Origin of the sequence: Campylobacter concisus, from assembly GCF_003048985.1 — a bacterium.
In the GTDB taxonomy this organism is placed as follows: domain Bacteria; phylum Campylobacterota; class Campylobacteria; order Campylobacterales; family Campylobacteraceae; genus Campylobacter_A; species Campylobacter_A concisus_AY.
Genome location: NZ_PIRS01000016.1, coordinates 1 through 44,712 on the forward strand (window position 1 = coordinate 1; position 44,712 = coordinate 44,712).

At 36.9% G+C, this 44,712-nt stretch carries 43 protein-coding genes, 1 tRNA gene and 1 pseudogene; 29 read left to right on the forward strand and 16 right to left on the reverse strand.

Features of this window, described 5'->3' with window-relative positions; translation table 11 throughout:
- The 3 genes and pseudogenes from CVS91_RS10740 to CVS91_RS09655 all read left to right on the forward strand — a co-directional run.
- Positions 1-155: pseudogene (locus CVS91_RS10740) on the forward strand (chemotaxis protein); the annotation flags it as partial.
- Between the two features lie 175 nt (positions 156-330).
- A tRNA-Asn gene (locus CVS91_RS09650) sits at positions 331-405 on the forward strand.
- Between the two features lie 290 nt (positions 406-695).
- A complete protein-coding gene (locus tag CVS91_RS09655) occupies positions 696-974 on the forward strand; it encodes a hypothetical protein (RefSeq protein ID WP_107831808.1) in 279 nt (92 codons plus the stop codon).
- Here CVS91_RS09655 and CVS91_RS09660 read toward each other — a convergent pair.
- On the reverse strand, positions 971-1,972 hold the full coding sequence (locus CVS91_RS09660) for a hypothetical protein (RefSeq protein WP_107831809.1): 1,002 nt from the start codon (positions 1,970-1,972) through the stop codon (positions 971-973). The two genes, CVS91_RS09655 and CVS91_RS09660, sit on opposite strands and share 4 nt — an antisense overlap.
- A 145-nt stretch (positions 1,973-2,117) precedes the next feature.
- On the opposite strand from CVS91_RS09660, the gene CVS91_RS09665 reads away from it, so the two are divergent.
- From CVS91_RS09665 to CVS91_RS09690, 6 genes are all read left to right on the forward strand, one after another.
- On the forward strand, positions 2,118-3,596 hold the full coding sequence (locus tag CVS91_RS09665; RefSeq protein WP_107831810.1) for a DUF2779 domain-containing protein: 1,479 nt from the start codon (positions 2,118-2,120) through the stop codon (positions 3,594-3,596).
- A gap of 61 nt (positions 3,597-3,657) precedes the next feature.
- Entirely contained in the window at positions 3,658-4,500 is an 843-nt protein-coding gene (locus CVS91_RS09670; protein ID WP_234409693.1) for an SIR2 family NAD-dependent protein deacylase, read from the forward strand.
- 11 nt (positions 4,501-4,511) lie between these two features.
- On the forward strand, positions 4,512-4,838 hold the full coding sequence (locus CVS91_RS09675; RefSeq protein WP_107831811.1) for a hypothetical protein: 327 nt from the start codon (positions 4,512-4,514) through the stop codon (positions 4,836-4,838).
- A gap of 44 nt (positions 4,839-4,882) precedes the next feature.
- Positions 4,883-6,127 (forward strand): PD-(D/E)XK nuclease family protein, encoded by a 1,245-nt coding sequence (locus CVS91_RS09680; protein ID WP_107831812.1) that lies wholly within the window; start codon positions 4,883-4,885, stop codon positions 6,125-6,127.
- 112 nt (positions 6,128-6,239) lie between these two features.
- A complete protein-coding gene (locus CVS91_RS09685) occupies positions 6,240-8,234 on the forward strand; it encodes an AAA family ATPase (protein WP_107831813.1) in 1,995 nt (664 codons plus the stop codon).
- A gap of 104 nt (positions 8,235-8,338) precedes the next feature.
- Complete coding sequence (locus CVS91_RS09690; protein WP_107831814.1) at positions 8,339-10,042, forward strand: DUF262 domain-containing protein; 1,704 nt, start codon at positions 8,339-8,341, stop codon at positions 10,040-10,042.
- A 63-nt stretch (positions 10,043-10,105) separates the two neighbouring features.
- Here CVS91_RS09690 and CVS91_RS09695 read toward each other — a convergent pair whose 3' ends face one another.
- The 3 genes from CVS91_RS09695 to CVS91_RS09705 form a co-directional block, all read right to left on the reverse strand.
- Positions 10,106-10,363, reverse strand: coding sequence for a hypothetical protein (locus tag CVS91_RS09695; RefSeq protein WP_107831815.1), 258 nt, complete (start codon positions 10,361-10,363; stop codon positions 10,106-10,108).
- A 193-nt stretch (positions 10,364-10,556) separates the two neighbouring features.
- Complete coding sequence (locus CVS91_RS09700) at positions 10,557-11,549, reverse strand: hypothetical protein (RefSeq protein WP_159071417.1); 993 nt, start codon at positions 11,547-11,549, stop codon at positions 10,557-10,559.
- Between the two features lie 29 nt (positions 11,550-11,578).
- Positions 11,579-11,986, reverse strand: coding sequence for a hypothetical protein (locus tag CVS91_RS09705; protein WP_107831817.1), 408 nt, complete (start codon positions 11,984-11,986; stop codon positions 11,579-11,581).
- Positions 11,987-12,113: 127 nt separating this feature from the next.
- On the opposite strand from CVS91_RS09705, the gene CVS91_RS09710 reads away from it, so the two are divergent.
- Positions 12,114-12,446 (forward strand): hypothetical protein, encoded by a 333-nt coding sequence (locus CVS91_RS09710; protein ID WP_107831818.1) that lies wholly within the window; start codon positions 12,114-12,116, stop codon positions 12,444-12,446.
- Here CVS91_RS09710 and CVS91_RS09715 read toward each other — a convergent pair.
- Genes CVS91_RS09715 through CVS91_RS09730 form a run of 4 tightly spaced genes read right to left on the reverse strand, consistent with a single transcriptional unit; the run spans position 12,428 to position 15,359 of the window.
- On the reverse strand, positions 12,428-13,003 hold the full coding sequence (locus CVS91_RS09715; protein ID WP_107831819.1) for a metallophosphoesterase family protein: 576 nt from the start codon (positions 13,001-13,003) through the stop codon (positions 12,428-12,430). The two genes, CVS91_RS09710 and CVS91_RS09715, sit on opposite strands and share 19 nt — an antisense overlap.
- A gap of 16 nt (positions 13,004-13,019) precedes the next feature.
- Positions 13,020-13,556: a type II toxin-antitoxin system death-on-curing family toxin gene (locus CVS91_RS09720; protein ID WP_107831820.1), complete on the reverse strand. Its 537-nt coding sequence runs from the start codon at positions 13,554-13,556 to the stop codon at positions 13,020-13,022.
- Positions 13,557-13,569: 13 nt separating this feature from the next.
- Entirely contained in the window at positions 13,570-14,487 is a 918-nt protein-coding gene (locus tag CVS91_RS09725) for a helix-turn-helix transcriptional regulator (RefSeq protein ID WP_107831821.1), read from the reverse strand.
- 53 nt (positions 14,488-14,540) lie between these two features.
- Positions 14,541-15,359, reverse strand: a complete 819-nt coding sequence (locus tag CVS91_RS09730; RefSeq protein ID WP_107831822.1) for an SIR2 family NAD-dependent protein deacylase — start codon at positions 15,357-15,359, stop codon at positions 14,541-14,543.
- Positions 15,360-15,464: 105 nt separating this feature from the next.
- On the opposite strand from CVS91_RS09730, the gene CVS91_RS09735 reads away from it, so the two are divergent.
- Positions 15,465-16,274, forward strand: a complete 810-nt coding sequence (locus CVS91_RS09735) for a hypothetical protein (RefSeq protein ID WP_107831823.1) — start codon at positions 15,465-15,467, stop codon at positions 16,272-16,274.
- Between the two features lie 17 nt (positions 16,275-16,291).
- On the opposite strand, the gene CVS91_RS09740 is transcribed toward CVS91_RS09735, so the two are convergent.
- Positions 16,292-17,089 (reverse strand): agmatine deiminase family protein, encoded by a 798-nt coding sequence (locus tag CVS91_RS09740; RefSeq protein WP_107831824.1) that lies wholly within the window; start codon positions 17,087-17,089, stop codon positions 16,292-16,294.
- A 134-nt stretch (positions 17,090-17,223) separates the two neighbouring features.
- Here CVS91_RS09740 and CVS91_RS09745 point away from each other — a divergent pair, with 134 nt between their 5' ends.
- The 12 genes from CVS91_RS09745 (at position 17,224) to CVS91_RS09800 (ending at position 32,717) form a co-directional block, all read left to right on the forward strand.
- Entirely contained in the window at positions 17,224-17,811 is a 588-nt protein-coding gene (locus tag CVS91_RS09745; RefSeq protein WP_107831825.1) for a hypothetical protein, read from the forward strand.
- Positions 17,812-17,820: 9 nt separating this feature from the next.
- Positions 17,821-18,717 carry a hypothetical protein gene (locus tag CVS91_RS09750; RefSeq protein WP_107831826.1) on the forward strand — a complete coding sequence of 299 codons (897 nt, stop codon included), beginning with the start codon at positions 17,821-17,823 and terminating at the stop codon, positions 18,715-18,717.
- Between the two features lie 129 nt (positions 18,718-18,846).
- Positions 18,847-19,200, forward strand: coding sequence for a hypothetical protein (locus CVS91_RS09755; protein ID WP_107831827.1), 354 nt, complete (start codon positions 18,847-18,849; stop codon positions 19,198-19,200).
- A 589-nt stretch (positions 19,201-19,789) separates the two neighbouring features.
- Positions 19,790-22,207 carry a type I restriction-modification system subunit M gene (locus CVS91_RS09760; RefSeq protein WP_107831828.1) on the forward strand — a complete coding sequence of 806 codons (2,418 nt, stop codon included), beginning with the start codon at positions 19,790-19,792 and terminating at the stop codon, positions 22,205-22,207.
- Complete coding sequence (locus tag CVS91_RS10240) at positions 22,204-23,313, forward strand: restriction endonuclease subunit S (protein WP_103609702.1); 1,110 nt, start codon at positions 22,204-22,206, stop codon at positions 23,311-23,313. Before CVS91_RS09760 ends, CVS91_RS10240 begins: the two co-directional genes overlap by 4 nt.
- Before the next feature lie 3 nt (positions 23,314-23,316).
- Positions 23,317-26,394: a type I restriction endonuclease subunit R gene (locus CVS91_RS09770; protein ID WP_107831829.1), complete on the forward strand. Its 3,078-nt coding sequence runs from the start codon at positions 23,317-23,319 to the stop codon at positions 26,392-26,394.
- A complete protein-coding gene (locus CVS91_RS09775) occupies positions 26,391-27,077 on the forward strand; it encodes a M48 family metallopeptidase (RefSeq protein WP_087579746.1) in 687 nt (228 codons plus the stop codon). The genes CVS91_RS09770 and CVS91_RS09775 overlap by 4 nt, the downstream gene beginning before the upstream one ends.
- Before the next feature lie 142 nt (positions 27,078-27,219).
- Positions 27,220-29,238, forward strand: coding sequence for an AAA family ATPase (locus CVS91_RS09780; RefSeq protein ID WP_107831839.1), 2,019 nt, complete (start codon positions 27,220-27,222; stop codon positions 29,236-29,238).
- Positions 29,239-29,533: 295 nt separating this feature from the next.
- Positions 29,534-30,019 carry a PepSY domain-containing protein gene (locus tag CVS91_RS09785; RefSeq protein ID WP_107831830.1) on the forward strand — a complete coding sequence of 162 codons (486 nt, stop codon included), beginning with the start codon at positions 29,534-29,536 and terminating at the stop codon, positions 30,017-30,019.
- 43 nt (positions 30,020-30,062) lie between these two features.
- Positions 30,063-30,683 (forward strand): hypothetical protein, encoded by a 621-nt coding sequence (locus CVS91_RS09790; RefSeq protein ID WP_107831831.1) that lies wholly within the window; start codon positions 30,063-30,065, stop codon positions 30,681-30,683.
- Between the two features lie 41 nt (positions 30,684-30,724).
- Positions 30,725-31,384 carry a response regulator transcription factor gene (locus tag CVS91_RS09795; protein WP_107831832.1) on the forward strand — a complete coding sequence of 220 codons (660 nt, stop codon included), beginning with the start codon at positions 30,725-30,727 and terminating at the stop codon, positions 31,382-31,384.
- Entirely contained in the window at positions 31,368-32,717 is a 1,350-nt protein-coding gene (locus CVS91_RS09800; RefSeq protein ID WP_107831833.1) for a sensor histidine kinase, read from the forward strand. Before CVS91_RS09795 ends, CVS91_RS09800 begins: the two co-directional genes overlap by 17 nt.
- 389 nt (positions 32,718-33,106) lie before the next feature.
- Here the strand turns inward: CVS91_RS09800 and nifB are convergent, their stop codons facing one another.
- The 3 genes from nifB to CVS91_RS09815 are packed head-to-tail and all read right to left on the reverse strand — an operon-like array spanning position 33,107 to position 35,599.
- The gene (nifB, locus tag CVS91_RS09805) at positions 33,107-33,934 is read right to left on the reverse strand and encodes a nitrogenase cofactor biosynthesis protein NifB (protein ID WP_107831834.1); all 828 of its coding nucleotides are present in this window, start codon (positions 33,932-33,934) and stop codon (positions 33,107-33,109) included.
- Positions 33,934-34,746 (reverse strand): 4Fe-4S binding protein, encoded by an 813-nt coding sequence (locus CVS91_RS09810; protein ID WP_021087834.1) that lies wholly within the window; start codon positions 34,744-34,746, stop codon positions 33,934-33,936. Before CVS91_RS09810 ends, nifB begins: the two co-directional genes overlap by 1 nt.
- Entirely contained in the window at positions 34,739-35,599 is an 861-nt protein-coding gene (locus tag CVS91_RS09815) for a substrate-binding domain-containing protein (protein ID WP_107831835.1), read from the reverse strand. The genes CVS91_RS09810 and CVS91_RS09815 overlap by 8 nt, the downstream gene beginning before the upstream one ends.
- A gap of 326 nt (positions 35,600-35,925) precedes the next feature.
- On the opposite strand from CVS91_RS09815, the gene CVS91_RS10365 reads away from it, so the two are divergent.
- On the forward strand, positions 35,926-36,273 hold the full coding sequence (locus CVS91_RS10365; RefSeq protein WP_199906255.1) for a hypothetical protein: 348 nt from the start codon (positions 35,926-35,928) through the stop codon (positions 36,271-36,273).
- A 350-nt stretch (positions 36,274-36,623) separates the two neighbouring features.
- Positions 36,624-39,599, forward strand: a complete 2,976-nt coding sequence (locus CVS91_RS09820; protein WP_199906256.1) for a S6 family peptidase — start codon at positions 36,624-36,626, stop codon at positions 39,597-39,599.
- A 467-nt stretch (positions 39,600-40,066) separates the two neighbouring features.
- Here the strand turns inward: CVS91_RS09820 and CVS91_RS09825 are convergent, their stop codons facing one another.
- On the reverse strand, positions 40,067-40,765 hold the full coding sequence (locus tag CVS91_RS09825) for a helix-turn-helix domain-containing protein (protein ID WP_107831836.1): 699 nt from the start codon (positions 40,763-40,765) through the stop codon (positions 40,067-40,069).
- A 116-nt stretch (positions 40,766-40,881) separates the two neighbouring features.
- Between CVS91_RS09825 and CVS91_RS09830 the strand changes: the two genes are divergently transcribed.
- From CVS91_RS09830 to CVS91_RS09840, 3 genes are all read left to right on the forward strand, one after another.
- Positions 40,882-41,118, forward strand: a complete 237-nt coding sequence (locus tag CVS91_RS09830) for a DNA-binding protein (protein ID WP_103567046.1) — start codon at positions 40,882-40,884, stop codon at positions 41,116-41,118.
- Between the two features lie 31 nt (positions 41,119-41,149).
- A complete protein-coding gene (locus CVS91_RS09835) occupies positions 41,150-42,580 on the forward strand; it encodes an AAA family ATPase (RefSeq protein ID WP_103596818.1) in 1,431 nt (476 codons plus the stop codon).
- A 122-nt stretch (positions 42,581-42,702) separates the two neighbouring features.
- Positions 42,703-42,963 (forward strand): hypothetical protein, encoded by a 261-nt coding sequence (locus CVS91_RS09840; RefSeq protein WP_103596817.1) that lies wholly within the window; start codon positions 42,703-42,705, stop codon positions 42,961-42,963.
- 16 nt (positions 42,964-42,979) lie between these two features.
- On the opposite strand, the gene CVS91_RS09845 is transcribed toward CVS91_RS09840, so the two are convergent.
- The 3 genes from CVS91_RS09845 to CVS91_RS09855 form a co-directional block, all read right to left on the reverse strand.
- On the reverse strand, positions 42,980-43,183 hold the full coding sequence (locus CVS91_RS09845) for a hypothetical protein (protein ID WP_103596816.1): 204 nt from the start codon (positions 43,181-43,183) through the stop codon (positions 42,980-42,982).
- Entirely contained in the window at positions 43,180-43,626 is a 447-nt protein-coding gene (locus CVS91_RS09850) for a hypothetical protein (RefSeq protein ID WP_107831837.1), read from the reverse strand. The genes CVS91_RS09845 and CVS91_RS09850 overlap by 4 nt, the downstream gene beginning before the upstream one ends.
- Positions 43,627-43,697: 71 nt before the next feature.
- Positions 43,698-43,919, reverse strand: a complete 222-nt coding sequence (locus CVS91_RS09855) for a hypothetical protein (protein WP_103596814.1) — start codon at positions 43,917-43,919, stop codon at positions 43,698-43,700.
- Between the two features lie 347 nt (positions 43,920-44,266).
- On the opposite strand from CVS91_RS09855, the gene CVS91_RS09860 reads away from it, so the two are divergent.
- Positions 44,267-44,712, forward strand: a 446-nt coding sequence (locus CVS91_RS09860) for a hypothetical protein (protein ID WP_159071418.1), incomplete at its 3' end; no start/stop codon positions are given.

A 44,712-nucleotide genomic window follows, 5' to 3' on the forward strand; every position in this document is an offset into this window, starting at 1 on the left:
GTGAAGGAATAAATATGATAAATCAATCAGTTGCTCAAATAGATAATCTAACAAAAGAGAATGTTGTAATAGCCAACCAAGCAAATGAAGTAACATCAGAAGTAGATGAGATGGCTAAAGCTATAGTTGAAGATGTTAGGAAAAATAAATTTTAAAACATTTCTGGCTTAGGGTTTTAAATAAACTAAAATTTGTTTAATGAAAAACTACTCAGGCAAACTCGCTTGAGTAGTTTTAAATATATATTTTATAAGAAAAACGGCTAAAATTTTTAGTTATTTAAGCTGTTTTTAAATGATTACTAACTATAATACGACTTCTTTTAAATGTTCCGGATTAGCTCAGCGGTAGAGTAGGTGACTGTTAATCACTTGGTCGCTGGTTCGAACCCAGCATCCGGAGCCATTTATCTTCAAAAATACTTTTAAAACCCCGATTTTAACGACTTTTCAAAAACTTTAAATTTTCTTATTTTTACATTTTCCCCTTTATTTCCCCTCAGTTTTATTTAATTTTTTTAAAATTTTCTATTTTGCTCTAATGTGTTTTTATGTATATTATTTTTTGTTTTTAAAGAGTTGTAGGCAAAAACATAAAATATTTTTACTCTAATTCGTTCTAAGTTGTCCTATAATTGACGTTAATAAAAAATTAGATGGCTTAATGTTGCAAAAGCAAAATCCAAGAAGTTAAGCATGTTAGTAAAATTCTTTAAAACTAAAAACGGCGGTGGTGTTGCGGGTATCAACTATCTTTTAAATCATCTGGTAAAAGACAATACAGCGTTTGTTTTAAAAGGTAGCGAAGTGATTACTAGGCAGATAGTATCCAATATGACCAAAAAACAAAAACTTTGTATGGGTTGTTTGAGCCTTGAAGAAGCTGATATTGATTTGAATGCCAAACAAAAGATCAGAATAATTAGGTCATCTACCTATTTACAAATTCCACTTTTTATAAGCCCTCCACCCTAACAATAATCAATCGGATCAAAATCACTATACTCTTTTTCATAGCCTATAGTAGTCAAAACACCCAAGCTTAATCTTAGCTCCTTTCGCTCAAGATGCTCATATCTAAAGCTTATCGCACGTATTAAGATCTCTCTTATAAATTTTTTATCACTGCTAAATTTTTGTGTCGCGCTTTTTAAAGTTGCTATGACATTTTTTATAAATACACCTTTATAATAAGCCACACTTAAAGCCTGAAGTAGCATTATCTTTGCCTTGTCGATAACTCCATTTTCATAAAAAATTTCTGCTATTTTTATGCATATTAGCGTATCTTTTTCGAAGTAGATCTCGCTATCCCAAAGGCCAAATTCGTCTGATATCTTATCTAAACATATATTTTCTTCTACACTGCAGTTATTATAGGTGTCAAATTCGGCATCAGGTCTTAAAAACCACTCAAATTTTATCTTTGCATTTTTGCAGATGACGTAAGTTTGCCAGCTTTTTTTAGAAATTCTTATGGCGTAGTTAAATAGCTTGTGCTCGAGTTTTATGAAGTAGCACTTGCTTTTTAGTGGGATTATCTTCACTGCTTCGCTTTTTGAAATTTGGTCTGCGATCTCTTTGTAGTATGAGAGCGGTTTTATCTCATTTTTGATATATTTTTCTGCCTCATTAGCAACAACAAAAAATTCTTCTTTTGTTGTGGCAGCTTTTATGAGCTTTTTGAAAGCTTCGCGAGCCCATTTGTGAAAGCCTATATGTGAAAAAAGATCGTCCTCTAGTTCATACACTCGCCCAAATATCTCGGCGCTTTTGTTCTTTTGCATAAGCTTAAATATAGCAGCTGCGCCAGCTATGCCGTTTTCAGGCCTACCACACATCGTGCGGTATATCCATCTTGTGCAGACAAAGCATTGATTTGTCGAGTCATTTAGCAAGTGACCTAGCATATCCTTTGCTTGCTTATCTTTACCTGCCTCAAATAGCTCTTTTATCTGTTTGATCTTTTTCATCACCACTCCTTTTTTGGATGAATTTTAAAGTAAAAAATGGACAAAATTTATTCCTATTATGCTGATATGATTTCACAAAATGACGTTAAAACAAAGATGTTTTTGACGATATATAAAAATAAAACAAATTTTAAAGGCATAACCAATGACACTATCTAAATCCCTATACATCCGCGGTCTTCAATGCGAAAAGAGCTTGTGGCTTAAAAAGAAAAAGCCTGAGGTTTTGCAAGCTCCAGATGATGGCGCGCAGGCTGTGTTTGACACTGGCACATCAGTAGGCGAGCTAGCCTGTGAGCTGTTTAGTGGTGGCGAGAGGATAGAATACACTGGCGACTTTGGCTCGCAAATGGCAAAGACCAAGGAGCTTATGGGGCGAGGCACAAAGGTCATCTATGAGGCTACTTTTTGCTTTGATGGCATCCTTGTGATGGTTGATATTCTTCGCATCGGCAAGGACGGGCTTATCATCAATGAGGTAAAAAGCAGCACCTCAGTAAAAGAGGTCTATATCGATGATGCAAGCATTCAGTACTACGTCATTAGCTCACTTGGCTATAAAGTGAGTGCCGTAAATATCATCCACATAGATAGCAGTTACGTAAGAGGCGAGAAGCTCGAGCTTGAGAAGTTTTTTCATACCGAAGACGTAACAGAGCAAGTAAAGCAAAAGCAAGCAGACATCCCTCAAATTTTAAGTAAATTTGATGAAATTCTTAGCAAAGACATTGAGCCAGAGATTGATATCGGAGTTCAGTGCGCTAACCCATATCCTTGCGACGCTTGGGAATACTGCTGGCGCGAGCAACGAGGCATACCAGAGTATAGTATTTTTGATATTAGTGGCTTAAGAAATAAGAAGAAATTTGAGCTTTATAAAAGCGGCGTAGTTAAATTTGAAGATATCAAAGAGCTAGATAAATTTAACGCCTCTCAGCAGATACAGATCCGCTCTGAGCTCTCAAAGGAGCAGATCATAGACAAAGAGGCTATCAAAGAATTTCTAAAGACGCTTAGCTATCCACTCTACCACCTTGACTTTGAGACATTTCAGCAAGCCGTGCCCGAGTTTATAGGGCTTAGTCCGTATGAGCAGATACCTTTTCAGTTTTCTATCCACAAGGATGATGGCAAGGGAAATTTAGAGCATTTTGAGTTTTTGGCTGAAGTTGGGGCCGATCCTAGATACGAGCTGGCGATAAATTTGATCAAATTTATCCCACAAGATGCTTGCGTGCTAGCCTATAATATGAGCTTTGAAAAAAGGGTGATAAGACGTCTTGCCACAAACTATCCGCAAATCTCAAACGAGCTTATGGCTATCCACGACAACATAAAAGACCTGATGACGCCATTTGCTAGCAAAAGCTACTACCACCCAAAAATGCAAGGCAGCTACTCTATAAAATATGTCTTGCCAGCACTCGTGCCAGAATTTGAGTCGGCATATAAGGATCTAAATTTGATCCACCATGGCGGCGAAGCGATGCAGGCCTATGAGGCTATGGCGTATATGTCAGCCAAGGAGCGCGATGCCTATAAAAAGGCACTTTTAGCATACTGCAAGCTAGATACTCTAGCTATGGTTAAGGTTTTAGAAAAACTGCGCGAAGTGGCAAAATAGACAAAAAAGTGTCTGATTTGCCAGCTATAATGCCAAAAACATTTAAGCCATAGGAGGCAACATGGACACAGATAAACTTATGTCATTGCAAGAAACAATACTTCAAGCAAAAGAGATCATCAAAAACGCAGACGCCATAGTCATAACAGCAGGTGCTGGCATGGGTGTGGATAGTGGATTGCCTGATTTTCGTGGGGATCAAGGCTTTTGGAAGGCATATCCGCCGCTAAAAGATAAGGATCTAGGTTTTACAGATATAGCAAATCCTCAGTGGTTTTTTGATGATCCAAAGCTAGCTTGGGCATTTTACGGCCACAGACTAAAGCTTTACAACAAAACTGAGCCTCACGCTGGTTTTGCCATGCTTAGAGAGCTTTGCTTGCAGAAAAACGAAAACTACTTCATCTGCACTTCAAATGTCGATGGACACTTTGCCAAGGCTGGCTTTAGCAAGGATAAAATTTACGAAGTTCATGGCTCGATCCATCACGCCCAGTGTATCCACAACGACGATGGGATGATATGGCCTATGCGCGAGAGTAGCGTAGAGGTCGATGAGGCTAAATTTATCGCTACAAAGATGCCAGTTTGCCCTGAGTGTGGCTGTGCGAGCCGTCCAAATATCATGATGTTTTACGATCACGAGTTTAATCCAAAAAGGACGTGGGCACAACGCAAAAGATATGAAGCGTGGCTAAGTGAAAATGAAAACTCAAAAATAGCCATAATAGAGATCGGCGCAGGCCTAGCGGTGCCAACCATCAGAAAGCATGGCGAGGCGCTGGTAAAACGCTTTAAAAAGGCAACTCTTATCCGTATCAATCCAAAAGATAGCGACCTAAACCCACAGCTTGGCATCAGCCTAAAGCTAGGCGGCCTAGAAGCGCTAAATCAAATTTTATAGCAGGAGAGAAAATGGAGCACACCAGCATTTTTGAAACTTGGTATAAAAATGACAGCGGTGAGCCAAAGCACATGGCTATATTTAGGGCAAAGCAGGACATATATGCGCTTAGTCAAAGCATATCTGATAAGCTCTTGACGCTTCTTGAAAACGCAAAGGGCACCGAGATAAATTTTAAAATTTCTAAAGATATGCCACTTGATGCTGTGATCAAGCTTTGCTTGGAGCAGATAAGAGATACGCTTTGCGAAGAGTGTAAATTTAATGTGATCATCACTGATGATCTAGCTTATGTCGATGAGCGGATCATTGATATGAAAGTGACTATAAAATATTAAAAAAATATAGACGATTTAGATATCAAATTCTAAAAGGAGAGAGGATGGAGATAAAGTCAGAAAAAGAGTACTTTGAAAAGCTTTTTGCAGATATAAGCAAAGGCTACATGGCGGCAAAAGCTGAGGCAGATAGGCAAAGAGCCATGGGCAAGCATGACTATAACATCTTTACTTTGTTTCATGATTTTAGCGATGAAGTAAATTTGCACTCAAATTTCATAGCTTCGCTGCTTGATCCAAATGGCGATCACTACAAGGGCGATCTATTTTTAAAGCTATTTTTAGAGACGTGTGGCATAGATGACTTTAGCATAGATACGAGCAGGGCCACCGTTTTTAAAGAGTTTAAGCATATAGATATCTACATAAGCGATGGCAAAAAGCATATTATCCTAGAAAATAAAGTATATGCAAAAGACCAACCTACGCAGATAGCAAGGTATATTGAAACTATTAAAGGAGAAGGTGCTAAAGAGAGCGACCGTGTTAAAGATGAGGATATATGTGTTTTGTATCTGCATCCAGACGGCAAACTACCAGATAATCAAAGCTTTGGCGACTATCATACTAGACTACTAGGAGAAAATCCGTCTATTAAATTTAAAGTCATTAGCTATGGCAAAGAAATTTTAGAGTGGATAGATAAGTGCAAAAATGAGGTGTCAAATTTAACTGACCTAAATGTATTTTTATCACAATACAAGGACGCGATAGAGATGATTTATGATAGATACAAAAGGATAGATAAGATGGAAACAGCAAATTTGGTAGAAATTTTTAAAGAAAACTATACTGCGGTATCGGAGATAGCAAATAACTATCAAGAGATGAGAAAGAAGATAATATATAGTTTTTTTAGCAATGCAGCAAAAATTCTGAGAGGTGATAGCGAAATCAAAAGCGTATATGATATTAAAACTGAAGAGAACCAAGACTATAGACCTATAATTATCACTAAAAAGAACCCTAAGGATGGTGAAATATGGGAAAAATTTTACTTTACAGTCGAATTTCAAAAATCTCCCTATTCTATGCCATATGTTGGTTTTCGTAGAAAAGAAGATAAAAATACAAATGCTAAAAATTACAAAAAACCTTGTGAAGATCAGTTGAAAAAACAAACAGAATATTTCTTGGCCGTTGATGAGTTATATAAGGATGTTAATATTGATATTTGCAAAAAAATAATAGAAGAAGAATTTAAGCCAGAAACTTTTGCAAAAATGACAAATGCAATCTTAATTAAGCTTAAAGAGCAAAAATTAGAAATGCAAACAAACCAAAACTAATTTTAGTGGCTTTTGCCACTAAAATTTTAAATTTAAGACCAAAATTTTATAAAATAAGACATACAAAAGTCCAAAAAGTCGAGTATCATCTCAAAATAAAAAAGGAGATGAGATGAGAAATTTTGACAGACTTGTTACATTTTATCTATTGCGTGCAGTGCTTTATGACGGGCTATTTGACAAAGTAGATGGGCACGTAGCTGATAGAGCCATAGAAGATCTTGGCTATGGCGAGAAGCAGATAAAAGCGATAGGCGGCATGTCAAATTTCTTTAAAGAGCTAAAGAAAAGGCATGATGATATCTTAAAAAATATGCCAAAATTTCCTGCTTTGTTAGATAAAAACCTACAAATGCTTAGCAAAAAGTTAAATTTAGATGAGACGCAAAAGCAAATTTTAGGCTTTTTGATCGTCGTATCAAACTCAAGCACGCTTGAAAACACTATCGGCAAGATAGCAGATATAAACAATAGAGATTTTAATAAAATGATCGCCACTATCTTAAATTTACCGCAAAGCGCTGTAAATAATGCACTAAAATATGATGCGAAATTGCTAAGTTCAGGGCTACTTGTAATAGAGAGATATAAAATCAATTTTCTTGCTAAATATAGCTTTTTAAATGATGACTTTGCTTTTGAGATGTTTGATACCAAAAACTATATAAGCAAAATTTTCTTAAAAAGCGTAGTGCCTTGTGGCAAGGGCGATCTAAAGATATGTGACTTTGAGCACATAAAAGATGAGCTAGCTCTTACGCTTGAGTATCTTAAAAATGCCATTAGCACAAAAAGGCATGGGATAAATATCTTGCTTTATGGACCTGCTGGCACTGGCAAAACGGAATTTGCAAAGCTAGTGGCAAAAGAGATCGGCCTTGAACTTTTTGAAGTGGCTTATAATAAATTTGAAAACGACAAAAGAGCTACAAAGAGATATCTCGCCTACACGGCGGTGCAAAATATCTTTTCTAATAATATTTTATTGATGTATGACGAGGCTGAGGATATATTTAGCCTAGATAATGGCATCATGATAAACAAGGCTGCGATAAATCGAGCCCTTGAAAACAATAAAATAGCGACTATATGGATAACAAACAAGGTGCAAGATATGGACGAGGCTGTCTTAAGACGCTTTGATATAGCCATAAATTTACCTATCCCAGATGAAAAAACACGCAAAAGGATAATAGAAAAATACTCAAACGGCCTTAGCACAAATGAGAGCGTAAAAAGGCTTTTGGGCTACACTTCTCTATCGCCAGCTGTAATACAAAAGGCAGCCAAAGTGGCGTTAAGTTTAGATAAATTTGACAAGCAAAAGGCGTTTGAAATGGTGATAGACAACACGCTAAAGTCACAAGGGCATGACAAAGAGAAAAGCGCTGATCAAGGTCTATCTTTGCCGCAAAGCTACAATGTGGAATTTATAAACGCAAGCACCGATCTTAACAAACTTGCTTGTGGCATAAAAGAGAGCTCTAACGCTAGGATATGTATATACGGCGCAGCTGGCACTGGCAAAAGTGCTTACGCCAAATACATAGCAAAGTCGCTAAACAAGCCACTTGTTCTAAAAAAATCAAGCGATCTAATAAACCAATATATCGGCGAAACAGAAAAAAATATAGCTCAGGCTTTTAAAGAGGCTATAGAAAAAGGCGCTGTGCTTGTTTTTGATGAGGTTGATACCTTTTTGCAAGATAGAAGTAATGCAGTTAGAAATTGGGAGATAAGCCAGGTAAATGAGATGCTAGTGCAGATGGAGAACTTTGAGGGCATATTTATTGCTACGACAAATTTGCTTGACAGGCTTGATAGTGCGAGCATTAGGCGCTTTGATATGAAGATAGAATTTGGCTATCTAAAAAGTGAGCAAGCGCTTAGCCTTTTTAAAAAAGAGTGTGAAATTTTAGGGCTAAAGGCTAGCAGTAGCGATCTAGAGCTTGTTGGCTCGTTCGCCTTTTTAACGCCTGGAGACTTTGCGGCTGTGCTAAGAGCAAACAAATTTAGCCCACTAGCAGACGCAAACGAATTTGCAAATCGCCTAAATGACGAGATCAGATATAAAAAGATAGAAAACGAAAGAAGGGTTGGGTTTTAAAAATGTGATCTTTAGTTAAAAAATTATAAGGCAAAAATAACCTAGAATTATATAAACTTCTAAAAGTAAAATTGTTTTAAACATTTTAAAAGGAGAAAATTGCAATGGAAGCAAAAACAACTATTAGAAGAATGTTAAGTGGTAACTTTATTCGTGTGCCAAACTACCAGCGAGCTTATTCATGGGATAAAGATAAGCAAGTTAAGCAATTTTTGATTGATTTAGATGATTATATAGATAGTGGCTCTACTACTCCGTATTATTTCGGACATTTTCTTTTTGAGCAAAAAAGTGAAGATTTATACAACATAATTGACGGACAGCAACGTTTGACTACAATTGAAATTTTTCTCTCGTCAGTTTTTAAAAGACTGGCAAATATCAGATCTTTAACAGAGGATGATAAAAAAACAATAGAAGACGATAAAGAAATAAAAGAAGATGTGATAAAAAGAAACAGCAAATATAGATTTTCTACCGTCGAATATGATAATCCGTTTTTTAAGGACTATGTAATTGATCAAAAAGATATTTCAAGAGAAAGTCTAGAAACGTTATCGGCTGTTAGAATTATGGAAGCTTTTGATTTTTTCGAAAATAAATTAAAATCAAAAGATGAAGTAAGTTGCAGACAATATATAAATTGTGTAATAAATTCAGCTTGCACAACACACATTGTAAACGAAGAGGCTGAAGCTATACAAATGTTTATATTTCAAAACAATAGAGGAAAAGACCCTACAAAACTAGAGATCGTAAAAGCACAATTCATGTATGAAATTTGGATTTCAAATATCAACCAAGAAGAAAAATCAGAAAAAATTAAAGAGCTTCAAGAGAGATTCGAACATATTTATAAGTCTATATCGGTTATTGAAAATAATCTTAGCGAAGATGATGTTTTGCTATATGCTCTACGTGTTTCTTTTAATACACTTGATATTGATGTTTCTATGGAAAAAATTGAAAAAGAGCTTAAAGACAAGAACAATGCTATAAATTTTATAATGAGCTTTACACTTGAATTAAAAAATAGTTTTGATAGTCTAAAATTGTTTTTTAAAAATAAGAAAATTTATGAAATCTATTCTTTAGCGCTTTTAGCAGAAACGCAAGTAATGCCATTTGTAATAAAATCATATAAATATAGGATATCAGATGAAGATAAAGCAAGGTTATTTGCTGAGTTAGAATCACTTGTTATAAGACATAGAATAATTGGAACAAGAGCTCACCTTGAAGATAGAGTTAAAAAGGTTTATGAAAAATTTACGGAAGAAAATAAAGATGTATGTCAAATTATTGATCGTATTAGATGGCTAAAGAAAGATACAAATAATGATAGCTTGTGGTGGTATTATTATTGGTCTGATGCAAAATTTAAAGAGGCACTGCAAGGAGCCCTAGATCATAAAATAGCAAAGCATATTCTTTGGAAATATGAAAACTATCTAATTTCTCAAGAAAAACAAGGCTATGGATTTATGCAAATGGAGCAGATTGAAAGCCCTGAATTAGAGCATATTGCGCCACAAACCCCTTCAGACGGAATTCCTATCGCTAAAGGATATTGTGAATACGATGAAGAATTTAAAAATATGTATTTAGACTGCATTGGTAACTACCTTTTGATTTCAAAATCCCATAATTGCTCAATCGGAAATGTTTCATTTGCGGACAAACTAAGCTCTTATAACGTTTTGGCCCAACAAAGAGAGATAAAAGAGATAGCCAAAGATAAGTGGGATAAGGATGCCATCAAAAAACGTCACGATAAAATAGTGAAATTTGTGGTAGAAGAAATATAGATATACAATGACTTTTTTAAATGAAATAAAATATCTTAAAATATTTTATTTCATTATTTTGATTTAGTAGTCTATTATCTCATCAAAAAACGCATCCTTTACCTTTTTAAAGCTCACATTTAGCCCGTAAAATCTTGTTTTATCTACCTCATCTTTTGATAAATTTATCTTTGCAAAATCAAAGTCGCTTATCACTAGCACGTCAGTATTTTTGAAATTTTCATCACTTTTTATGAGCTCTATGGTGTGCCTTAAGGCTGGCTGTGGTATTTGCCATGTATAGTGCCACGCTTTTTCAAGCGTTTCTAGTTTGGCTATCATGCTACTGCTTGTATCTATACAAAGCACTAAAATTTCTGATGGACTTTGTATATCTACCTTTTCAAAGCAAAATAGTCTGTTTTCGCTAAAATTTAGATCAAATAAAATGCCAAAATTTCATCATTCACAAGCGCAAGCTTGCTAGGTAGGACATTTTCAAAGTCTCTGCCAAGCCTTACGCCATCAAATTCGGCTATTTATCGTTTCTCTTTTGCGCGATAACGCAGAGCATATCTTCTATAAGCCTTTTGTAAAAAGGCACCATCTCCTTATGACGTGTATCTTGAAAAGGATCTGAGCTAATGCAGACGCAAAGAGGCGTTTTGCTATCTCTTGCCAAAGTAGTCACGACTGCATCACGCTCGATTAGTAAATTTGCATCTACTTTAAAAAAACCAGACGTCATAGTCACATCTGAACTATAGATGATTAGATCTGGCTTTATCTTGCTTATAGCTTTGCTAAGCCCATCTTTTATATTTTGTAGATATTGTTCTTTTGTGGTATTTGGCAAGACAGAGTCACAATAGACGTTATCTAGGTTAGGGCATATATCCTTAGCAACTTCATAGCCTCTTGTGTAGATCTCATAGATCCAAAGGCTCTTATCATCTTGCGCTAGCTCAAAGACGCCTTCGCTTTTTTTGCTACCAAAATTTACATATAAAATTTTAAGATCTGGCCTGTCTTCGTGAAGCTTTATAACGCTTAGCGCTATATCGTTATATGGGGCTCTTACTGCACCAGAGTTTTTAGTGGAGTATCCAAAGCCACCACGAGCGTTTATGGCAAAGCCTAGCTCAAGTGCTAGCTTGCATGCGTGTAAAGTCCCTTCGCACATCGCTTTATATGCGTCTAAAACACTCCTTGCGATCATATCTAGTGGCACATATTTTGATATGATAAGCCCAGTTATTTGCTCAACAAATTCGTAGTCTTTATATAGCTTTAATAAATAATCCTTGCTATGGAAACTATCTATATCTATAAAGCTTTGAGTGGGCGTTTGTCTAAAACGGGTGATAAAATTTTTATAACTTTTTGGCAAAATTTTATATTCAAAATCAAACCAAGAGGTCAAAAAACTATTACGAATATACATATTATCAAAGTCTTTAAAGGTGCTCGCCTCTCTAACGCCCTTTGGCAGATATATGCTGTAGTCATCAGAGCTTACAATAGGCATCCAAATGAGTTTCTCGTTGAGCGAGGCACCTATTTTTTCTTTTTTGTAGTATAGCCTTGGCTCAAAATGCCAACATATATCATCAATAGACAAAATTTCTTCTCTTCTATAGTTATTGAGGCGCTAGACATCTTAGTGAGTATGATGGAGCAGTCAAAGCCATGTGGTCGCCCGTCATAGCATAGCTCTATACCACTAAGATCATCATCATCTTCAAAGTAAAAGTCCTGTAGCTCAACAGAGAGAATTTCCTCCTCGTAGTCTTTCATATAAAAACTAACCTCGAAGACAATGTCTATCATATCTTTATCATGGTCAAGATATGTCTTAAAAAGCTCCTTAATGCGCAGATACTCTGCCGTCATCTCGCGCTGTATCTCAAGAAGTTTTTGATTAAAAGCTACCAAAAGCTCTTTTTCTTCTTTGGTGCAAACCATTTTTACCTCCTAAAAAATTTAAGAGGATATTAGCAAGAGTTAAAGACAGAAAAATGTCTGCTTTTTGGATATTTTATAGACAAATTTTGTCCATATTTTTATTTATAATAAAAATATAGGAGTAAAAATGAGCGAGCAAGAACTTTGGCAAGAGTATGATGAGTTTTCTTTTTTGGCACAGGCTAAGTCAAGCTATGACTACGTAAATAACGCAAATTTTATGAAATATAGCAACACTGATATGTCAAAAGATTTTTATAGGCAAGCCGTCAAGGCACTAAATAATGCGTATGATGTTGTTACTGAGGCTAAATTTATACTGCAAAATCTAAAAAACGACTTTGGATGTGAGAGCGAATTTATAAAAGAGATATGCTTGCAAATTTTAGATACAAAAATGACGCCCTATGAGCATCAAGAGGTGGCTAAAATGATAGAGAGCTATAGCTCTATCACTTGATAAAATGGCTCTTTTGCACCGCTACTTGCAGAGTTATAAATTTTAACTTCGTTTAAAATGTCCGTGTGAGATTTTGGCTCGTGGATATGCCCACAAAGGATGATCTTTACCTTTAAAAGATTATTTTTAATAAGCCTTGCAAGCTCTATATCTCCGTGATCCTTGTCATTTTTACTAATGCTCGTGCTTGTCTTTGCTGGTGGGACGTGGGTTATTAAGATATCGCACTCTGCAAATTCAAGCAGATCATCACACAAGTAAGGCACGCAGCCAAATTTAATGCCATTTATAGTTTTTATAGTGCCATCAGCGTATATGCCTTTTATAGAATTTAGCCAAGATGGCGGCATATCGTGGTTGCCAGAACATACAAACACGGGCTTTTTAAAGCTTTTTAGCCACAAGGCAGTTTGCTCTTTTTCTTGCGCGCTCTCTTTGTATAAAAAATCACCACTAAAACAAAAGATGTCAAATTTATCTTGAAGGGCTAAAATATAGTCAAAATAGCCAGCGCCAAAGTGCAGATCGCTAGCGTGAAAAAGTTTTAAGCCGCTCATTTGTGTCTATCAGCCTTTAATCTACTAGTAAATTTGTGATCAAATTTACCACCATATCTTTTTGCTTTGGCTCACTTTGCGCGATGAACAGTGCAAGTGCAACAAGGGCGTTGTCGCTCATCCTGCGCTCGCCGTTACTTTTAAAAAGAAGTTTGCATTTTGATAAAAACAGGACAAATATAAATGATCCGATGCGTTTGTTGCCGTCGCTAAAAGGATGGTCTTTGATGATATAGTAGATCAAATTTGCCGCTTTTTCTTGTGGGCTTGCTAAAAGATCACGTCCGCCAAATGTCTGGTGGATATTTTTTATTATCCCTTCAAATTCATCTGCCTTTTGGACGCCAAAGATATTTGACGCCTCGCCCTTTTTTATAAGCTCTCTTTTTAGCTCATCCACTGCCATTAGCGCCTCATCATATCCAAGGATAAAATTTTCGCCTACATCGCTTTTGCAAGGTCCAAGTGAGCCATCATCAAATTTTTGCAGTAGCGACCAGCTCTTTTTATAGTATCTAATAAGCTCTAGTGCTTCTTTATCGTTGCTGCTCATAGTGCCTCTTAGATCAGAAATTTATCTCTTTTAGATACTCGCTGACATCTTTTTTGACCTCGTCGGCTAGCTCTTTTGGCTCAAGCACCTTGATAAATGGCAGGTAGTAGTATATGAGCGGTTTTATCTCCATTATGTGGGTAAATTCTATCTCGATCTCGACTGAGCCGTCGTTATCTTGACCGGTTATGCGCTGTTTTGCATGTGGTTTTCGTTCGAAGTATTTCGCCACTTCTGGCGCTAGCAGCAGCTTTGCTGTTTTTGGAGCTTCTAGGTTTGCCCATGCCGAGTTCATCGCCTTTACACGCTCATCTAGCTCGCCACTTAGTTCAAATTTCTCCCCGCTATGCTTTATATCTTTTATGCTTTTTAGGTGAAATTTCTTAAATTTATTGCCCTTTTTGCTATCAAGCAAGAGCAGATACCAAAATCCCTCAAAAAGTGCCAGCTTTAGAGGCTTTACAAGAAACTCAAAGCTGTTATACGTGCATGTTATCTCCGCTTTTTCTCTTATAGCATCCTCAAGTGCTTGAAAATTTACAAGATCCTCCTCGCTTAGCTTTTCGTTGTTTATGTTTGTAAGTATCGGGTGGTTTAGCTGCTGAGAAATTTGCTCTAAAAGCACGTGAGCCTTGCTGTAAAAATTTGATCCCATGTTTTTTGCCACGTTATCAAGGATGTTTAGCACCACTCTATCATCGCCGTCTAGTCCGTCGTTCGCGTCCTCGTCGTTTAGACTCCAGTAGTGCCCCTTTTTGATGGCGCCATACTCTCTTAGTGTGTCGTAAAGGTCGCGCTGGATGGTCTTTGAGGTCACTCCAAGCATGGCTGTTAGCTCTTTTATCGTGTGCGGTCTCTCTCTTAGCTTTAGGGCTATAAAATTTATGCGTTCAAATTTGCTGTTTTCTTGTTTGGTTATGATGGGTTTCATTTGCTCTCCTAGTTTGGGGATTATATCCAAATTAGGACTAGAGAGTGTCTTTTCTAGCATAATATCTGCCTAAGACCATCTAGTGCGCCACATTTTAGACTTATGCCGATATACTCTGAGATATAGTTATCTCGTGGGTTTATGCGGATAAGAGTTGCTTTTTTGGAGCGTTTAACGAATTTCTCACCAAAATTTCTGATAGTTGGCACCGCAAGCCCAGCGCCTAGCTCTATGACTACAAAGCGGCTATCTTTGTTTTGCTCCAGCCACGCTTCATATCTTTTATACTGCTCGTTTATGCGCCTTGTATTTACCATCCAGTCGTAAAACATCACGATATTTGGGCGGCTCACGCAGCCACACTCTGGACAAACTGGCATATCTAAAGCGATAAATTTCTCTTCATCTACTTTGATGTCGCTACAAGTCTGCCATATAGCACCATCACGCTTATGGATGCACTGAGAGTAGTGGATCGAGCAGTGGCACTCATAAATTTTCTCCTCGCTAAAGCCAGCCTTAGCAAAGTGTCCATCGACGTTTGAGGTATAGACGAAGTAGTTTTCGTTTTTGCTTTTTACGAGATTTAAAAGCAGCCTAAAGCCCTCGTGAGGCTCTGTGTTTTTGTATAAATTTAGTCTGTGTCCATAAAATGCCCATGCTAGCTTTGGATCATCTAAAAACCACTGCGGATTTGCCATATCTTCAAAGCTTAAATTTTTATCTCTTAAAAGAGGGTACGCCCTCCAAAACCATAGATCTCCCCTAAAATCAGGCAATCCACTATCCACGCCCATGCCAGCGCCTGCTGTGATGATAACCGCATCAGCCTCTGCGATGATCTTTTTGATCCTGTCTATCTTCTCTTGCATTTTGATCCTTTTAAAGAAATTTGGGTAATTGTAGTGAGTCGATTAGACACTTTTGTGTCCGCTCTCTTTTGGTAAAATAGTGAAAATTTTATAGGAGAGTAAAATATGATAGAGAAATTAACGCTTAGAACAAGAGCATATATTTTAACAGACAAGAGATTTGAGAATTTTGTATCTAATTCTGGTGACTGGTTTTATGCTGAAAAAGATAACGAGAAAGTCATTGTAAAAAGTATTTCAAAAAGAGCTGATAAGAAATATAGGCTTTTATTAAAAAAAGAAATATTGGAAAAAGTTAAAAATAATGTCAATGTAATTATTGGATGCATTGATGATAATAAATTTTATAGGCTTGAGCTTGAGATAAAAAATTTTGATGCTGATATAGAGGTGCTTTTTAATGATAAATTTGAAATTTGTAAAAATGGGGATATTGCAAAAGTAACACAAAAAGATATGATTGACTTAAATATTGAATCATTTACTGATTATGCCAACAACTATAGAAGAATAAATAGCCTAGCTACTGCAGATAGAATAGAAGGTTTTGGTGGAAGAGATGAATTTTTAAATTGGTATAACAATCAAGAGAAAAAATGCTGCTACTGCGGCGTTAAAGAAGCAGACCTAAAAAAATATTTTCATATTAAAAACATACAATATGAAGATGCTAGGCAAAGAGGAAAATTTTTAGAAGTTGAACGAGTGATAACAGCGCCAGAAAGTGAAAATAAATATTCAAAAGAGAATTGTCGTTTGGCTTGTTATATTTGTAATAATGCAAAAAGCGATTTTTTGTCGGCTGAGAGTTTTGAGCCTATTGCCAGAGGTATAAACAAATTTTGGAATAACTATCTAAACAAAAATGTAGAATTTCCAGAAGATTTTGAATATTGGAGCAAAAACAAAAAATAGCGAACAAGGCGGTAACTCTACCGCCCAAATTTCTCTGCCGTTATGCAGTGTAGCGCTCCGCCAAGTTCTATGATCTCGCTTAAATTTATCGTTTCTACTTTATAGCTACTATAAATTTTCTTGATCTGCTGCAGCGCAACATCGTCATTGTCTTTCCCATATATCGGAACTATTAAGATATCCTTAATTTTAATAAAATTTAAGTAAGCACCCCAGTCTCTCTTTTTAGTGAAAAATCCCTCACGATACTTCATAAATTTCACATCCAAGCCGCTCTTTTTAAGCGCTTTTGTGAGCCTATCATTAAAGCTTTTGCTCTCATTTGAAAAGTCATTTACTAGCACGCTATTTTCATCTATCCATCTCACCATGGCATCGCTGTGTCCTAGCATATCGTAAGGCTGTCTTGGTATGATGATGAGCTCATTTAATGCGCATTTTTGCTTTATGGTCTCAATGATCTCTGCCTTTGTTTTTGATGGATTTTCTCTAAAAATTTTATCAGTCATGATGGCTTTGCCTCCAAGCCTTACGAAATTTCCGCCGTCTAAGACCAAATTTATGTGCTCTTTTAATGGCTGGATCTTTGTTCTTAGGTGGCTATATTTATCATCTTTTAGGTAGTCTGGATCGTAGTCGTAAGAGATAAGGTGCCCATCATCAAGCAAAATCGGCATAAAGTCCCTCATCCAAATGTCCTTAGTCTCTAAAAACTCGTATTTGACCCTGTGTCTGTCAAATATCTGGCACAAGCTTTTGGCTGTTTTGGTGTGGTGCTTTGCTAAAAGTGCGGAAAGTAGGATAATTGGCTGCATATTTGCTCCTAAATTTTATAGTTTTTGTGAAATTTTACTAATAAATTTCTAGACATTTTTTGTCCATTCTAGTCGCTATAATTTCACAGATCGCAAAAAATGTATCGGCGATAGAAATCAAAAAAGGATAATCAATGATCTACGAGCAACTTAAAATTCTCACACAAACAAGCGACAAAAAGGCGCTCTCAAAAGCGCTTGGCTATGTTAGAGAGCAAAATTTCACAAGGGCACTTGCAAATTTAGAGGCAGCAAAGAGCCTAGATGAGTTCATCACAAAGGGGCACTTTGACTGGGCACACAGCTCAGAAACGCTCATCCTAGCCCTTAGCAAGCACTTTGCTCTTAACATAGACGCTGAGCTTAGCGAGGTGCACAAGCTCTACAATGAGCGAGTAAAATTTAGAGGTTCATATATCTATATAGATACGGATTTTAGGCGCAAGGGCGAGCCTATATTTGCTCTTGCTATGGCGCAGCATCTAAAATATATCAGCCTAACGCCGTTTTTAGATGAACTTTGTTTTAAAGCATTAGACGAGCAGCTAGAAGTCATCTCAAAGATCACCAAAAACTACTATCAAAAAACGAAAACTCTGCCTATTTTTGGAGCTATAACTGGCTTTAAGCTCTATTTTTTAGGTAGAGATTATTCACTTGATATAAACGGAAATTTTACAGATAAAGAGATCGCCGAACAGGTGGCGGTGATTAAATTTTAAAGGACAAAAATGGAAAAATTTACAAAGGAACAAAGGCAAAAGCTAAATAGCATAAATGAAAGGCTCTATGACCTTGAGCGCCGTGTCGTGCCACGTGCAAAGCAGATAGACCTCTGTGCAAAAGATATAAAAGAGGCATATGATCATTTTTGTGAGCTACTGCTCTCTTTTTACTCAAAAGACGAGCTTCTTATGCGATATGGGCAGTTTATGAATCACATAGATGACTACTTTTATACGGAAAATCAAAACGAATTTAGAAACTGGCCCACACATGAGATGTCTGGCGAGTGGCACTGCTGGTTTTACCACTGCTTATATGACCATACGGATCTTAGCTGGGATGAAATTTTAACTATCGACAGGATGGATGGTAAGCTTCGCTCATGGTATGACTATACGCCTATAGATCTTTGCATGGAGAAGCTAGAGTGTAGCGAGAGGGAAGAGTATATCTCTGATGCCAGCAAGGATCAGTGGGAGCAAATAGAGAAGATAAATAAAGCTCTAGCTAGTTACCAAGATATCCTAATAAGAGATGCAAAAATGCTTGAAAACAGGCTAAAAGCAAGGGTTGAGGGTGGATTTATCGAGGATTATGCTATGGAATTTCGTTTGGTCTTTCGCTTGCGCGAAGATGATCCAGATTATGATGAAAATGACGATAATTTCTTAGCTATCATCAACGAGCCTATCGTCCCTGGCGAAATGAGCAAGAAAAAGAGCCGTTGGACGCAAAACTGTAATGAATATTTTGGTAGCTCTGTCTATTTTGATAAGAAGGCATATTTTTGCTATCTATTTGCAGCTTTTGAAAACAACACACATATCAATAAGATCAAAGACATACTGCGCATAGGCTCTGTTGATATGGCGCTTTGCTGGGATGAATACTATGAAATTTAAAGCAAGACAAAAAATATTAAATTTTAATTCATATTTCTAGATATAGACATTTTTTGTCCATTTTGCTTGTTATAATTTCACATGTCACAAAGATATCTTGACAAAAAAGATTAAAATAAAGGAGAAAAAATGTCAAAGAAAAAAGTTGTTAAAACCGCTCCAATAATTGAGCAGTTTGTAGATTTAGCTAGCACACAAAGAGAGCTAGCAGATGAACTAGGAGCTAAGTTTTTAGAATTTTGCAACACATACCTAAATGAAAAATGTGTTATTGTAAAAAGTGAATTTACTTACCAAAACTCTTTTTTGCCAGCAAGCCTAGATATCGAAGCCTACACTAAAAAACCGACTGCTAACATAACAATGGTAGTAGATGCGTACATCGGTAATGTGCATTTTAGGTTAAATTATGATTGTGTATGCGAAGAGTATGATGAAGATGACCGTTTTAAAGATGAGTTAGTTAAGTTCTTAAATAGATAACACTTTATAGCAAGAGAAACCGTGCGGTGTAAGATCGCGTTAGTTCGGCATAAGAGCACTCAAGATAGGTAAATTTTTGTTGCATTAAATAGCAGGGATAAAAAATCCCTGCAATAGTTGCCATGGTGACTAATTTATTCTACTTTCGTACTAGTTTATCATGTTAGTTTTGAAAAAGGAGTAGTATAAAATTTGGCCATATTATTTCCGTAATTTTCATCTCACCTTATAAATATACATAGCAATATCAAAGACCTTGAAATCACATTTTAAAGAATTTTATTACTATCCAAAAATGTGCAGAAGTTCATCTATTAAGAAAGTTCTATCAGCTATAGTGCCTAACTTTAAAGATGCGTATGTAAATTTGAATTTAATCCATAACGGTGAAGAGGCAATGAATGGGTATGCAAAGTTAAATAGCAAAATAAAAAACAAGACGTGATTAGAAAAGCATTTTGGGAGTATTGCAAATTAGATATACTAGCTATGGTTAAGATTTTGAAAAAGCTAAAAATATATAGTGCATTATCTTTTATAATTTAATGATATAATTTAATTAAAAATTTTAAGCAAAAAGGTGACTCATATGGCACTTAAAAAGACAGAACTTTATTCATCGCTTTGGGCTAGTTGCAATGAACTGCGCGGTGGCATGGACGCAAGCCTTTATAAAAACTATGTTCTAACGCTCTTATTTTTAAAATACATCTCAGATCGCAAAGACAGCACGGTTTTGGAGCTACCTACGGGTACAGATTACGCAAGCATTGTCGCGCTTAAACACAAACCAAGCATAGGCGATGAACTAAACAAAAAGATAGCCTCTATCGCAGAAACAAACGACCTTCAAGGCGTTATAAATCAAGCTGATTTTAACGACGAGGATAAATTAGGCAAAGGCAAAGAACTGGTTGATAGGCTTAGTACGCTAGTATCGATTTTTGAGAACCTTGACTTTTCGTCAAACAGCTCTGAGGGTGATGACTTGCTAGGCGATGCATATGAGTATCTCATGCGCCATTTTGCGACGGAATCCGGTAAATCAAAAGGGCAGTTCTATACCCCAGCCGAAGTATCGCGCATCATGGCACAAATCATAGGCATTCCGTCTACCGCCAACCGTTCTACAACGGTTTACGACCCAACTTGCGGGTCCGGCTCGCTCTTGCTTAAAGCCGCCAATCAGTCAAAATTGGGACTTAGCATTTACGGTCAAGAGATGGATGTAGCCACATATGCGCTTGCCCGTATGAATATGATACTCCATGGCAACGACACCGCCGACATTCGCCAAGGAAACACTATAGCTAAGCCGGCATTTACCGATAGAAATACCCTAAAACGTTTTGATTTTGCTGTGGCAAATCCGCCGTTTTCTAACAAAAACTGGACAAACGGCATAGTTCCGACATCAGACATATATAACCGCTTTGAAGTTGGCATTCCGCCAGAAAAGAACGGCGATTACGCTTTCTTGCTCCATCTTATTGCAAGCCTTAAAACCACTGGTAAAGGCGCTATCATCTTGCCTCACGGAGTGCTATTTCGCGGAGATGCAGAGGCTCGTATCCGCACAGAACTACTTCGCCAAGGCATTATAAAAGGCATTATCGGACTACCGACAAACCTATTTTATGGCACAGGTATACCGGCATGCATTATAGTTATAGATAAGCAAGTTACATTTAACGAAAAAGGTCAAGCTTTAAGTGATAAGGGCGTCTTTATGATAGATGCCTCAAAAGGTTTTATAAAAGATGGCAACAAAAATCGCCTTCGTGAGCAAGACATACATAAGATAGTAGATACCTTTACGACGCAAAAAGAGCTAGAACACTACAGCCGTTTAGTCTCGTTGGATGAAATTTCTCGCAACGATTACAATCTAAACATCCCACGTTATATCGATAGTGCCGACAAAGCAGATATGCAAGACTTGCATGCGCATTTATACGGCGGCGGTATCCCAAAAAGTGATATTGATGACTTGGGCGAATTTTGGAGTATTTTTGCACAAACAAAAACTAAAATTTTTACCTCCAACGGCTCGCTTTATTCGCCAAATTTTACCCCAAGCGAACTAAAGGCAACGATACAAGCATCAAGCGAATATGCAAAATTTGAGAACGAAATTTTATCGCATTTTGAGAATTGGCACGATGAAAATGATCTAAAATCCATAAAACAAAAAGACCATCCAAAAGAGCTTATTAAAACATACGGCGAAAGCCTTCTAAAACACTTTAAAGAAACTAAGCTAGTGAGCGATTATGACATTTACCAGGTCTTTATGGACTATGTCTCAGATACATTAAGTGACGACGTTTATACTATCGCGCAAAACGGATGGCTAACGGCGCGCATCCTAACCAAATTAGAAAAAGGCGACAAACAAACGCCGAATTTAATCCTAGGCTCGGGAAACAAAGCAAAGAAATTTGTAAGCGAGATCATCCCGCCGGAGCTTATATCAAAGCGTTATTTTGCGCAAGATATAGATCAAATTTCGCTCCTTGAAACCAAGGTTAGTAAAAAGCAAGATGAATTTATAAATTTTGTAGATGAGTTCGGAGAGGACGAGCTATCAAACGCCTATGACGATAAAGACAAGATAACCATAAAAAGCCTAAAAGAGGCTATAAAGCAAACCAGTGATAAAAATGAGCAAGAAATTTATAACAAAGCGCTTCAAATTTTAACCAACCAAAAAGAACTCGAAAGCACGCTAAAGGCCGCCGCTGGAGAGCTAAATCAAAAAGTATTTGACAAATTTAAAACCCTTGACGAGAACGAGATAAAAACCTTAGTCGTAGATGATAAATGGCTAAATGAACTAAAAGAGCAAATTTTATCCACCGTAGAACGAGCTGTGCAGGAACAAATAAATCGTATAAGCACGCTTGCATCTCGCTATGATAAGACACTAGATGAGCTTACAACGCGCGCCAACGATCTATCGCTTCGTGTCAAAGCTCACCTTGATGCAATGGATAAAGCAAGATGAGTAGTCAAATTTATGAAGGTCAAATCCCAGACGGGTGGGAAGTAGTAAAACTTGGTGGTATAGTTGAAATTTATGACAACCTGAGAATTCCAGTTGCAGCCTCTTTAAGAAAATTTGGCACTACACCTTATTATGGGGCAAATGGAATTCAGGATTACGTGGATGGCTTTACTCATAATGGTGAGTTTGTGTTAATAGCCGAGGATGGTGCAAATGACTTAATAAATTACCCAGTTAATTATGTTAATGGGAAAATTTGGGTTAATAATCATGCGCATGTTGTAAGCGGAAAGAATAAAATTATAGATAATAAATTTCTATCCTATTGCTTAAAAATAACAAATTTTTCTAAATTTCTAGTTGGAGGAACTCGTGCAAAATTAAATGCAAGTATTTTGAAAAATATTGAAATTTTACTTCCAAAAGACATCAAAGAACAAACCAAGATAGCTCAAATTTTAAGTGATACAGATGAACTTATTAACGTTAAGTGCGAACTTTTAGACAAAAAACGTGCGATAAAACAAGCCGCAGCCCAGCAACTTCTCACCCCCAAACCCCATTGGCATACCACCACAATTGGTGAAATTTGTGAAATTTCAGCAGGTGGCGATTTAAACAGATTGACTTTTTCGCCCATTAAGACAGATAAATTTTTAAACCCTATTTACTCAAATGCCGTAAGCGATAACGGACTTTATGGATATTCATCAGATTTTGATTATGAAGGAAATTTTATAACAGTTACTGCAAGAGGCTATATTGGTTATGCTGCCGCTAGAAATGGCAAATTTTGCAGTATAGGTCGTCTTTTAAATTTAAAACCCAAATTCAATATTTCTTGTTTTTATGTTGCTGAATATATAAATCATTTTATAGATTTTGTTATTGAGAGCACAGGTGTTCCGCAACTGACAGCACCACAAATTTCAAAATATAAAATTTCACTTCCAAAAGACAAAACAGAGCAAGAAAAAATAGCTCAAATTTTAAGCGATATAGACGATGAAATTTCAGCTTTGCAAGATGAGATAGAAAAGCTAAAGATGATAAAACAAGGCGCTATGGACGAGCTGTTAAGCGGCAAAACAAGGCTAAAGGGGTGAGTTATGCAGGAAAATATGGTAGAAAAAGAGATAAAAACGCAAGAGCGAGTCATAGATCTTTTTAAAAACGAGCTTGGCTACGAATATATCGGCGATCTGCAAGGACTCGATAATAAAAACATAAGAGAAGATGAGCTTAAATCATGGCTAAAAAGTCGTGGTTACAGCGATAAGCTTATCAACAAAGCCTTAAAAAAACTACAAGATGAAAATCACACAAGCGGCGGTCGAAAACTATACGATGCAAATGAAGTCATATATTCGCTTTTAAGATACGGTGTAAAAGTAATAGAAGAAGTAGGCGAAAATAATCAGAGCGTCTGGCTCATCGACTGGGGTAATCCGCTGGCAAATAAATTTAGTATAGCCGAGGAAGTAAGCGTAAAAACTACAAACGGCGAGTTTGACAAACGCCCAGACATAGTGCTTTATATAAACGGTATAGCCGTTTGCGTGCTTGAGTTAAAGCGTTCAAGCGTGTCGGTTAGCGAAGGCATAAGGCAAAATTTATCAAGCCAAGATAAGAGGTTTATAGAGAGCTTTTTTACTACCGTACAGCTTGTAATGGCTGGAAATGAAAGCGAAGGACTAAGATACGGCGTGATAGAAATGCCTGAAAAATACTTCTTAGAATTTAAAGAAAACGGCGAAAAACTAAGCTTGTATGGCGGACTTAAAGCGATTTGCGGGCGAGAGAGACTGGTTGAAATTTTACACGACTTTATCATATACGACTGTGGGATAAAAAAGACTTGTAGGCATAATCAATACTTCGGTGTAAAGCGTGCGCAGGAGTTTTTACGCGATAAAAAAGGCGGTATCATCTGGCATACACAAGGTAGCGGCAAAAGCCTAAGTATGGTCTGGCTCGCAAAATGGATAAAAGAAAATCTAAACTCTAGGGTGCTTATCATCACGGATAGAACCGAGCTTGATGAGCAGATAGAAATGGTCTTTAACGGCGTAAAAGAAAGCATTTACAGAACAAAAAGCGGAGCTGATTTGCTAGAAAAATTAAGTAACTCCGAGTATTCACTCATATGTTCGTTGGTGCATAAATTTGGCAGAAACGGCGCGGAAGACGAAAGCGATGACGGTGCCATGAGCGCGTATCTGGACGATATCAAACGCAGAGCTGGAAATTTTGAGGCAAATGGCGATGTAGTTGTATTTGTAGATGAGTGCCACAGAACGCAATCTGGAAAACTACACGAAGCTATGAAAATGTTAATGCCTGATGCGATTTTTGTCGGCTTTACGGGAACGCCGCTTTTAAAAAACGACAAAAAAAGCTCGGTGCAAGTATTTGGCGAGTTTATACATACATATAAATTTGACGAAGCAGTGCGTGACGGCGTGGTGCTAGACCTTGTATATGAAGCTAGGGATATCGAGCAGTGGCTAGGCTCAAAAGATAAACTTGACAAAGAATTTGAAAACAAAACAAGAGGGCTAAGCGACCTGGCTAAGGGCGAAGTAAAGGCTAGATGGGCGACTTTACAAAAGCTTATGAGCTCAAAACAAAGGCTTGATAAAATCGTAGGCGATATACTTTTTGACATGGAAAATAAAACTAGGCTAAGAGAACGTGGAAATGCGATATTTGTCTGCTCTAGCGTATATGAAGCATGCGAGGCATATAAGATTTTTAGCGATAACGGATTTGAACAAAAATGTGCTGTGATATCTAGCTACAGACCGACTGCGTCAGCGATAAGAAACGAAATAATTCCAGATGGTATGAGCGACGGCGAATATAAGTATAAAATTTACAAACAGATGATAGCTAACTACTATGGCATAGACACTAAAGATGTAGATGATACTAAAGCCGATAAGTTTGAGCTAGACGTAAAAAAAGAGTTTAAAGAAAAACCTGAACAAATGAAGCTTTTAATCGTCGTCGATAAGCTCTTAACTGGTTTTGACGCACCAAGCGCGACATATCTGTATATCGATAAACCTATGCGCGATCATGGGCTTTTTCAAGCTATATGCCGAGTAAACCGACTAGACGGAGAGAGCAAAGAGTATGGATATATCGTGGATTATCGCGATCTTTTTAAGAGTTTAAAAAAAGCGTATAGCGACTATACAAAAGAGGCGTTTGATGGGTATGACGAGAGCGATATTGCTGGACTTTTAAAAAATAGACTCGAAAAAGGCAAAGAAGACCTAGAAAATACATGGGAAACCTTGAGTGCGATATGCGAGGGCGTGAAGTCACCTAAAGGAAATAAGGAATTTATAGAGTATTTCTGCGGCGATAGTAGAGAAAATTTAAGAGACGAGATACAGACCAAAAGGCTTAGCTTCTACCGTGCGGTTGCGAGTTTTATTAGAGCGTATGACGGAGTAGCAAATGAACTTTTAAAGTTAGGGTATAGTATAGAGCAAGAGCAGCAATGGGCTAATCGCGTAAAGAATTTCTCTATGCTAAGAGATGCCGTTAAACTAGCAAGCGGAGATTATGTAGATATGCGCAAATGGGATAGTGACATGCGTACGCTTATCAATAGATATGTAAATGCCAGTGATAGCAAGGTCTTGGCGGAATTTGAGGACAAAGGTCTACTCGAAATTTTAATCCAAAATGAGGGCATTAGCGAAGAAGAAAATGGGGCACTAGGTGGCAACGAATCAGCTGCAGAAGCAATAGAAAACAATATAAGACGCATAATCGTTGATAGCAATCCGCTAAATCCAAAATTCTACGAAAACTTATCTCAAATACTAGACGAGCTGATAGAGCAACGTAAAAAAGGCGCGTTGGACTATGAAAAGTATCTAAAAGAGGTTATAGGTCTAGCCAAACAGCTAAAAAACAAAAGCACTGGCAAAACCTATCCTGCACCGGTAAACACCACAGCAAAACAAGCTATATATGATAACTTTAGTCAAGATATAGACTGGATCGCCAGACTAGACGAGGCAATCAAAACATATAAACCAGACGGGTATATCGGTAACATAATGAAAGAACGTGAACTAATGCGCACCATAAAACCGCTATCGGACGAAAAGAATTTGGATATAGACAGGCTTTTTGGGCTTATAAAACTACAAAAAGAATACCAATGAGGATAGGCTCGGTTTATGTCACTGTAGCACGAAAGAATATAAAAAACTTACACATCTCCGTAATGCCGCCAAATGGCGAAGTAAGAGTAAGTGCGCCGTTTGATGTGAGCGATGATAGAATTCGCATAGCTGTAGCTGGCAGGCTTGCGTGGATACGTAAACATCAAAATATTTATAACTCGCAAGAGCGCATAGGCGCAAGAGAGATAGTAAGTGGTGAAAGTCACTATCTATGGGGTGAGCGGTATTTAATGCAGGTAATAAACGGGGTCGGCGGCGTGACGGTAAAGCATAATAAGATGGTATTAAGTGTGCGAGATGGCGGAAATTTTGAAAGTAGAAAACGAATTTTAGAAAAATTCTACCGAAATGAACTAAGGACAAAAATAGCAAAAATACTAGAAATTTGGGAAACAAAAATCGGAGTAAAATCAAGCTCTATAAGAATCCTAAAAATGAAAACCAAATGGGGAAGTTGTAATATAAAAGATGGCAATATTGTTATCAACTACGAACTCGCAAAAAAACCGCTAGAATGCCTAGAATACATAGTCGTTCATGAGCTTGTACATATATTAGAAAGGCATCATAATAAAAAATTTATAGCGTACATGGATAAATTTTTACCAAACTGGCAAATCATAAAAAGCATGCTAAATGCATTGCCACTAGAGTATATATAAACTCAATATTATTAAATAAAGGCAAAATGGTTTATTGAGTTTTTCTTTCACAACAAATTTCTCAAATTTTATCTTTATGGACATAAAAATGTCTTTTCTGCTAAGTAAAATAACTCCAACAAAAGCAAAAAAGGAGCTTGTCATGCAAAAAGAAAATTTTTTCGTAGATAATGAGATATATGAGCTTGCAACACTTTGGGTGCTTCGTGCCATTTTTTATGCTGGAGGAGAAAAAGAGTTTTTAAGATGCCGAAGTGATGATGTCTTAGAGTTTTTGGGCATATATACAAGTGAGCCCAAAGAAGAAGACATCGAAGTTCTCAAGACTAAACTAGAGCTCCTTGAAAAAAGCAAAATTTCATGCGAGCTAAAAGAGCTTGAGCACAACCTAAATTTACTTCAAGAAAATTTAGGCCTAAATGAGACTGAGAAAGAGATCTTGAGATTTGTAGCGATCATGTATAACTATGAAGTAGTCTCAAACGCTTGTGATCTGCTAGGAGAGCTAAATACCAGACAGGCCATAAAAGCGATCTCAAAGATACTAAAACTAAAATTTAGCGATGTGCAAAATGCCTTTAGAAAAGATGGAGTTTTTGCTAGGACCTCGATACTAAAAATAGATAGTTACGGACGCAGTCTAAGGTCAAAAACCGATGTTATAAATAATAGTTTCATGGGTGATTTGTTTGTTGAGTGCAAAAGCATAGATGAGATATTTGAAAGTGCGATAAAGCCGTGCAGTAAGACAAATTTGACAACAAAAAACTATCCTCATATAAAAGAAGATATGAAAATTTTGCTCTCGTTTCTAAAAAATGCCGTTAGCAAAAAGCAAAAAGGAGTAAATGTGCTTCTATATGGCTCAGCAGGAACTGGTAAAACTGAGCTTAGTAAAGTGATAGCCAGTGAGCTAAATTTAAAGCTTTATGAAGTAGCTTATGATGATGGAGATGGCTACGCAAACGAGTACCAAAGGATAAGATCGTATTGCCTAGCGCAAAGTGTGTTGTCTGCTGGGTCAAATTTACTTATGTATGACGAAGCAGAAGATATATTTAATACCAAAAATGACGAGAAAAGGCAGTATGGCAAAGCCTTTATCAATAGATCTCTAGAGACTAACGAAGTGCCAACTATCTGGATAACAAATAATATCCTTGACATGGATGAAGCTGTAGTTAGAAGATTTAACCTTGCCATAGAGATAGGCATACCAACTGAAGATGTAAGAGCTAAGATCATAAAAAAATATAGTGAAAATTTGATAGATAGTAAGCTCGTAAAAAAGCTAGCTAAAAATCAATTTGTAGCTCCAGCAGTCGTTAGTAACGCTAGCTTAGTCGTTTCAAATTTAAACACAAAAGACAAAAACAAAGCCTTTGAGCGAGTGATAAGCAACACACTAAAAGCACAAGGCTACGACGAGATAGAAAAAGATGAGAAGCCAAGCGTTGATCTGCCAAGCAGCTATGATCCAAATTTCGTAAACTCAGACTGCGATCTAACCGAGCTAATGCAAGGCATAAAAGCGAGCAAAAACGCTAGGATATGCCTTTACGGAGTGCCTGGAACTGGCAAAAGCGCTTACGCTAAATTTATCGCTAAAAGCCTAAAAAAGCCGATCATCATCAAAAAAGGAAGCGATCTTTTGTCGATGTTTGTAGGAGGAACTGAGCAAAATATAGCACTAGCTTTCAAAGAAGCCAAAGATAAAAAAGCTGTGTTAGTCTTTGACGAAGTAGATAGCTTTTTGCAAGATAGAGGCATGGCTACAAGAAGCTGGGAGGTGACCCAAGTGAATGAGATGTTAGTGCAGATGGAGAGCTTTGATGGCATCTTTATCGCTACGACAAATTTGATAGATAATCTTGATAAGGCCTGTCTTAGAAGATTTGATCTAAAGCTTGAGTTTAGATATTTATTACCAGAGCAAGCGAGAAATTTATTTAAAAAAGAGTGTGCGCTGCTAAAGGTCAAATTTGACGAAAATGCAAGCAAAAAGGTCTCAAACCTGGGCTTACTAGCGCCTGGAGACTTTGCCAGTGTGAGAAGACAAGCTAAATTTAGACCTATAAAAAATGGCGAAGACTTTTGCCATAGACTTGAGCTAGAAGTCGCACTAAAAAATGAAGAAAAGAGTGTGAAGATAGGGTTTTAGGGGTGATCTCTAACGAGGTCTTTTGTCTGACTTGTCAGACAAAAAGTATCCTCGCCCAGATGGGATAGAAGAGCCTTGTGTGGTTTTGGTGTCATAATTTGGCGAATTTTTCGTGTAAATTCATTTGTTAATACTAGTGCCTCATCGCTTAAAAAATTTATATATCTCTTTTCTTTATATTTAATATGCCATCAAACCTAGTTCTTATTCTCTTCATTCATCCTAGCTTCATTTTAGGCTTTTATAATGCGCTCATCCAAACGAAAGTTGGAAATCAAAAATAAAAGGATCAAAAATGAAAAAGGCATTAGGTGCAGCAGTTTTAGCAGCAGTTTTAGGAGCAACAAGTTTGCAAGCAGCCATCACGTCAAAAGAGGCTTTAAACATAGCTGAGAAAAACTTCCCAGGCTCAAGCGTCAAAGATATCGAGATGAACGTCAAAAAGGGCGTGACATTTTATAAGATAGAGTCTTTTAAAGACGGCGTAAAACAAGATATCAAGATCGATGCCAATAGCGGTCAGATCGTTAAAGTAGAGAATAAAAATAAAAAACACATCTTGCCGAACGAAGCGGTAGATTTTTCAAAATTTGCTCTTAGCATCGATGAAGCTGTAGCTAAAGCTCAAGCGCTTGAGGCTGGCTGGAGCCTTGATAAGGCAGAGCTTGATAATAAAAATGGTGCTTGGATATACAAAGTAGAGCTTAAACGCGACAGGAGCGAGAAAAAAGTGATCATAAACGCTCAAACAGGCGAGATAATCGGTAACTATACAAAGTGATCTAGCGCCCTTTTTGGGCGTTAAATTTATAAAGGTGAAAAAGATGAGTGAAAATTTAGAGCAAAATTTAAACGATAAAGTTAGCAAGCAGGTTTTAGAGAAAAATTTGAACGAAAATTTAAGTGAAAATACTGCTAATAAAAATAGTTACAAAAATTTAGTCAAGATCGAGCAAAGCCCTGAAAATTTAGATAAAAATCCTAGTGAAGAAAGCAGTAGCGCAGAAATTTTAAGTCAAGCTACCTCAAAATACAAAGCTCAAAATTTCTTTAAAAATGCGCTTGAGCTTTCGCTTCAAGGTGCAGCGGATGCACTCATCTACGCTGGTAAGGCTGGAGCGTGGCTTTCAAACGCTTCAAGCCGCCTAAAAGACGAGGCACAAAGGGCGGAACTATCAAAGATAAATGAAGAGCAGGCAAAATTTGAAAGAGTGACTTGCATCTTGCCAGAAAAAGTTAAAGAGATCGTCACAGAGCGTCTAAAAACAAAGCCAGAAGAGGTGGAGTTTTCTCCGATCTATCTAGCGAAAAAACAAAGTTTTGGCACGCTTGGAGCGGAGTATTTTTATGAGGCAAGGGCTAAATTTAATGGCTTTTTATATGATTTTAAGATAGGCGCAGCAAATGGCGAAATTTTAAATCTAAAAATAAAAAGCCAAATTTGATAAAATAGCTGGCAAAACCAAGTGAGGCAGGTGAGGCAAAAATGAAAATTTTAGTCGTCGAGGACGAGATAGACTTAAATAGCGTCATCACAAGGCACCTAAAGAAAAACGGATATAGCGTCGATAGCGCGTTTAACGGCGAGGAGGCGATGGACTTTACCGCCGTCGCGCACTATGATCTTATCGTGCTTGATCTGATGATGCCAGTGATGGACGGACTTACATTTTTGCAAAGATCGCGCGCCGCAAAGCTAGCGACCCCTGTGCTTATACTGACAGCCAAAGACGATGTGGACGACGTTGTAAAGGGGCTTGACGTGGGCGCGGATGACTACTTGGTCAAGCCATTTGACTTTAAGGAGCTGCTAGCTAGGGTGCGCACGCTCATTCGCCGAAATAGCGGCAACGTGGCTAGTGAAATTTGCGCAGGCGAGCTAAAGATCGACCTTTCTAAAAAGTCAGTCGAATTTAGCGACGAGCAGATCGAGCTAACTGGCAAAGAGTATGAAATTTTAGAGTTTTTGATGCTAAATAAGGGCAGAATTTTAACTCGCGACCAGATCAAAGAGCACGTCTGGGACTTTGACTACACGGGCGGCTCAAACGTCATCGAAGTGCTTATAAAAAACATAAGAAAAAAGCTTGGTGAGTGCGATGTGATCCAGACTAAAAGAGGGCTTGGCTATGTTGTTAAGGACTAAGCAAGCGCTTGCAAACATCCCGATAACGGCGCGCGTAACGCTTTGGTACTCGTTTTCTATCATCGTTATCGTGGCGGCTTTAGTTGCTATCTCGGCGGTCGTGGCGGATGAGGTTTTTGAGGATGTGAGCCAAAAAAAGCTAGCCAAATCAGTCACCAAAATAGCCAACGATATGGATGAGTTTGAGCCATACGATGATGGGATATTTTTTATAAAATATAACGCAAAAGGCGATGTGATCGGTGGTCTAGCGCCAAAACATTTTCAAATTTCACTTAAAATGAATAGTGGTGCGATCCGTCTTTTTGAAAACGGCGAAAACCGCTTTTACTACTACGATATCGCAGCTAAAGGCAAAGGTGTCTGGATCAGAGGCGTGATAAATGCGGAGAATTTTTTTAAAAAAGAGGGGCTATTTTTACTAGCGCTTGGCGTTTTTGTGCCGGTTTTGTTTATTTTTGTGCTTTACGGCGGCTATAAAACGATAAAAAACGCGATGAAGCCAGTCGCTACGATGTCAAAAACTGCGCTTGAGATAGGCAGCAGCCGTGACTTTTCAAAGCGCATAGACCTACCTGCTGGCAAAGACGAGCTACACGCGCTTGCAAGCGTTTTTAACCAGATGCTAGACTCCCTCGAAAAGGTCTATCAAAGCGAGAAACAGCTCACTTCAGACGTCTCGCACGAGCTGCGAACGCCGCTATCTGTCATCATGGCTGAGAGCGACTACGCTGCGAGCTATGCGCAAAATTTGGACGAGGCCAAGGAGTCGCTGGAGGTCATCTCTAGGCAGTCAAAAAAGATAACCTCGCTGATAGATCAAATTTTAGAGCTTTCAAGACTAGAAGCCGGCAGAAATTTGGAGCTAAAGCGCATAAATTTAAGCTCTATCTTGCAAAATTTAGCTACCGACTATGAAAAGCTAGCAAGCGCAAAGGGGTTAAAATTTAGCTGCGTGGTAGCGCCAGATATCCAAATTTTAGGCAATGAGCTGATGATCTTAAGGCTGGTGGATAACTTTTTAAGCAATGCACTAAAATTTGCCCAGGCTAAAATCGAGCTAAATTTAACCCTCACAAAAACGCACGCACTTTTGTCTGTAAAAGACGATGGCTTAGGCATCTCTAAAAAAGATATCGAGCTAATCTGGAATAAATTTTATCAAGTTGAAAGCTCAAGAAATAAGAGCCAAAACAGAGGTAGCGGACTGGGGCTGGCCATCGCTGCAAATATAGCTAAAATGCACGGCGCAAAGCTTGGCGTAAAAAGCGAAGCAGGAGCTGGAAGCGAATTTTGGGCTGAATTTGAACTTATAAATTTAAAACAAGTGTAAATCTAGGTGGTTTGCTAAGACAAAATTTATACAAGAGCAAAACGAATATATGAGTGGATTTAAATTTCGCACAAAACTATCAAGGCTATGAAATAGATGAATATTGAGCAAAGTATTAATATGTCTGATTTAAAGCCAATTTAAAGAGCTTAAAAAGAGTTTGTAAAAAGATGTTTTGCAAAGTAATGTAAAGAAATTTTCGCCACTTCGACACTCTGACTACGAATTAACCACTCTTTTCTATGCCTTTTATAACTTTGATATCTAAGATAGCTTTACAAAATTTAACCAAGAGCCATGAGCTGTAAGGCACGCGTGCCGTAAGCCACGAACTATGCAAGCTACAAACCAAAAACCAAAAAAGACACTAAATTTAGTGTCTTTTATCGTTATCTTTCGCCAAGCTTTCCACATGCATCAGCGCGGCACCTACTGCAGTGCGTCATCTGGTCTATATCGCCGCCTATCGATCTTCTTATGCGGTGGATCTCCTCGGTTGAAGGGGATTTTAAATTTTCAAAAGGCGTGTCATGCACCGGTATCATCGCCATGCAGTTCATTATGTCAGCTCCCCACTGCTTTGCCTTTGCCGAGATGCTTTGGACGTGGTCCATATTGACCCCAGGGATGACGACGGTGTTTATCTTTACTAGCATGCCAGCCTCTTTTAGTTTGCGGATGCCCTCGTCCTGACGTGCTAGCAGTATCCTAGCAGCCTCCTCGCCGTAGTAGTTTTTACCTTCATATCTCACCCACGAATAGACCTTCGAGCCAACATCTGGCGTCACGGCATTTACAGTTACTGTCACGTGGCTCACGCCAAGGCGCACGATCTCATCAACGTGCTCAGGCAGCGCTAAGCCATTAGTCGAGAGGCAGAGCAGGGTATTTGGGAAGTGAGACTTGCACTTTTCAAAGGTCGCTAGCGTCTTGTCAGCATCGCACATCGGATCGCCAGGTCCAGCGATGCCGATGACTGAGATGTCTTGTCTAAATTTAAAGAGCTTTTCTAGAAATTTCACCGATTCATCTGGCGTTTGCACCTTTGCCGTTACGCCAGGGCGATTTTCATTAGCGCAGTCATATATGCGGTTGCAGAAGTTGCACTGGATGTTGCAGTGAGGTGCTACTGGCAGATGCACGCGTCCGTAGTTAGCGGAGGCCTTTTTGTTAAAGCATGGGTGGTTATCAAGATCAGCTTTGGTGTGAAAGATCATTAGCTCTTTTTCCTTCCAAATTTAATGGCATTTGCATGGCAGACATTTAGGCAGTCTCCGCAGTTTGTGCAGTTTATCTCATCAGGTCTTGTCCCCATCTCGCACTTGCGCAAGCATGCGTCGCAGTCGTCACAGGCACTCGTTTTATAGACGCGAAAGATCGAAAATTTACGCAAAATTTCAAGCACGCCACCTGATGGACAGACGAAGCGACACCAAAGATTGGCTATGATTAGCGAGGCTAGCATGACTGAGATGATGACTGCTGTGCGTGTGACCCACTCCCATTCGCCAAAGCGAAGTGACAAAGTAACGGCGGTTAGGTACTCATCGCTCGTTCTTATAGGTATCATCATGCGAGGATTGCCCCAGACGAAATAGACCCAAAGGCTGATTGCTATGGTAGCTAGCATGCCTATTTGAGCGAATATTAGCTTTTTGCTGCGGATTTTTAGCTTGAAAAAGGCAAATTTACCAAGCATTTGATTGACAAAGCCAGCTGGACAGACCCAGCCACAAAATGCCCTGCCAAAGAGGATGACAAGCGCTGGGATAAATAGCCAAAATCCAAAAAACAGCGACGTGATCCGCCCCCAACAGGTGATGATAGGGCAGTTTTGGCAATTTACAAATGGCACTACAAAAGGGCATCTAAAAATGCCGTAATACGCCCATTGACCGATGCCAGCTATAAAGATGAGCTGCACTAGGCGTCTTATCTTTGTTGTGGGAGAGTTTTTGCTTTTCTTTTTTAAATTTACATTGCCACATGCACTGCTATTAGAGCATGCGCTATTACAGCTACTACACATCTTTTACACCAAACCTTTCTATAAGCTCTAGCCCACGCGCTGAATAAATGGAGGTAAAGCCATGTTTTTCAAAAATTTCTTGCCCCTCAGTGCCGCAAACAAAGTCTGCAAAGTCATTTGCGAGCCTTTCATCTTTTACATATTTCATTATATTTAGCGTAAAAGTGAGCGGTCCAGGCGGGATGAGCTTTTCATCGATGGGCATATACTCGATCTTGTCTTTAAACCTATCATGCGTTGTTAGGCGCTTTTCGATGATCGAAGCGTCGCCCTTGCCATCAACTAGCTCGCACATCATATTTATGACGCATGATCCGTTTGCGACCATGTTTTTCATCACCGCATCGGTTAGGTTTGAGTTTTTTAAGATCCCTTTGACTGGACCACTGCCAGGGGGCGATGATCTAAGAGGCAGCATCACCCTAACTCCTGGCTCTGCAAGGTCCTTTAAGTCGCGAATGCCTGCTGGATTGCCTTTTGGCACGACTAGGACGTAGTCAGTAAAGCATAATGGTCTAAAGTGGAGGCTAAGACCAGCTTTGCGAAGTTTTTTAGAAAGCTCTAAAACCCTTGCTCCAAAGAGCTCGGTCGTGCTTTGGAGTGCCAAAAGCGACTTGCCAAGAGCGCCAGCAAAAGCGCCTGTGTATTGGATATTGTGTCCTGTTCTTGACTCGTAAATGGCATTTAGCTCGTTAAAAGCTTCAGATAGGCCACCACATGACCAAACCTGAAGCGAGTCAGACTTAAATGGCGTAAAGCTAGCCAGCATCGTTTGTGGCGTGGCAATAGCCGCTGTGGCTAAAGCACCTTTTAAAAAGCCACGGCGTGATATACCGGTTTGTTTTAATTCCACGAAATCTCCTTTTGGGATTTAAGAAATGTAAATTTGATATTTTCGGCACGCGAAACTTGTGAAATTTGACTTTTGAAATTTGCAAAAATGGTAGTCGAAGATAAATTTATGCAAATGTAAATTGCGACCGCAATCTAAATTTGAGTGATTATAACCAAATGCTAGCTTAAAAATCGAGATAAATTTAAAAAGCGCAGGGGTAAATTTGCTAAAGTAAATTTATCGTTTAAAAAATAATTAAGATTTTAGTCGTCAAAAGACTTAAAAAGGTATATAATGCCTTTTTGCGATTTAAATGGAATTTATCTTAAAAATGGAGGTTTATCTTGAAAAATAATCTTAGCATTTCTCTTGTTTTATCTAGCATTTTATGTAGCTGCTTAGACGCTCAGGTCATGGATATAGGGACAAATTTTTATAGAGATTACCTTGATCTTGCGCAAAATAAAGGCATCTTTAAAGCTACAGATGCACCACTAGAATTTACGCAAAGAAACGGCACTAAATTTACGTTTAATAAGATCCCAAACAACAACGCAAGAAATAATAAAGGCAACTTCACCGCTCTTGGACGAAGTTTTGTAGTGACGGCAACGCACGTTGAAAAGGGGGCTAACGCAGTTGATTACAATGAAAAAAGGGGCTTTTTGGCAATACAAAATATGAGTATCTGACTAGATATTCATCTACTTCAACATCCAAAGTCTATAACACTGAAACGACATATCTAAGAACTACTAAATTTATAGTAGAAGGCAGTGTTGATCCTATAGATATACCAGATCTTGAAATTTCGCCTGCTTCTTATAATGATCAAGATATAGCAGAGATTGAAGTTAGAAAAATAGAAAATTATTTTAAAGCGATAAAAAATAGCGGTGGCGCAAACGGTAATGATATTTTTGCTTATCAAGCTGGCATTGGACTACTTAGCTTAGAAAAACCAAGGATCGACCCTATCACAGGAAATCCAACTGGTGGATACGATACTATAGTAGATAAAGATGGCACTAATAATCAAACGTTGGGTGCAAGTTTAAATAATATAAATATAATTAACTCGGTTGCATATAAAAAGAAAATTTCACTACTTGGAGATGGCAATGAAGTAAATGGAATTTACGTGCTTCCATTTACCAATGACAACTTTAGAAATAAACTTTATATAGGCGATAGTGGCTCAGGATTTTTTGTTTATGATACTTTAAAGAATAAATGGGTATTGGTTGGCGTAACTTCGGTGGCTAATGGCACTCAAAACTACGCTTCTATCGTTACTGCAAGAGATTTTAACGACTATAAAAAAGAGTATGAAAATTTAGTAAGTGGCGTAAATGTCCTAGGTAGCGCACTAGTGCAAAATAAAGATAATATATTTAGCAGCGTAAATGGCTCAAACATCACGCTAAACTCTAATCTAGACTTAGGATATGGCGGTATCGTCGTAAATAGCGGAGATATTACGCTAAATAGCACAAATGGTAGCAAGATAGCAAAATTTGCAGGTTTTGACATAGCTGGGGGTGCAAGTTTAAATTTAAACGTCGTTTCAGACACAAGCGTGCATAAGCTAGGCAAAGGCAGCTTGATAGTAAGCTCAAGTGGCAACAAGCCACTAAGGCTAGGCGAGGGTGTGGTTGAGTTAAGAGCTTTAAATGCATTTGATAAAATTTATCTAACAAGTGGCAGGGGGCTCTTAAGGCTTGGCGTGAATGAAAATTTAAATGATAAAATTTTCTTTGGCAATGGCGGCGGAGCGCTTGATCTAAATGGCTTTGATCAGACTTTTGACAACATATCAGCCAACTCAAGCGACGCGAAGATAACAAATGAAAACTCGCAAAGAGTAGCGCTTAAAATAAACGGCGAGAGTGGCAAAGATACGATATTTCACGCAAACATCGATAAAAATATAGAGCTAAAACATAGCGGGCAGGGCAAGGAGCTTATTTTTGACGGAGGATTTGACATTGATGGTGCTTTGAACCTAGAAAACGCCAAGGTTACGCTCCAAGGACATCCAAAGACGCACGCCATTGGCGATGCTAGCGTTTTAACTCCCCTAGCAAAGAGCAAGATAGCCGCAGCTGGTCTAAGTGAGCCAGCCTATATGGATCTAACTCGCCCATCCACACTTTCTCAGCCTGACTGGGACGAGAGAAAATTTAGTGCAAAAGATGGCATAAAGCTTAAATCATCAGAGCTTACCATAGGCAAAGATGCTAAGCTAAATGGTGACATCACGGCTAAAAACTCGGTCATAAATTTAAGTGGCGAGCTAACTCACTATATAGATAAATTTGATGGCTCAAATACCTATGATGACGGCTTAAAGTATCGCCAGGATATTGAGAGTAAAAATTTACTTGTTAAAGACGTTAAATTTGACAATAAAATCGTCATGGATAGCGATAGTCTGCTAAGAGTAGGAGGCGCAACTAAGCTAAAAGAGCTAGTTATAAACGGCAAAGATACGCCTTTAGCTAAAGATGTGCTCTTAGGAGATGGTAAATTTGAGGTAGAAAATTTAGAGGTTAGTGGTGCGCAAAAGCTTGGCTTTGAGCCTGATAGCCTCATAAAAAAGAGCCTAAAGATAAAGAGCTTTGGCAGTGAAAATGAGCCGGTACTTGACTTTAAAAATGTCTTAACTCTTGGCGCTGGGATGAAATTTGATGTTGATTTTACTGCAGCACTTAAAGGCGGCATGGCGCTTGATAAAACATATACTTTAGTAAACGCGCAAAATATCATAAATGAGGGCGCTATCTTTAACAACGAGCAAAAACTTGGGGATTTGTTTATGACTTACGCCATAAGTGACGGCAAAATCATGATGAAGCTAAGCGACAAAAAGGGAGAAAATCCAGCCATTTCGTCCAATGTAGTGCAAGAGAGGGTTTCTAAATTTAGCCAAAGAGAAAATAAAATCCTAAGCATGCTAAAAGGCACGCCTGAATTTGTGCAAGCAATCTCAAGCGGTGACGATGAGGCGCTAAGAAAACTAGCGCAAAAAGCAGATAAAGATATGAAAGAAATTTCTACTTCTTCGCTCAAAATGAGCATGAAAGCCTTGCAAAACAGTAATGAGCTGATGAACTCTAGGTTGTTCGTGATCACGCGGCTAAGGGCAAAGGCTGATATCTCGCAGTTTAAGCTAGCTGGACTTGAAAGCGACATCATGCCAAGCGCGAAGATGGCTTACGAAGCAGCAGAAGCTAGCAGGGAGAGAAACAACTTTTGGGCAAATGTAAATGGCGCTTATTTTAAGGACAAGCAAAGCGATGGCGACCTTAAATTTTATGGTACAAATATCGGCTATGACAGAGGTTATGACGAGTTTATCTTAGGTGTAAGCGCTGGAGTAAGCAAGGCTAAATTTAGCTCAAATGTATTAAAGGATGATGCTAAAATTTATAGTTTTGGTGCGTATGGGCTTTTTGAAAGAGGAGCTCACGAGATACAAAGTAACTTAAATTTTGCCTTTATAAACTCAAAACGTAGCCTAGATGAGGCGCAAAAAGCTAGCGTAAAAGGCAGAGGCATCCTCTCAAGCAACTACTATAAATATAAAATTTCACTCTCTAAAAGTGGCGAGTATGAGCAAAGCATAAAGCCACTACTCGCACTAGAGCTTGGCGCTAATGGCATTGATGGATTTAAAAATGACCGATATGATCAAAAGAGCATAAATGACTTTAATGTGGCTGTAGCAGCGGGAGTAGAATACGCTTTAAACAGCGAGAAAAACGCATTTAGCGTGCAATTTTTAGTAAAACAAAGTGTGTATAACTCAGAAGATAAATCTTATGTTTCGCTTAATAATTCAAGCGAATATGTTGATTACAAGCTTGATAACAATAAGCTTAGCTATAAGCTTACTTTAAACTCAGATACCAAGCTTAGCGAAAATTTAGTTCTCTCTTCTCAGCTAAGCGGGATGCTTGATAATGATAAAAACTATGGCATAAGTGGTGGTTTGAAGATCGAGTATAAATTTTAAATTTATGTCAAAGTGGATTTAAATTTCACTTTTGCGTTAGTAAAAACAGTTAAATTTAACTAAGTTTGAGATCTAATAAAAAATGGTGAAATTTAAACTTGAAAGTAGGTGGTGGGTTCACCAGGACTATTATATTAATAATATTCAGCAAATAATAGAGCCTTATGATCTAAAGTAAATACATCATTACTCTATAAAATACTTTTTTATCATCTAATAGGTCTTTATGATATTTACTATACATTAATTATATAAGACTTATAATTAGCTGTTTATTATTGATAAAAAATATATTACACTTACGAAAGTATAAAGGAAGGGATACTATTGTCTTTTTGAAAAAAGAGCTAAAAACAATAGACAATAGGTAAACCAAATTTTGCTAAAGCAAAATTTGGACTTTTATTTAAAACATGGGGGCAAGCCCCCAAACCCCAGACAGATAAAGAGAAAATAAATTTTTAAAATCACTCTTCAATATATTTAGGTTGATAATTCTTAAAAATGTTTATGACGTATCCTAAAATTTCTATTTTATTAAGTTCGTTTTGAGAAAGTTCAATATTGGAGAAATCATCTTTGCTTGAAAAAAACTTAAGGTTTTGATTAAAAGGGTTTATACGGCAATACTTAATTAATACCTCATTATTAACTCTTAAAACTAAGAGGGTATTATCTCTTGGGGTGTTATCTCTTACAATAATTAAAATATCTCCATCTGTTGCGAATGGCGTTGCCTTATTGTTTGTTACGGTAATAAAATTATAGTCATGTGGCTTTGATAGATTAAATAGTTTTGAAAGAATTTTAATACTTTGTAAGTAAGGATCAATGCTTTCTTTTTGGTTTGCAAAATCATATAGATCATCATAAATTGTGCAAATACTTTCAGAATTAGCTCTTATTTGAAGCTTGCCATTGTCGGTTTCAATATTATATTTGCTGATTGCAGCAGCTATATCAATATCTGTATCAAAGTAGTCAATTCCAAAACCAGTAGCTTCAGCAATTTTGTATTTGACTTGTATAGGAAGTGGGTTTATATTATTTTCATAAGAATTTACCCTAACTCTACTTATTCCGATCTTATCACCAAACTCACTCTGAGTAAGTCCATAGGCATTGCGTAATCTTCTTAGTTTGTCGCCGCATCCATTTGTTTTCATAAATTTTCCTTTTTTATTTATTTTAGCAAATATAAAATTATTTGTTAATGTATTAAGAGTAGTATAAGGTTGTGAGATATAAAATGATATTAGATTTTTTAGGAGGTTATCTTTTTATGATTGATGTAGTAGATGAAAAAATAGAAAAAAAGAATGAATTTATTACTCCAGAGCAGTTCGAAGAATTATTTGGAATAAGCATAGATAAACAAACTAGGCTTAGATTTAGTGTAAATTATACTGAGAAACGTAAAGCAAAGATCCCTCCTTTACCATATATAAGAATAGGTAAAAGAATATTATATAGACTGGAGAGTGTAAAAGAATGGTTAATAGAACAGGAAAGAAGATAATGATTTGCAGTAAAAGAAAAAAGGTTGTGATATGAAGCGGAACCACCACCATAGCACAACCCACAAAAGCACTGATATTCTATCAAATAAAATCATAAATGTCAAGGAATTCACTGCTTTGGATATTGAAAATGCTAATTTTGAATGGTTGATACCGAATTTCCTTTCAAAACAGAGCTTAAATATGGTATATGCTGGTGCTGGTGCAGGCAAGAGCATGTTTGCTATCCATCTTTGTAATTACTTAGTGAAAAACAATGTTAATCTAGATGAAATTGTTTATATGGATGCTGATAACGGCATTGATATATTACAGAGTAGGCAAGTCGATAAAATTATGGATAATAGCAATGGAAAAATAAAATATATTCTCTCTAACAGCTCGCATAGATTTACTATATTTAAAAAGTTAAACAGAGAATTTAAAGCAGGTGAAATAAAAAATCGACTTATTATTATAGATAGTATTAGAAATTTTATAAAAGGTAGTCTAAGTAAAGATGATAATATAACAAGATTTATGGCAGACCTGCAAGGATTGAGAGACAAGGGTGCTACTATTATATTCCTCCACCACCAACCTAAGCAGGGAATGGATAAAAACGATGAGAATTATAAAGGCGCTACAGCCTTCATGGATAGTGTTGATGAAGCTTACTATTTACAAAACGAAAGTGACAGCTCTATTTCTATCAACGACAATGAAATGATTGTTAGCTTAAAACCAAAGAAAAAGAGAAGCCATACAAAAGAGATGGTTGCTTTAATCGATACCAGGGAATTAGATCTAAAATTTATTGAAGATGATTTTATTGGGCTAAGCGACAAAGAAAAGATATCTTTACAACTGGCACAAGAAATTATTGATCAAAAAGGTGAAATTTGTCAAAGCGATCTTGCAATAGCCATACAAAAACTTGCAAATAAAAACTACTATGAAACGGTTGGACGTAATACGCTTTGGAAATTATTTGACAAATTTGATGGAAAACTTTTTGATATTAAACGATTAAGAGGATATCAAAATTGTAATAAAAAGGTATTTGTGAGCAGAATAATGAATAAAACACCAAAATCAGAACAAGTAAATTTCGACGTTCATAAAATTGAAGTATCAACCAATGATTTTGAAAGTGCAAAAGTAGCCAATAGCAACCAGCTCTCTATAAACAAAAGCAATTTAAAGTTTTTAACTGCCATTCCCGTTAATATTGAGCCTATATCTAATGTTGATCAACATGGGTATTCAACAATACGAGCATCTGTAGGAGGCTATTGTGTAGATATTGAAATAATAAATAACGATCTTGATCCGCTAGTAAATGAGTTAAAACAATGTATAAAGGACTATGATAAGGAAAATTCGTATCCGACGTTTTTTGGCGGCGATGAACTATTAAATATTTTATTAAAAATTAAGACTATCAATGAATTAAAAATAGTTTTAAGAAGTGATGGCTAACGAATGATAGTTGATATCTTTTTTATTGGTTTTCTAATGGTCGTAATAGTATCGTTTTTAACCTTACTTACTTTGGGTTATTTTGATACAAGTAAAGAATAAATCAAGAAGGTTATTCAAAAATGATTATAATTAGATATTTTTATAAAATATGCTCAACTCTTTTATCTATTACTTATTCTTGCCTTGCAGTTTGTGGAATGTTTTTTCTTGTTCAAAAAACAATCGATATATTGGAAATTAGAAAGATATATCAAGAAACTGGACAATACCCTATTGAAGTTATTAATCCAGTAAGCTTGCAGCAGTTAAACGATATAGTTAAAGATTTCAATGGAACAATCATATTTTCCAAGAAAGGAAAAATAGTTTTAAATAAATAGTAGATTTTGCTCCTTTTTACAGATAAATTTTATCAACTTTTCTTTTTAGCTTACGTGCTAGAAATTTTCCATTATCATCTTCACCTATCTCATATCCAGCCTTTTCAACATCCGCTTTTAAGTTGGCTATATTAGAATTTAGCCTATCTCTTTGCGCAATTAACGAAAATATATATTTAGCATTATTCACTAGATTTTGTAACTTTTGTTCTTTTATCATATTTCTTCTACTTTATCTGTTTTTATAAAAATTTTATTTCCCCAAAATCTGGTTATTAAACCACCTATCCAAGCGATGACTGAAAAATTGACGAGAAGGATAATTAGCATTAAAAAAATATAAGTTTCATCCCCATCGTCCTTTGCGTAACCAACGATACTAAATGCGACTTTTATAAATTCAATTATATTTATGCCATTAAACATCGCATAAATAGGCGTTATAATCATCACAAAAAGACATATCATTGTCATTAAAATGCTAATACCAAGACCGACAGCAAATACCTTTGCCTCTCTTTCATTTTTTTCTTCATCTTCGATTTCGCCTCTTAAAAATGGATATGACAAAAACATTCCAGTTGTCAAAAGCATAATCGAAAAGGTTGAAAACGTATAATTTATAAAATCTACGAAATTTGTTGATAATGTTTCTAGCATCATTCTTTATTCCTTTAGTCTCTAGCAGTTCATTTCATTAATTTTTATGGCGTTTTGCTATTTATTAATAAAATTTAAAACTCTATTCCTATATTGTGTTCTTTGATAAGGTTTAAAAAATCAATTTTAAACTGCTCATTTGTTTCAACTGCTTTTATGATCTTTATGCCTATATCCTTAAATTTTTGCTCATTTTCTTCTTTGATAGCATTTAATAATTGCTTTCTTTGCTCTGAAAGTTTCTTAAGTTGTTCTTCGTTTTTTAGAAGTCTCTCTGCTGCTGTAAGTTTTGACATTGTATAGCTCCTTTTTATGTTTTGATAATTTTTGACGTTTATATTTAAAAACAGAATATCAAATTCATGCACAACCTTTTTCTTTTTATTGGTTATTTTATTTGTTCTGATATTTTTTGTTATTATAACATATTCTTGGTATTTTTTGATAAAAGCTGTGTTATAATCTAAAATGAATAAAGAAATAAAAGCAAAAAAAGTTACATAAAATAGTAGATTGCAGGATAGCCTTTTTCTCCTATTTTGTAATACAAAATATTTGAGAAAAAGGCAAATACTCTGCGAGGCTCTTGTAGTTTTTGCTTTGCAAAATTTTTGGTAAATAGGAAATGGAGGGTTTTTGAATTATGGCTAAAGAATTAAAGGCTTTTAGATTGGATGTTGAGAATTTAATTTTTTTACAAACCTTAAAAGAAAAAATGGGGGTAAAATCACTAAATGAAGCAATCAATTTACTTTTATTCTTTTTAGGGAGAGATAATAAAATTATTGATGCCGTAAAAGAAAATTATCCACTTTTAAAAATAAAAAGGTCTGAGCTTACTAGAGAAAATATCAAAGAGGTTAAAAATTTTTTTACCGATGTTGAATTTAAAAAATTAAAACAACTTGCAAAGGATAATGGTTTTTCTAGTGTAAATAAGTTTTCAAAATTTTTGGTTTTGAGCCACCTTTACGATGATAAAATTTTAAGTAACGATACAATAAATGAATTTGCAAAAATGAATTATTTGGTTAAACGCATTGGTATAAATTTAAATATTTTTGTAAAAGCAATTCAACAAAATACTTC

What these genes read in the sequence shown, in the direction of transcription:
- CVS91_RS09735 (WP_107831823.1), top strand. Translation starts at nt 15,465, where the DNA reads ATGATAGAGAAATTAACGCTTAGAACAAGAGCATATATTTTAACAGAC.
- CVS91_RS09670 (WP_234409693.1), top strand. Translation starts at nt 3,658, where the DNA reads ATGGACACAGATAAACTTATGTCATTGCAAGAAACAATACTTCAAGCA.
- CVS91_RS09775 (WP_087579746.1), top strand. Translation starts at nt 26,391, where the DNA reads ATGAGGATAGGCTCGGTTTATGTCACTGTAGCACGAAAGAATATAAAA.
- CVS91_RS09725 (WP_107831821.1), bottom strand. Translation starts at nt 14,487, where the DNA reads ATGAAACCCATCATAACCAAACAAGAAAACAGCAAATTTGAACGCATA.
- CVS91_RS09665 (WP_107831810.1), top strand. Translation starts at nt 2,118, where the DNA reads ATGACACTATCTAAATCCCTATACATCCGCGGTCTTCAATGCGAAAAG.
- CVS91_RS09750 (WP_107831826.1), top strand. Translation starts at nt 17,821, where the DNA reads ATGGAAAAATTTACAAAGGAACAAAGGCAAAAGCTAAATAGCATAAAT.
- CVS91_RS09825 (WP_107831836.1), bottom strand. Translation starts at nt 40,765, where the DNA reads ATGAAAACAAATGGATGCGGCGACAAACTAAGAAGATTACGCAATGCC.
- CVS91_RS09845 (WP_103596816.1), bottom strand. Translation starts at nt 43,183, where the DNA reads ATGATAAAAGAACAAAAGTTACAAAATCTAGTGAATAATGCTAAATAT.
- CVS91_RS09855 (WP_103596814.1), bottom strand. Translation starts at nt 43,919, where the DNA reads ATGTCAAAACTTACAGCAGCAGAGAGACTTCTAAAAAACGAAGAACAA.
- CVS91_RS09700 (WP_159071417.1), bottom strand. Translation starts at nt 11,549, where the DNA reads ATGCCTATTGTAAGCTCTGATGACTACAGCATATATCTGCCAAAGGGC.
- CVS91_RS09740 (WP_107831824.1), bottom strand. Translation starts at nt 17,089, where the DNA reads ATGCAGCCAATTATCCTACTTTCCGCACTTTTAGCAAAGCACCACACC.
- CVS91_RS09790 (WP_107831831.1), top strand. Translation starts at nt 30,063, where the DNA reads ATGAGTGAAAATTTAGAGCAAAATTTAAACGATAAAGTTAGCAAGCAG.
- CVS91_RS09810 (WP_021087834.1), bottom strand. Translation starts at nt 34,746, where the DNA reads ATGTGTAGTAGCTGTAATAGCGCATGCTCTAATAGCAGTGCATGTGGC.
- CVS91_RS09795 (WP_107831832.1), top strand. Translation starts at nt 30,725, where the DNA reads ATGAAAATTTTAGTCGTCGAGGACGAGATAGACTTAAATAGCGTCATC.
- CVS91_RS09655 (WP_107831808.1), top strand. Translation starts at nt 696, where the DNA reads ATGTTAGTAAAATTCTTTAAAACTAAAAACGGCGGTGGTGTTGCGGGT.
- CVS91_RS09830 (WP_103567046.1), top strand. Translation starts at nt 40,882, where the DNA reads ATGATTGATGTAGTAGATGAAAAAATAGAAAAAAAGAATGAATTTATT.
- CVS91_RS10240 (WP_103609702.1), top strand. Translation starts at nt 22,204, where the DNA reads ATGAGTAGTCAAATTTATGAAGGTCAAATCCCAGACGGGTGGGAAGTA.
- CVS91_RS09660 (WP_107831809.1), bottom strand. Translation starts at nt 1,972, where the DNA reads ATGAAAAAGATCAAACAGATAAAAGAGCTATTTGAGGCAGGTAAAGAT.
- CVS91_RS09770 (WP_107831829.1), top strand. Translation starts at nt 23,317, where the DNA reads ATGCAGGAAAATATGGTAGAAAAAGAGATAAAAACGCAAGAGCGAGTC.
- CVS91_RS09785 (WP_107831830.1), top strand. Translation starts at nt 29,534, where the DNA reads ATGAAAAAGGCATTAGGTGCAGCAGTTTTAGCAGCAGTTTTAGGAGCA.
- CVS91_RS09840 (WP_103596817.1), top strand. Translation starts at nt 42,703, where the DNA reads ATGATTATAATTAGATATTTTTATAAAATATGCTCAACTCTTTTATCT.
- nifB (WP_107831834.1), bottom strand. Translation starts at nt 33,934, where the DNA reads ATGATCTTTCACACCAAAGCTGATCTTGATAACCACCCATGCTTTAAC.
- CVS91_RS09710 (WP_107831818.1), top strand. Translation starts at nt 12,114, where the DNA reads ATGAGCGAGCAAGAACTTTGGCAAGAGTATGATGAGTTTTCTTTTTTG.
- CVS91_RS09715 (WP_107831819.1), bottom strand. Translation starts at nt 13,003, where the DNA reads ATGAGCGGCTTAAAACTTTTTCACGCTAGCGATCTGCACTTTGGCGCT.
- CVS91_RS09705 (WP_107831817.1), bottom strand. Translation starts at nt 11,986, where the DNA reads ATGGTTTGCACCAAAGAAGAAAAAGAGCTTTTGGTAGCTTTTAATCAA.
- CVS91_RS09760 (WP_107831828.1), top strand. Translation starts at nt 19,790, where the DNA reads ATGGCACTTAAAAAGACAGAACTTTATTCATCGCTTTGGGCTAGTTGC.
- CVS91_RS09695 (WP_107831815.1), bottom strand. Translation starts at nt 10,363, where the DNA reads ATGATAGCCAAACTAGAAACGCTTGAAAAAGCGTGGCACTATACATGG.
- CVS91_RS09780 (WP_107831839.1), top strand. Translation starts at nt 27,220, where the DNA reads ATGCAAAAAGAAAATTTTTTCGTAGATAATGAGATATATGAGCTTGCA.
- CVS91_RS09745 (WP_107831825.1), top strand. Translation starts at nt 17,224, where the DNA reads ATGATCTACGAGCAACTTAAAATTCTCACACAAACAAGCGACAAAAAG.
- CVS91_RS09755 (WP_107831827.1), top strand. Translation starts at nt 18,847, where the DNA reads ATGTCAAAGAAAAAAGTTGTTAAAACCGCTCCAATAATTGAGCAGTTT.
- CVS91_RS09675 (WP_107831811.1), top strand. Translation starts at nt 4,512, where the DNA reads ATGGAGCACACCAGCATTTTTGAAACTTGGTATAAAAATGACAGCGGT.
- CVS91_RS09835 (WP_103596818.1), top strand. Translation starts at nt 41,150, where the DNA reads ATGAAGCGGAACCACCACCATAGCACAACCCACAAAAGCACTGATATT.
- CVS91_RS09690 (WP_107831814.1), top strand. Translation starts at nt 8,339, where the DNA reads ATGGAAGCAAAAACAACTATTAGAAGAATGTTAAGTGGTAACTTTATT.
- CVS91_RS09800 (WP_107831833.1), top strand. Translation starts at nt 31,368, where the DNA reads ATGTTGTTAAGGACTAAGCAAGCGCTTGCAAACATCCCGATAACGGCG.
- CVS91_RS09680 (WP_107831812.1), top strand. Translation starts at nt 4,883, where the DNA reads ATGGAGATAAAGTCAGAAAAAGAGTACTTTGAAAAGCTTTTTGCAGAT.
- CVS91_RS09730 (WP_107831822.1), bottom strand. Translation starts at nt 15,359, where the DNA reads ATGCAAGAGAAGATAGACAGGATCAAAAAGATCATCGCAGAGGCTGAT.
- CVS91_RS09720 (WP_107831820.1), bottom strand. Translation starts at nt 13,556, where the DNA reads ATGAGCAGCAACGATAAAGAAGCACTAGAGCTTATTAGATACTATAAA.
- CVS91_RS09685 (WP_107831813.1), top strand. Translation starts at nt 6,240, where the DNA reads ATGAGAAATTTTGACAGACTTGTTACATTTTATCTATTGCGTGCAGTG.
- CVS91_RS09850 (WP_107831837.1), bottom strand. Translation starts at nt 43,626, where the DNA reads ATGATGCTAGAAACATTATCAACAAATTTCGTAGATTTTATAAATTAT.